Source organism: Streptomyces sp. NPDC088785, assembly GCF_044750685.1.
Taxonomy (GTDB): domain Bacteria; phylum Actinomycetota; class Actinomycetes; order Streptomycetales; family Streptomycetaceae; genus Streptomyces.
Genome location: NZ_JBIVKH010000020.1, coordinates 1 through 57,671, shown reverse-complemented (window position 1 = coordinate 57,671; position 57,671 = coordinate 1). Strand labels below are relative to the sequence as shown.

The 57,671-nt window shown below is 73.3% G+C and carries 42 protein-coding genes (1 of these 42 running past the window's edge); 25 read left to right on the top strand and 17 right to left on the bottom strand.

What is annotated here, in order from left to right; all coding sequences use genetic code 11:
- On the top strand, positions 1 to 1,767 hold the 3' portion of the coding sequence (locus ACIP5K_RS33855; protein WP_401415908.1) for an ATP-binding protein. It extends 1,287 nt beyond the left edge of the window; only the last 1,767 of its 3,054 coding nucleotides appear in the window; its start codon lies beyond the left edge, outside the window; its stop codon occupies positions 1,765 to 1,767.
- 75 nt (positions 1,768 to 1,842) lie between these two features.
- A complete protein-coding gene (locus tag ACIP5K_RS33850; protein ID WP_401416057.1) occupies positions 1,843 to 2,073 on the top strand; it encodes a DUF6191 domain-containing protein in 231 nt (76 codons plus the stop codon).
- On the opposite strand, the gene ACIP5K_RS33845 is transcribed toward ACIP5K_RS33850, so the two are convergent.
- Together ACIP5K_RS33845 and ACIP5K_RS33840 are read right to left on the bottom strand one after the other, a co-directional pair.
- Positions 2,066 to 3,241, bottom strand: a complete 1,176-nt coding sequence (locus tag ACIP5K_RS33845; protein ID WP_401415907.1) for a PQQ-dependent sugar dehydrogenase — start codon at positions 3,239 to 3,241, stop codon at positions 2,066 to 2,068. The two genes, ACIP5K_RS33850 and ACIP5K_RS33845, sit on opposite strands and share 8 nt — an antisense overlap.
- Positions 3,242 to 3,358: 117 nt before the next feature.
- Positions 3,359 to 4,405 carry an aldo/keto reductase gene (locus ACIP5K_RS33840; RefSeq protein ID WP_401415905.1) on the bottom strand — a complete coding sequence of 349 codons (1,047 nt, stop codon included), beginning with the start codon at positions 4,403 to 4,405 and terminating at the stop codon, positions 3,359 to 3,361.
- Between the two features lie 43 nt (positions 4,406 to 4,448).
- On the opposite strand from ACIP5K_RS33840, the gene ACIP5K_RS33835 reads away from it, so the two are divergent.
- The 6 genes from ACIP5K_RS33835 to serA all read left to right on the top strand — a co-directional run bounded on the left by ACIP5K_RS33835 (position 4,449) and on the right by serA (position 14,335).
- On the top strand, positions 4,449 to 5,387 hold the full coding sequence (locus ACIP5K_RS33835; RefSeq protein ID WP_401415902.1) for a 2-hydroxyacid dehydrogenase: 939 nt from the start codon (positions 4,449 to 4,451) through the stop codon (positions 5,385 to 5,387).
- A gap of 450 nt (positions 5,388 to 5,837) precedes the next feature.
- Positions 5,838 to 8,696: a putative bifunctional diguanylate cyclase/phosphodiesterase gene (locus ACIP5K_RS33830; RefSeq protein ID WP_401415899.1), complete on the top strand. Its 2,859-nt coding sequence runs from the start codon at positions 5,838 to 5,840 to the stop codon at positions 8,694 to 8,696.
- Positions 8,697 to 8,951: 255 nt separating this feature from the next.
- Positions 8,952 to 10,802 carry an acetolactate synthase large subunit gene (locus ACIP5K_RS33825; RefSeq protein WP_401415897.1) on the top strand — a complete coding sequence of 617 codons (1,851 nt, stop codon included), beginning with the start codon at positions 8,952 to 8,954 and terminating at the stop codon, positions 10,800 to 10,802.
- Positions 10,803 to 10,827: 25 nt separating this feature from the next.
- Positions 10,828 to 11,355 carry an acetolactate synthase small subunit gene (gene ilvN / locus ACIP5K_RS33820; protein ID WP_401415894.1) on the top strand — a complete coding sequence of 176 codons (528 nt, stop codon included), beginning with the start codon at positions 10,828 to 10,830 and terminating at the stop codon, positions 11,353 to 11,355.
- A gap of 106 nt (positions 11,356 to 11,461) precedes the next feature.
- Positions 11,462 to 12,463 carry a ketol-acid reductoisomerase gene (gene ilvC / locus ACIP5K_RS33815; protein WP_401415892.1) on the top strand — a complete coding sequence of 334 codons (1,002 nt, stop codon included), beginning with the start codon at positions 11,462 to 11,464 and terminating at the stop codon, positions 12,461 to 12,463.
- Positions 12,464 to 12,733: 270 nt separating this feature from the next.
- Positions 12,734 to 14,335 carry a phosphoglycerate dehydrogenase gene (gene serA / locus ACIP5K_RS33810; protein ID WP_401415890.1) on the top strand — a complete coding sequence of 534 codons (1,602 nt, stop codon included), beginning with the start codon at positions 12,734 to 12,736 and terminating at the stop codon, positions 14,333 to 14,335.
- A 59-nt stretch (positions 14,336 to 14,394) separates the two neighbouring features.
- Here serA and ACIP5K_RS33805 read toward each other — a convergent pair whose 3' ends face one another.
- Together ACIP5K_RS33805 and ACIP5K_RS33800 are read right to left on the bottom strand one after the other, a co-directional pair.
- Entirely contained in the window at positions 14,395 to 17,358 is a 2,964-nt protein-coding gene (locus tag ACIP5K_RS33805) for a helix-turn-helix transcriptional regulator (protein WP_401415888.1), read from the bottom strand.
- Between the two features lie 366 nt (positions 17,359 to 17,724).
- Entirely contained in the window at positions 17,725 to 19,239 is a 1,515-nt protein-coding gene (locus tag ACIP5K_RS33800; protein ID WP_401415885.1) for an MFS transporter, read from the bottom strand.
- A gap of 188 nt (positions 19,240 to 19,427) precedes the next feature.
- On the opposite strand from ACIP5K_RS33800, the gene ACIP5K_RS33795 reads away from it, so the two are divergent.
- Positions 19,428 to 19,997 carry a TetR/AcrR family transcriptional regulator gene (locus ACIP5K_RS33795; RefSeq protein ID WP_401415883.1) on the top strand — a complete coding sequence of 190 codons (570 nt, stop codon included), beginning with the start codon at positions 19,428 to 19,430 and terminating at the stop codon, positions 19,995 to 19,997.
- Here the strand turns inward: ACIP5K_RS33795 and ACIP5K_RS33790 are convergent.
- Positions 19,994 to 21,154 (bottom strand): PucR family transcriptional regulator, encoded by a 1,161-nt coding sequence (locus ACIP5K_RS33790; RefSeq protein WP_401415880.1) that lies wholly within the window; start codon positions 21,152 to 21,154, stop codon positions 19,994 to 19,996. The two genes, ACIP5K_RS33795 and ACIP5K_RS33790, sit on opposite strands and share 4 nt — an antisense overlap.
- A 192-nt stretch (positions 21,155 to 21,346) precedes the next feature.
- Between ACIP5K_RS33790 and ACIP5K_RS33785 the strand changes: the two genes are divergently transcribed.
- Together ACIP5K_RS33785 and pruA are read left to right on the top strand one after the other, a co-directional pair.
- On the top strand, positions 21,347 to 22,273 hold the full coding sequence (locus ACIP5K_RS33785; protein ID WP_401415878.1) for a proline dehydrogenase family protein: 927 nt from the start codon (positions 21,347 to 21,349) through the stop codon (positions 22,271 to 22,273).
- Between the two features lie 66 nt (positions 22,274 to 22,339).
- The gene (gene pruA / locus ACIP5K_RS33780; protein ID WP_401416055.1) at positions 22,340 to 23,971 is read left to right on the top strand and encodes an L-glutamate gamma-semialdehyde dehydrogenase; all 1,632 of its coding nucleotides are present in this window, start codon (positions 22,340 to 22,342) and stop codon (positions 23,969 to 23,971) included.
- Between the two features lie 90 nt (positions 23,972 to 24,061).
- Here the strand turns inward: pruA and ACIP5K_RS33775 are convergent, their stop codons facing one another.
- The gene (locus ACIP5K_RS33775) at positions 24,062 to 25,078 is read right to left on the bottom strand and encodes an NADP-dependent oxidoreductase (RefSeq protein ID WP_401415875.1); all 1,017 of its coding nucleotides are present in this window, start codon (positions 25,076 to 25,078) and stop codon (positions 24,062 to 24,064) included.
- Between the two features lie 500 nt (positions 25,079 to 25,578).
- On the bottom strand, positions 25,579 to 27,135 hold the full coding sequence (locus ACIP5K_RS33770) for a purple acid phosphatase family protein (protein WP_401415873.1): 1,557 nt from the start codon (positions 27,133 to 27,135) through the stop codon (positions 25,579 to 25,581).
- A 130-nt stretch (positions 27,136 to 27,265) separates the two neighbouring features.
- Between ACIP5K_RS33770 and ACIP5K_RS33765 the strand changes: the two genes are divergently transcribed.
- Positions 27,266 to 28,318, top strand: a complete 1,053-nt coding sequence (locus ACIP5K_RS33765; protein ID WP_401415871.1) for a 3-isopropylmalate dehydrogenase — start codon at positions 27,266 to 27,268, stop codon at positions 28,316 to 28,318.
- Between the two features lie 256 nt (positions 28,319 to 28,574).
- Complete coding sequence (locus tag ACIP5K_RS33760; RefSeq protein ID WP_401415868.1) at positions 28,575 to 29,663, top strand: branched-chain amino acid aminotransferase; 1,089 nt, start codon at positions 28,575 to 28,577, stop codon at positions 29,661 to 29,663.
- Positions 29,664 to 29,720: 57 nt separating this feature from the next.
- Here ACIP5K_RS33760 and ACIP5K_RS33755 read toward each other — a convergent pair whose 3' ends face one another.
- A complete protein-coding gene (locus tag ACIP5K_RS33755; protein WP_401415867.1) occupies positions 29,721 to 30,884 on the bottom strand; it encodes an FAD-dependent oxidoreductase in 1,164 nt (387 codons plus the stop codon).
- A 118-nt stretch (positions 30,885 to 31,002) separates the two neighbouring features.
- The gene (locus ACIP5K_RS33750; protein WP_401415866.1) at positions 31,003 to 31,698 is read right to left on the bottom strand and encodes a TetR/AcrR family transcriptional regulator; all 696 of its coding nucleotides are present in this window, start codon (positions 31,696 to 31,698) and stop codon (positions 31,003 to 31,005) included.
- A gap of 214 nt (positions 31,699 to 31,912) precedes the next feature.
- Here ACIP5K_RS33750 and ureA point away from each other — a divergent pair, with 214 nt between their 5' ends.
- From ureA to ACIP5K_RS33730, 4 genes are read left to right on the top strand one after another with little or no spacing between them, the layout of a single operon-like run.
- A complete protein-coding gene (ureA, locus tag ACIP5K_RS33745; protein ID WP_401415863.1) occupies positions 31,913 to 32,611 on the top strand; it encodes an urease subunit gamma in 699 nt (232 codons plus the stop codon).
- The gene (locus ACIP5K_RS33740; RefSeq protein WP_401415861.1) at positions 32,608 to 34,320 is read left to right on the top strand and encodes an urease subunit alpha; all 1,713 of its coding nucleotides are present in this window, start codon (positions 32,608 to 32,610) and stop codon (positions 34,318 to 34,320) included. Before ureA ends, ACIP5K_RS33740 begins: the two co-directional genes overlap by 4 nt.
- Before the next feature lie 8 nt (positions 34,321 to 34,328).
- Positions 34,329 to 35,354 carry an agmatine/peptidylarginine deiminase gene (locus ACIP5K_RS33735; protein ID WP_401415859.1) on the top strand — a complete coding sequence of 342 codons (1,026 nt, stop codon included), beginning with the start codon at positions 34,329 to 34,331 and terminating at the stop codon, positions 35,352 to 35,354.
- A 7-nt stretch (positions 35,355 to 35,361) separates the two neighbouring features.
- The gene (locus tag ACIP5K_RS33730) at positions 35,362 to 35,982 is read left to right on the top strand and encodes a TetR/AcrR family transcriptional regulator (RefSeq protein WP_401415857.1); all 621 of its coding nucleotides are present in this window, start codon (positions 35,362 to 35,364) and stop codon (positions 35,980 to 35,982) included.
- Here the strand turns inward: ACIP5K_RS33730 and ACIP5K_RS33725 are convergent.
- Genes ACIP5K_RS33725 through ACIP5K_RS33715 form a run of 3 tightly spaced genes read right to left on the bottom strand, consistent with a single transcriptional unit; the run spans position 35,966 to position 38,237 of the window.
- Entirely contained in the window at positions 35,966 to 36,826 is an 861-nt protein-coding gene (locus tag ACIP5K_RS33725) for a biotin-dependent carboxyltransferase family protein (RefSeq protein ID WP_401415854.1), read from the bottom strand. The two genes, ACIP5K_RS33730 and ACIP5K_RS33725, sit on opposite strands and share 17 nt — an antisense overlap.
- Complete coding sequence (locus tag ACIP5K_RS33720; protein WP_401416053.1) at positions 36,823 to 37,461, bottom strand: allophanate hydrolase subunit 1; 639 nt, start codon at positions 37,459 to 37,461, stop codon at positions 36,823 to 36,825. The genes ACIP5K_RS33725 and ACIP5K_RS33720 overlap by 4 nt, the downstream gene beginning before the upstream one ends.
- Before the next feature lie 23 nt (positions 37,462 to 37,484).
- Complete coding sequence (locus ACIP5K_RS33715) at positions 37,485 to 38,237, bottom strand: LamB/YcsF family protein (RefSeq protein WP_401416051.1); 753 nt, start codon at positions 38,235 to 38,237, stop codon at positions 37,485 to 37,487.
- 151 nt (positions 38,238 to 38,388) lie between these two features.
- Here ACIP5K_RS33715 and ACIP5K_RS33710 point away from each other — a divergent pair, with 151 nt between their 5' ends.
- Positions 38,389 to 39,702, top strand: a complete 1,314-nt coding sequence (locus ACIP5K_RS33710) for an MFS transporter (RefSeq protein ID WP_401415852.1) — start codon at positions 38,389 to 38,391, stop codon at positions 39,700 to 39,702.
- 298 nt (positions 39,703 to 40,000) lie between these two features.
- Positions 40,001 to 41,656, top strand: coding sequence for a citramalate synthase (cimA, locus tag ACIP5K_RS33705; RefSeq protein ID WP_401415851.1), 1,656 nt, complete (start codon positions 40,001 to 40,003; stop codon positions 41,654 to 41,656).
- A 46-nt stretch (positions 41,657 to 41,702) separates the two neighbouring features.
- Here the strand turns inward: cimA and ACIP5K_RS33700 are convergent, their stop codons facing one another.
- The gene (locus ACIP5K_RS33700) at positions 41,703 to 43,616 is read right to left on the bottom strand and encodes a ricin-type beta-trefoil lectin domain protein (RefSeq protein ID WP_401416048.1); all 1,914 of its coding nucleotides are present in this window, start codon (positions 43,614 to 43,616) and stop codon (positions 41,703 to 41,705) included.
- 171 nt (positions 43,617 to 43,787) lie between these two features.
- Here ACIP5K_RS33700 and ACIP5K_RS33695 point away from each other — a divergent pair, with 171 nt between their 5' ends.
- Positions 43,788 to 45,119, top strand: coding sequence for a hypothetical protein (locus ACIP5K_RS33695; protein WP_401415848.1), 1,332 nt, complete (start codon positions 43,788 to 43,790; stop codon positions 45,117 to 45,119).
- A 9-nt stretch (positions 45,120 to 45,128) separates the two neighbouring features.
- On the opposite strand, the gene ACIP5K_RS33690 is transcribed toward ACIP5K_RS33695, so the two are convergent.
- Entirely contained in the window at positions 45,129 to 46,484 is a 1,356-nt protein-coding gene (locus ACIP5K_RS33690; protein ID WP_401415846.1) for an oxidoreductase, read from the bottom strand.
- A 206-nt stretch (positions 46,485 to 46,690) separates the two neighbouring features.
- Here ACIP5K_RS33690 and ACIP5K_RS33685 point away from each other — a divergent pair, with 206 nt between their 5' ends.
- Complete coding sequence (locus tag ACIP5K_RS33685; protein WP_401415844.1) at positions 46,691 to 47,233, top strand: GNAT family N-acetyltransferase; 543 nt, start codon at positions 46,691 to 46,693, stop codon at positions 47,231 to 47,233.
- A 35-nt stretch (positions 47,234 to 47,268) separates the two neighbouring features.
- Here the strand turns inward: ACIP5K_RS33685 and ACIP5K_RS33680 are convergent, their stop codons facing one another.
- A complete protein-coding gene (locus tag ACIP5K_RS33680) occupies positions 47,269 to 48,951 on the bottom strand; it encodes a cytochrome bc complex cytochrome b subunit (RefSeq protein ID WP_401415842.1) in 1,683 nt (560 codons plus the stop codon).
- Between the two features lie 190 nt (positions 48,952 to 49,141).
- A complete protein-coding gene (locus ACIP5K_RS33675; protein WP_401415840.1) occupies positions 49,142 to 49,759 on the bottom strand; it encodes a YceI family protein in 618 nt (205 codons plus the stop codon).
- A 216-nt stretch (positions 49,760 to 49,975) separates the two neighbouring features.
- Here ACIP5K_RS33675 and ACIP5K_RS33670 point away from each other — a divergent pair, with 216 nt between their 5' ends.
- Positions 49,976 to 51,181 (top strand): hypothetical protein, encoded by a 1,206-nt coding sequence (locus tag ACIP5K_RS33670; protein ID WP_401415837.1) that lies wholly within the window; start codon positions 49,976 to 49,978, stop codon positions 51,179 to 51,181.
- A 44-nt stretch (positions 51,182 to 51,225) separates the two neighbouring features.
- On the opposite strand, the gene ACIP5K_RS33665 is transcribed toward ACIP5K_RS33670, so the two are convergent.
- Positions 51,226 to 51,648, bottom strand: a complete 423-nt coding sequence (locus ACIP5K_RS33665) for a MarR family winged helix-turn-helix transcriptional regulator (RefSeq protein ID WP_401415834.1) — start codon at positions 51,646 to 51,648, stop codon at positions 51,226 to 51,228.
- Between the two features lie 287 nt (positions 51,649 to 51,935).
- Here ACIP5K_RS33665 and eno point away from each other — a divergent pair, with 287 nt between their 5' ends.
- The 3 genes from eno to ACIP5K_RS33650 all read left to right on the top strand — a co-directional run.
- Positions 51,936 to 53,189 carry a phosphopyruvate hydratase gene (eno, locus tag ACIP5K_RS33660; RefSeq protein WP_401415832.1) on the top strand — a complete coding sequence of 418 codons (1,254 nt, stop codon included), beginning with the start codon at positions 51,936 to 51,938 and terminating at the stop codon, positions 53,187 to 53,189.
- A gap of 136 nt (positions 53,190 to 53,325) precedes the next feature.
- The gene (locus tag ACIP5K_RS33655; RefSeq protein WP_401415830.1) at positions 53,326 to 57,156 is read left to right on the top strand and encodes an endo-alpha-N-acetylgalactosaminidase family protein; all 3,831 of its coding nucleotides are present in this window, start codon (positions 53,326 to 53,328) and stop codon (positions 57,154 to 57,156) included.
- A 169-nt stretch (positions 57,157 to 57,325) separates the two neighbouring features.
- The coding region (locus ACIP5K_RS33650) for a carboxyl transferase domain-containing protein (protein ID WP_401415828.1) at positions 57,326 to 57,671 on the top strand (346 nt) is incomplete at its 3' end.

Genomic DNA, 57,671 nt, shown 5'->3' with positions numbered 1-57,671 from the left:
GAGCGGGCCATGGAGCTGTGGGACCGCACCCCGCAGGAGATCCGCGACGCGCTGCGCACCGGCTCCTACTCCTCGGCGTACCGCTCCTGCGACTGCGATCCTGGCGAGACCCGGCTCGATTTCCTCGACCTGATGGCCGAGGCCGCCGACGCGGGCCGGCTGTGCGGCGAGCGGGAGCGCGCGCTGAAGATCGGCAAGCGCGCCCTGCGCATCCTGGAGGACGCCGCCGCGCAGGGCGAGGGGGATCCGCTGCTCGCCGCCTGGTTCTGGCTCCAGCGCTCGCGGATCATCTCCCACATCGCCCGCGGCAACGGCTGGGACGAGATCGCCCGGGCCCAGGAGCTGGTCCGCGGGCTGCCCCCGTCCGCCGTGCACGCCGAGGTGCTGGCGCACGCCGCCGCCTGGGGCATGCTGCACCGGCCGGGCGCCGAGACGCTGGCCGCCGCCGAGCAGGCCGTGGAGTACGCCCGCATGGTCGGCGACCAGGAGGTGGAGCTGCACGCCCGCCTCGTGCACGGCGGGCTCCTCGTCGACGCGGGCTCCATCGACCAGGGCTTCGCCGAGCTGTACGAGGTGCGCGAGCGCTCCATGGAGCTGGGCCTGATGGCCCGGATCAACAACGTCAACGTGAACCTGCCCTCCGCCCTGGAGGGCTCGGGCCGCTCCGCCGAGGCCGTGCGCATCTGCGTCGAGGGCATCGCCTTCTACCACCGCTTCGGCCTCACCGACACCAAGGGCTGGATCGTCGCCAACAAGGCGGAGTCCCTGGTCTCCCTGGGCCGCTGGGACGAGGCCGTCGACGCGGCCCGCTGGGCCCGCGACTTCTGCCTGAGCGACAAGCCGCGCGCCACGTCCCTGGTCCAGATGGCCGCCGTCGCCCTCGGCCGAGGGGCCCTCCAGGAGGCGACCCGGCACCTCGCCGCCGCCCGGCAGTGCGTCGGCACCCACGATCCGCAGCCCCAGTACGACCTGCCGATCGCCCGGTGCGCCGTCGAACTGGCCGTCGCCCGGGGCCGCCTCCTCGATGCCCGCGACGACCTCGCGCGGATCGTCGACGCCGGGCTGCCGCCCTCCAGCCAGCGCTATCTGTGGCCGCTGCTCCAGGTGGCCGCCGAGGCCGAGGCCGACGCCCGGGGGCTGCCCGCCGCCGACGCCGGCCGCGCCGAGGCCCTCGCCCGGATCCGGGCCGCCGCCGAGCGGCAGGCCACCCCGGTCCCGGTCTGGCGCGCCCACGCGCAGTGGGTCCGCGCCGAACTGCTGCGCGCCGAGGGCCGCGACACCCCCGACGACTGGTCGGCCGCCGTCACCGTCCTGGAGACCCTCGACCGCCCCTACGACCTGGCCCGCACCCGGCACCGGCTCGCCGCGTCGCTGCTGGCCCGCGCCGAGGACGACGACCGCGAGCGCGCCACCGAACTGCTCCGGCTCGCCGCCGCCGTCGCGAGCCACCTCGGCGCCCGCCCGCTCGCCGAGTCCGTCGCGCTGCTCGCCCAGCGGGCCCGGATCGGCCTCACCGGCGCCGCGCCGCGCGGGGACGCCCCCGCCGACCCCGCCGAGGAGCTGGGCCTCACCAGCCGCGAGCGCGACGTGCTGCGCCTGGTCGCCGCGGGCCGCAGCAACCGGCAGATCGCCGAGGAGCTGTTCATCTCGCCGAAGACCGCCAGCGTCCACGTCTCCAACATCCTGGCCAAGCTGGGGGTGGCCGGCCGCGGCGAGGCCGCCGCGCTCGCCCACCGGCTGCGTCTCTTCCCGGCCGTCCCGAGCTGAGGCCCGGCCCCGGGCCTGCCGTACGCTGGACGGCGGAGCCCGGCCGTACGAGCCAGGGGAGGCGCTGTGTTCACCATGTTCGAGGAGATCTTCGCGCCCGGCCGCAAGCACACGGACGACGAGCGCAGGCGCCTGGAGCTGACCCGTGCCGACCTCGACGACGCGGACCCGGGGCGCGGCCCGATAGACCTCACCTCGGGCAAGGTCGTGGTCCGCCCGCCGCGCCGGGGGACCGCCGCCGAGGCGGCCGAGGACACCGGGACCGCCGGTGCCGCCGGGGCCGCCGGGGACGACGCCGTCAGCTGACCGCCAGCTCCAGGATCCGGTCGTCGCCCTTGCCCGGCGTGCCGCGGCCGTCGGTCTCGCTCGTCACCAGCCACAGCCGGTCGCCGCCCGCCGCGACCACCGTGCGCAGCCGCCCGTACTTCCCTTCGAGGAACGCCTGCGGATCGTGCGCCGCCTCGGCGCCGTCCAGCGGCACCCGCCACAGCCGCTCGCCGCGCAGGCCCGCCATCCACACGGATCCCTTCGCATACGCGATGCCGCTGGGCGAGGCGTCCGACGTGTGCCACTGGGCGACCGGGTCGTGGAAGGCGGAGCCGCCGCCCTTGCCCTCCGCGTCCGGCCAGCCGTAGTCGTCGCCCGCCACGATCTGGTTCAGCTCGTCCCAGGTGTCCTGGCCGAACTCGGAGGCCCACAGCCGCTTGTCGGTGTCCCAGGCCAGCCCCTGCACGTTGCGGTGCCCGGAGGAGTAGACGGGGGAGTCGCCGAAGGGGTTGCCGGGAGCGGGCTCCCCCTCGGGGGTCAGCCGCAGGATCTTGCCGCCCGTCGACTTCCGGTCCTGCGCCAGCTCGGTGCGGTACGTCTCGCCCGTGCCGACGTAGAGCAGGCCGTCGGGGCCGAACGCGATCCGGCCGCCGTTGTGGTTCGTGCCCTTGGGGATGCCCTTGAAGACCGTGTCCGGAGCGCCCAACTGCTCGCCCGCGGGCTTCTTCTCGTCGTAGATCATGCGGGCGACGCGGTTGTCGGACGCCGTCGTGAAGTACGCGTAGACCATGTGGTCCGAGGCGTAGTCGGGGGAGAGCGCGAGCCCGAGGAGGCCGCCCTCGCCCGCCGGGGCCACCCCGGGCACCTCGCCGGCCCGCGTCTTCCTCCCGGTGTCCGGGTCCACCCGGGTGATCGTCCCCTCGTCGCGGGACGACACCAGCAGGCCGCCCTCGGGCAGCGGCGCGAGCCCCCACGGCGACTTCAGGTTCCGGGCGACCGTGCGCAGCACGCGCACCGAGCCCTCGGCCGGGGGGACGGCGTTCGCCGTCCCGGAGGCGCTGGCCCCGGGCGTCCCCCGGCCGGAGCGGCCGGACGGGCTCCGACCGTCGCCGGGGCCGCCGTCACCGGACGAGGAGCAGCCCGCGGTGAGCAGGAGCGCGGCGCAGGCGGCCAGGGCGAGTGCGGGCCGGACAGCTGGACGTGGCACGGTCGGGTCCCTTCGACGCGGGATGCGCGGGAAGCGCGCGGTTCCCCTGTTCATACACCGCGGGCCCCGCCCGGGTTCCCGATCTCCGCCCGCGGAATCCGGCCGGGTCGCGGGGGATCAGTCCCAGGAGCCCCGCGCCGGGGGCAGCGCCGCGATCTCCGCCAGATCGGCGTCCGTCAGCCGCAGCCGCGCCGCCGCCGCGTTCTCGGCCGCCCAGCGCCCGTGCTTCGCACCCGGTACGGGGATCACGGTGTCCCCGCACGTCAGCACCCAGGCCAGCGCCACCTGCGCGGGCGTGACGTCCGCCCCGTGCCGCGCCGCGACCCGGCGCAGCCCCGCCACGACGGGCTGGTTCGCGGCCATCATCTCGGCGGTGAAGCGCGGGTGCCGGGCCCGGACGTCGTCGGGCTCGAAGCCCTGGCCCGGGGTGAGGGTCCCGCTCAGGAAGCCGTTGCCCAGCGGCATCGCCGCGAGGAAGCCCACGCCGCGCGCCGTGCACCAGGGCAGCAGCGCGGCGAGCGCCTCGGGCGACCACACCGACAGCTCCGCCATCACCGCGCTCACCGGGAAGACCTGCTGGATCCGCTCCAGCTGCCGAATCGTTCCGGCATGCAGCCCGTCGCGGCCGTCGCGGCGCGTGGCCCGCGCCCCCACCGCGCACAGCCCGAGCGCGCGCACCTTGCCGGCGCGCACCAGCTCCGCCATCGCGCCCCAGGTCTCCTCGACGGGCACCTCGGGGTCGGCGCGGTGTAGCTGGTAGAGGTCGATCCGGTCCGTCTGGAGCCGGCGCAGCGACGCGTCGCAGGCCCGCCGCACATACCCGGGGCGGCCGTTGGCGACGAGGTGCTGCTCGCCCGCGAGCAGCCCCACCTTGGTCGACACGAACGCGTCCGCCCGCCGCTCCCTGAGGACCCGGCCGAGCAGCAGCTCATTGGTGAACGGCCCGTACATGTCCGCCGTGTCGAGCAGCGAACACCCCCGGTCCAGTGCCGCGTGCACCGTGCGCAGGGACTCCTCCCCGCGCCGCCGCGAGCCGGTGTAAGCCCAGCTCATCGGCATGCAACCGAGACCGATCGCGCCCACTTCGAGCGCCGTGGCGCCGATCGACCGGCGCGCACCTCCTGGCTCCACGTGCCCGTGACCCTCCCTCGCTGAGGCCCCCAACCTAACCTCTGCGCCCATGACGCTCTGACATAGCCTCCTGACCATGACTGGTGACGTATGGCTCCCCTTCCCCGCGGACGAGGTTCCCGGGCTTCCCGAAGGGCTCGACTACCGCTTCTGGGACGGCGACCCGGACTTTCCGGCGGACCCGGCCGCGTGCGCGTTCTACGTCGTTCCGTATGCGAAGGGCGCCGAGGTCTCGGTCCGCCCGCTGCCGCGGATGACGTCCGTCCACACGGTCCAGACCCTCACCGCGGGGGTGGACCACGTGCAGTCCGGGCTCAAGTACCTGCGCCCCGGCGTGCAGTTGTGCAACGCGCGGGGGGTGCACGACGCCAGCACCGCCGAACTCGCGCTCACCCTGACCCTCGCCTCGCTGCGCGGCATCCCCGACTTCGTGCGCGGCCAGGAACGCGGCGAGTGGCGCACCGGGTTCCGCCCGGCGCTCGCCGACAAGACCGTCCTCGTCCTCGGCTACGGCGCCATCGGCAGCGCCATCGAGGACCGGCTCGTCCCGTTCGAGGTCGCGCGGGTGGTGCGCGTCGCACGCTCCGCCCGCACCACGGAGCGCGGCCCCGTGCACGCCCTCGCCGACCTGCCCGCCCTGCTGCCCGACGCCGACGTCGTCATCGTCGTCACGCCGCTCACCGACGACACCCGCGGCCTCGTGGGCGCGGACTTCCTGTCCCGGCTCAAGGACGGCGCGCTGCTGGTGAACGTCGGACGCGGTCCCGTCGTCGACACCAAGGCGCTCCTGGCGGAGGTCGACGGCGGCCGGATCCTCGCCGCCCTGGACGTCACCGATCCTGAACCCCTGCCCCAGGAGCATCCGTTGTGGCAGGCTCCGGGGGTGCTCATCTCCCCGCACGTGGGCGGACCCACGTCCGCGTTCCTGCCCCGCGCCAAGCGGCTGCTCGCCGCCCAGCTGACCCGGTTCGCGGCGGGAGAGCCCCTCGACAACCTCGTCCTCACCGTCGGCTGACACCCGGCGACCGGCGTCCCGGCGGCCCCACGGACCCCTCCCGTGCGGCCGCCCGCCCCCGGGCGCTGACGCTCCGCGCCCGCCCGGATGCACCCCGTGCCGCCATCGTCGCTGGTCGTCACGGAGAGTAGAGGAACTATGTCCCTGAGTGACGAGTCTGGTGTATCGTCCCGACTGGGGCAGCGCCGCTCGGCACCATGCGGCGCCGGGGACTTGTGACGGACTGCGAGGGGGGCGACGGGCGATGCACGGCCTATGGGCACACAATCCGACGCGACAGGGACGACGGCTGGTCCGCCGGTCCGCACGTCCGCCCGTGCACGGGCGAAGTACCGGCTGCCGCAGGAGCCGTACGCACCGGAGCGGACCGCGCGGCGGCCGCAGGAAGCATCCGCACACCGGGCAGGGCCAGACAGACGTGGGGGCGGCCCGGCGGACCGGGGCGGACCGGTGACCGCCAAGGCGGCGTCGGCCACGGCGCTCGGCGCTCCGCTGCGCACCGGGGGGCCGTTGCCCGCCCGGACCCCCGGCAGCCGACTGGGCCCGGGGTCACAGCTGGTGCTCGTCCTGATCTGCGCGGGGTACGCCGTGGGCTCCGCGCTCGGCTGGGGATCCGACCGGATCGCCCTGTTCATGGGCGACTTCGGGCTGAGCGTCGCCGCCGCCACCGCGGCCGTCTCCAACTTCCTGTACGCGCGCAGCCGACGCAGCCGTTTTCGATCCGCCTGGCTCCTGTTCGCCCTCTCCTCGCTCATGGCCGCGCTGGGCAACGGGGTATGGGGCTGGTACGAGTTCGTCCTGCACGAGCCGGTGCCCGGCACCAGCATCGCCGACCTGTTCTTCCTCTGCTTCGCGCCCCCCGCCATCATCGGCCTGCTGGTCCTCGCCAGACGGCCCATGTCGAAGGCCGGCTGGATCTGCCTCGGGCTCGACGCCTGGCTGATCGCCGGCTCCCTGATCACCCTGTCGTGGAGCCTCGCCCTCGCGCACACCGCCGAGTTCGAGGGACAGAGCGTCAGCAGGACCGCGCTCTCGCTCGCCTATCCGCTGCTCGACATCGCGCTCGTCAGCATGGTCCTCGCCCTGCACTTCCGCCGCTCGCCCGGCAACCGCACGGCGGTGAACACGGCGATCGGCGCGCTCGCCCTGACCGTGATGTGCGACGCGCTGTTCACCTCGCCGCTGCTGCACGCCACGTACCGCTCGGGGGAGATCCTCGACGCGGGCTGGTTCGCCGGCTCCCTGCTGATGGCGTACGCGCCGTGGGTGGGCGGTGGCGGCCCGAGCCCGCAGGAGGAGCACCCCGCGAGGACCGGGCGGCGCTACCAGGTCAGTCACACCCGGCCCATCTCGGGCTCGCTGGCCGCGCTCACGCCGTACCTGGCCGCCGCCGTGTGCACCCTGGGCATTCTCTACAACGTGCTGAACGGGCACAGCGTCGACCGCATCGTCCTCTTCACCGCCTGCACGGTCGTCCTGGCCCTCGTCGTGCGCCAGGGCATCATGCTCCTGGACAACATCACGCTCACCCAGGAACTGGCCCAGAAGGAGAACCACTTCCGGTCCCTGGTGCAGGGCTCCAGCGACGTCATCATGATCGCGGCGCCGAACGGGGTGCTGCGGTACGTCAGCCCGGCCGCCGCCGGGGTCTACGGCCGTGACGCGGAGGAGCTCGTCGGGTCCGAGCTGGCCTCGATCATCCACCCCGAGGACCTGGGGCGGGTGGTGCACGAGGTGCGCAGATTCCTCGCCGCGAGCCAGGCGGAGGAGCCCACCACCCGCATCGAGTGCCGCTTCCGCTCCGGCACCGGCTCCTGGCTCAACGTGGAGTCGACGATCAACCGCCACCACGGCGGCCTGATCCTGAACAGCAGGGACGTGACCGAACGGGTCCGCCTCCAGGCGCAGTTGCAGCACAACGCCGAGCACGACCCGCTCACCGACCTGCCCAACCGGGCGCTGTTCACCAAGCGGGTCGGCCTGGCCCTCACCGGACGGCGGGCCACGGACCGCGGCACCGCGGTGCTCTTCATCGACCTCGACGGCTTCAAACAGGTCAACGACACGATCGGCCACCAGGCGGGCGACGAGCTGCTCGTGCAGGCGGCGAGAAGGCTGGCCGACTCCGTCCGCGTCTCGGACACCGCGGCCCGTCTCGGCGGTGACGAGTTCGCGGCCCTGATCGTCGGCGACGGCGGCCGCGACCACACCGCCAGGGAGCAGCACATCTACGAGCTGGCCGACCGGCTCAGGATCAGACTCTCCCAGCCCTACGCGATCGACGGCCACGACGACGTGCGCGTCGCCGCCTCGATCGGCGTCGCGTTCGCCGAACCCGAGATCACCGCGGGCGGACTCCTGCGCAACGCGGACCTGGCCATGTACCGCGCCAAGGCGGCCGGCAAGGGGCGCGTGGAGCTGTACGCGCCCCAGATGCAGGCCGACGTGGTGCGCAAGGCGGAGCTGGCGACCCGGCTGCGCACCGCCCTGCACGAGGGCGAGTTCGCGCTGCTGCACCAGCCCGTCGTGTCCCTCGACGACGGCCGGATCACGGCGGTCGCCGCCCAGGCCCGCTGGCGCTCGGCGCAGGGCATCCTGTTCACCCCCGCCGAGTTCCTGCGGGTGGCCGACGACGGCGAGCGCACCGCCGAACTGGGGCGCTGGATGCTGGAGGAGGCCGTCGAGCAGGCCGCCGAGCGCGGGCACACCGGACACGCCGTCCCGGTCTCGGTGCGGATCACCGCCCGCCGCCTGCTCGACCGCTCGATGCCGCTCACCTCCATCGAGGCGCTGCTGACCCGGCACGGGCTCCCCTCCGGCGCGCTCATCATCGAACTCGCCGACAGCGACCCCAGAGTGCCCCTCGACGAGCTGGAGCGGCGTCTCACGGCGTTGCGCCGGCTCGGCGTCCGGATCGCCCTGGACGGCTTCGGCAGCGGCTACGCGGCCATCACGGCGCTGCGCCGACTCCCCGTGGACGTACTGAAGCTGGACCGCTCGCTCGTCGAGGGCGTCGTCGAGTCCGCCCGGCTCCACAAGATCACCAGCGGGCTGCTCAGGATCGCCGGGGACCTCGGCCTGACCTCGGTCGCCGACGGCGTCGACCTTCCCGAACAGGTCGTGGCGCTGCGGTCGATGGGGTGCACGCACGGGCAGGGCATGGCGTTCTCCGGGGCGCTCGACGAGTACCGGCTGCGCCGGGCGCTGGCCTCGGGGGAGTACCCGGTCCCGCTGGGCCCGGCCGAGCCGGCGTTCGCCGGCGGGCCGCCCCTGCGCTCACATAATGAGACTCCCGTCCCACCCACTTGACAGTGACTGGGCGCCGGGGGGAGGGTCTGTGCCATGCGCACCCGAATTCTCGTACTTGGAAAGCGCGTCGGCTGAAGCTGGGACCACCGGTTCGGACATCGGAATCCCCAGCGACCGCACCCGGCGCGCTCCCCTCGCTTGCCTCACGGCACGAGGGGTTTTTTGTTGCACCGGCACAGGACGCACCGCCCAGGACAACCCGCAAGACCCTGCACAAACCTCGCAAAAACCCTCAGCATCGAGAAGAGAATGCCGATGACCGAGCAGGCCACCGGGGCCCACCATCCGCAGCCGCGGCCCCGTTCCGGAGGACAGCAGTCCGCCCCCGTCGAGCACGTCACGGGTGCGAAGTCCCTCATCCGCTCGCTTGAGGAGGTCGGGGTCGACACCGTATTCGGCATCCCCGGCGGCACGATCCTTCCCGCGTACGACCCGATGATGGACTCCCGCCGGGTGCGGCACGTGCTCGTCCGCCACGAGCAGGGCGCGGGCCACGCGGCCACCGGATACGCGCAGGCCACCGGCAAGGTCGGGGTGTGCATGGCGACGAGCGGCCCCGGTGCGACGAACCTGGTGACGCCGATCGCGGACGCGATGATGGACTCCGTCCCGCTGGTCGCCATCACCGGCCAGGTCGTCTCCAAGTCGATCGGCACGGACGCCTTCCAGGAGGCGGACATCGTCGGCATCACCATGCCGATCACGAAGCACAGCTTCCTGGTCACCCGCGCCGAGGACATCCCCAAGGCGATCGCCGAGGCCTTCCACATCGCCGCCACCGGCCGCCCGGGCCCGGTCCTCGTGGACATCCCCAAGGACATCCTCCAGGCGCAGACGACGTTCACCTGGCCGCCGCAGCAGGACCTGCCCGGCTACCGCCCGGTGACCAAGCCGCACGCCAAGCAGATCCGCGAGGCCGCGAAGCTCATCACGAGTGCGAAGCGGCCCGTCCTCTACGTCGGCGGCGGCGTCATGAAGGCCGGCGCCACCGCCGAGCTGAAGGTCCTCGCCGAGCTCACCGGAGCGCCCGTCACCACCACCCTGATGGCGCTCGGTTCGTTCCCCGACAGCCACCCGCTGCACGTGGGGATGCCGGGCATGCACGGTGCGGTCACCGCCGTCACCGCGTTGCAGAAGGCCGACCTGATCGTCGCGCTCGGCGCCCGCTTCGACGACCGCGTCACCGGCAACCTGGACAGCTTCGCGCCGTTCGCCAAGATCGTCCACGCGGACATCGACCCCGCGGAGATCGGCAAGAACCGCGTCGCCGACGTGCCGATCGTGGGCGACGCCCGCGAGGTCATCGCCGACCTGATCCAGGCCGTCCAGAAGGAGCACGCGGAGGGCCACCAGGGCGACTACACCGCCTGGTGGAAGGACCTCAACCGCTGGCGCGAGACCTACCCGCTGGGCTACGACCAGCCCGCGGACGGCTCGCTCTCCCCGCAGCAGGTCATCGAGCGCATCGGGCAGCTCGCCCCCGCGGACACGATCTTCGCGGCGGGCGTCGGCCAGCACCAGATGTGGGCCGCGCACTACATCCGCTACGAGAAGCCGGCGACCTGGCTGAACTCCGGCGGCGCCGGGACCATGGGGTACGCGGTCCCCGCCGCGATGGGCGCCAAGGCCGGCGCCCCGGGCCAGACCGTCTGGGCCATCGACGGCGACGGCTGCTTCCAGATGACCAATCAGGAACTGACCACCTGCGCCCTGAACAACATCCCGATCAAGGTCGCCATCATCAACAACGGCGCCCTCGGCATGGTGCGCCAGTGGCAGACGCTGTTCTACAACCAGCGCTACTCCAACACCGTGCTGCACGCGGGCCCGGACGGCGAGACCCCGCCCAACAAGGGCACCCGCATCCCGGACTTCGTCAAGCTGTCCGAGGCGATGGGCTGCTACGCCATCCGCTGCGAGCGCCCCGAGGACCTCGACAAGGCGATCGAGGAGGCGAACTCGATCAACGACCGCCCGGTCGTCGTCGACTTCATCGTCCACGAGGACGCCATGGTGTGGCCGATGGTCGCCGCCGGCACCTCCAACGACGAGATCATGGCCGCCCGGGACGTCCGCCCGGACTTCGGCGACAGCGCAGAAGACTGAGAGCCGCAGGAGAAGGAAGCCCACCATGTCCACCAAGCACACGCTCTCCGTCCTCGTCGAGAACAAGCCGGGTGTCCTCGCCCGGATCACCGCCCTCTTCTCGCGCCGCGGCTTCAACATCGACTCGCTCGCCGTCGGCATCACCGAGCACCCCGACATCTCCCGCATCACCATCGTGGTGAATGTCGCGGACCTGCCGCTCGAACAGGTCACCAAGCAGCTCAACAAGCTGGTCAACGTCCTGAAGATCGTCGAGCTGGAGCCCGGCGCGGCCGTCCAGCGCGAGCTGGTGCTCGCCAAGGTCCGCGCCGACAACGAGACGCGCTCGCAGATCGTCGAGATCGTCCAGCTCTTCCGCGCCAAGACCGTGGACGTCTCCCCGGAGGCCGTCACCATCGAGGCCACCGGCTCCAGCGACAAGCTGGAGGCGATGCTCAAGATGCTGGAGCCGTTCGGCATCAAGGAGCTCGTCCAGTCCGGCACCATCGCGATCGGCCGCGGCTCGCGCTCCATCACCGACCGGAGCCTGCGCGCCCTGGACCGCAGCGCGTAACACCCCCGCACGCCCCTCTCGGATACCGAGACCCCGAAACTTTCCTTCCGCACCCCGCCGTACGGTGGGAGCACCACGAGCAAGACCGCCAACAAGGAGAACCCCAGTGGCCGAGCTGTTCTACGACGACGATGCCGACCTGTCCATCATCCAGAACCGCAAGGTCGCGGTGATCGGCTACGGCTCGCAGGGCCACGCGCACGCGCTCTCCCTGCGCGACTCGGGCGTCGACGTCCGCGTCGGCCTGCACGAGGGCTCCAAGTCCAAGGCGAAGGCCGAGGAGCAGGGCCTGCGCGTCGTCACCCCGGCGGAGGCCGCCGCCGAGGCCGACGTCATCATGATCCTCGTCCCGGACCCGCTCCAGGCGCAGGTCTACGAGGAGTCCATCAAGGACAACCTGAAGGCGGGCGACGCCCTGTTCTTCGGGCACGGCCTGAACATCCGCTACGACTTCATCAAGCCGGCGGCCGACGTCGACGTCTGCATGGTCGCGCCGAAGGGCCCGGGCCACCTGGTCCGCCGCCAGTACGAGGAGGGCCGCGGCGTCCCGTGCATCGCGGCCGTCGAGCAGGACGCCACCGGCAAGGCCTTCGAGCTGGCGCTGTCCTACGCCAAGGGCATCGGCGGCACCCGCGCCGGCGTCATCAAGACGACCTTCACCGAGGAGACCGAGACCGACCTCTTCGGCGAGCAGGCCGTCCTCTGCGGCGGCACCGCCGCGCTGGTCAAGGCGGGCTTCGAGACGCTGACCGAGGCCGGCTACCAGCCGGAGATCGCCTACTTCGAGTGCCTGCACGAGCTGAAGCTCATCGTCGACCTCATGTACGAGGGCGGCCTGGAGAAGATGCGCTGGTCGATCTCCGAGACCGCCGAGTGGGGCGACTACGTCACCGGCCCGCGGATCATCACGGACGCCACCAAGGCCGAGATGAAGAAGGTCCTCGCCGAGATCCAGGACGGCACCTTCGCCCGCGAGTGGATGGCCGAATACCACGGCGGCCTGAAGAAGTACAACGAGTACAAGACGGCCGACAGCGAGCACCTGCTGGAGACCACCGGCAAGGAGCTGCGCAAGCTCATGAGCTGGGTGGACAACGAGGAGGCGTAAGCCGTCCGGGGGCGGGGCCGCGGCACACGCCGCGGCCCCGTTCTCCATGGGGCGTCCACACGATCGTGGCCGGGTTGTCCAACCCGTCCAGCCACGGACGGGTGATCCTTCCAGGGAGGCGCAAGACCATGTCCCTGGCGCCACTACACTGCTGAACTAATTCGCGTTGGGCCCACAGCGTCGTGCGTCTTCCACGCGGCCATGCACCCACCCCTCCACCGCTTGCGGCCGTCGGGACGGCCGTCCGCATTGGGACTTGTGAGGACTCACGTGAGCACTGCTGCCAACGGCAAACCCGTCGTACTCATCGCTGAAGAGCTGTCGCCCGCGACCGTCGACGCCCTGGGCCCGGACTTCGAGATCCGGCACTGCAACGGAGCCGACCGCGCGGAACTCCTCCCCGCCATCGCCGACGTCGACGCGATCCTGATCCGCTCGGCCACCAAGGTCGACGCCGAGGCCATCGCCGCCGCGAACAAGCTGAAGGTCGTCGCGCGAGCCGGCGTCGGCCTGGACAACGTGGACGTCTCCGCCGCCACCAAGGCCGGCGTGATGGTCGTCAACGCCCCGACGTCGAACATCGTGACCGCCGCCGAGCTGGCCTGCGGCCTCCTCATCGCCACCGCGCGCAACATCCCGCAGGGCTCGCAGGCCCTCAAGGCCGGCGAGTGGAAGCGCAGCAAGTACACCGGTGTCGAGCTGGCCGAGAAGACCCTCGGCGTCGTCGGCCTCGGCCGCATCGGCGCCCTCGTCGCGCAGCGCATGTCCGCGTTCGGCATGAAGGTCGTCGCGTACGACCCGTACGTGCAGCCCGCGCGTGCCGCGCAGATGGGCGTGAAGGTCCTCTCGCTCGACGAGCTCCTCGAAGTCTCCGACTTCATCACCGTGCACCTGCCGAAGACCCCCGAGACCCTCGGTCTGATCGGTGACGAGGCGCTGCACAAGGTGAAGCCCGGCGTGCGCATCGTGAACGCCGCGCGCGGCGGCATCGTCGACGAGGCGGCGCTGTACTCGGCGCTCAAGGAGGGCCGCGTCGCCGGCGCCGGCCTCGACGTGTACGCGAAGGAGCCCTGCACGGACTCCCCGCTGTTCCAGTTCGACCAGGTCGTCTGCACCCCGCACCTCGGCGCCTCCACGGACGAGGCGCAGGAGAAGGCCGGCATCGCCGTCGCCCGCTCGGTGCGGCTCGCCCTCGCCGGCGAGCTGGTCCCCGACGCGGTGAACGTCCAGGGCGGCGTCATCGCCGAGGACGTCAAGCCGGGCCTGCCGCTCGCCGAGCGGCTCGGCCGGATCTTCACCGCCCTCGCCGGTGAGGTCGCGGTCCGCCTCGACGTCGAGGTGTATGGCGAGATCACCCAGCACGACGTGAAGGTGCTCGAACTCTCGGCGCTCAAGGGCGTGTTCGAGGACGTCGTCGACGAGACGGTGTCGTACGTGAACGCGCCGCTGTTCGCGCAGGAGCGCGGCGTCGAGGTGCGCCTGACGACCTCGTCGGAGTCGCCCGACCACCGCAACGTGGTGACGGTGCGCGGCACCCTCAGCGACGGCCAGGAGGTCTCGGTCTCCGGCACGCTGGCCGGCCCCAAGCACCTCCAGAAGGTCGTCGCCGTCGGCGACTACGACGTGGACCTGGCGCTCGCCGACCACATGGTCGTGCTGCGCTACGAGGACCGTCCCGGCGTCGTCGGCACCGTCGGCCGCGTCCTCGGCGAGGGCGGCATCAACATCGCGGGCATGCAGGTCGCGCGCGCGGACCTCGGCGGCGAGGCCCTGGCCGTCCTCACCGTCGACGACACCGTCCCGCAGGCGGTGCTCAACGAGCTGGCCGAGGAGATCGGCGCCACCTCGGCGCGCTCCGTCAACCTGGTGTGAGGCGGGCGGGGACACCGCACCGCGACTGAGGGCCGGGCCACCCGCGGGGGGCCCGGCCCTCAGCCGTCCGCGGCCGGCTCCGACTCGATCAGGCCCTCGCGGTAGGCGATGCCGACGGCCTCGGTGCGGCTCGCGGCGCCCAGCTTGGCGAGGATGTGGGAGACGTGGACGCTCGCCGTCTTGCCGCTGATGAACAGCTCCTCGCCGATCTGCCGGTTGGTGCGCCCGCGGCCGAGCAGCCGCAGGACGTCGCTCTCCCGCGCCGTCAGCGCGGCGATCCGGTCCCCGGGATCCGGGTCGGCGAGGGTGAGGCGGCCGTGCCGGACCAGGGCCCGCAGGTCCTCGCGCAGCGGCCCGGCGCCGAGCCGCTCCGCGGTGTCCAGTGCCGCGCGGGCCTGCTCGGCGGCCTCCTCGCGGCGGTCCGCGGTGAGCAGCGCCTGCGCCAACCGCCTGCGGCAGCGGGCCAGTTCGTACGGGTCGCCGTAGCCGAACGCCGTCACGGCGCGCTGCCAGGCGGCGACCTCGGGGCCGGTGACGGCCCGGGTCCGCTCGGCCTCGGCGCGGGCCAGCCAGGCCAGGCCCTCCGGCCCCTGCGGGGTGCCGTCGTCGCCGCGGGCCGCCGTGGTCCTGGCCAGCCCGACCAGCTCCTCGGCGGTGCGCGCCCAGTGCTCCGCGTCCGCCGTGCCGCCCGCCGCCCGGGCCGTCTCCGCCGCGTCCGCGACCGCCGACAGGGCCAGCGCGGCGAGCCGCACCACGACGTCGGGCAGCGCCGTCGCCGAGGCCCCCGCGAGCACGTCGATCGAGGCCCGCAGCTGCCGTACGCAGTCGTCGGCGGCGCCGCGCAGGGCCGCCGCGTCGGTGAGCACGATGCTCGCGACGAGCGTCGCCATCCAGTCGGTCTTCCCGTCGGGCCCGTCGAACAGCGCGCGGGCCGCCGTGACGGCCGCGTCCACCTCGCCGCGCGCCAGGGCGACGTACAGGGCGGGCGCGGTCGTGAACCCGCCCGCCGTCGGCAGCAGTTCCGCGTCGGCGGCCGCCGCCCGCGCGCACTCGTCCCAGCGGCCCAGCGTGTACAGCAGCAGGGATTGCAGATAGCGCAGTTCCAGGGCGTACGGGGAGGAGAGCAGTCCGGCGCGGCGGGCGCGGTCGATGCCGTCGGCGAGCCAGGTCAGGCAGGCGTCCATGTCGCCGGACTCGTAGCAGCCGAGGGCGAGGCTGTAGAGGGCCCGCATCTCCACCGGCAGGTTCCCGGCGGCGCGGGCCAGGTCGCGGGCGTGCGTCAGCCGTTCCCGGCCGGCTCCGGTGCGCCGGTTGTCGGGGGAGAGGCCGACCAGCGAGACGATCAGGTCGGCCCGGGCGTCGGTCAGCCCCAGGTCCTCGGCGACGGCGAGCGCGTGCCGTGCGACCCGCTCGGCGTCCTCGTCGCGGTGCACCTGCCGCGCCGCCAGGACGTGGGTGGCGGCCGCCCACACCCACGTACGGGACGGGGGTTCGGCCGGGATCAGGGCCAGCGCCTCGCTGCTGTAGGTGAACGCGGCTTCGAGGTGGTCGATGCGGATCAGGTTGCCCGCCAGCGTGTAGCGGATCCGCGCCGCGAGTTCGGAGTCGGTGTCCGGGCCGGCCTGGGCGAGGGCGAAGCGGGTGAGCTGGACCGCGCGGTGCGGGTCGCCGGCGTGGGCGGCGGCGGCCGAGGCGCGCACGGTGAGCGCCACCGGGTCGGTGTCGGCGGGGCGGGCGGCGGCGTCCACGGCGGCCCACAGGTCGAGGGCGCTCTCCACGTGGCGCAGCTCCTCGGCGGGCGCGCCGACCCGCTGGGCGTGCTCGGCGGCTTCGAGGGAGGCGGTCAGCGCGTCGGCCAGGTCGTGGCTCTCGCGGGAGTGGTGGGCGCGCTCGGCCGCGCTGTGGGGCGGGTGGCCCGGGCGGCCGAGCAGCTGCGCGAACAGGCCGTGCAGCCGGACCCGCTCGCCGGGCAGCAGGTCCGCGTAGACCGCCTCGCGGGTGAGGGCGTGCCGGAACGAGTATGTGCCGTCGTCGCCCGGCAGCAGCAGCTGGTGCCCGACGGCCTCGCGCAGCGCCGACTCCAGCTCCTCCCAGGGGAGTTGCACGGCGTCGCGCAGCAGCTCGTGCCCGACCTTGCGGCCCGCGACGGCCGCCGTGCGCAGGACGTGCTGGGCGGTGTCGGTGAGCTGTTCGATACGGATGAGCAGTACGTCGCCGAGTCCGCCGAGGCCCTCGTCGCCGGGCAGCGCCGCCAGCAACTCCTCGGCGTAGAAGGCGTTTCCCTCCGCGCGGTCGACGATGCGGCGGACCGTGCTGTCGTCGACCGGAGCGGTACCGAGGGCGCGCACCAGCCGGGCGACGTCCGCGTCGGCCAGCGGACGCAGGTCGAGGCGGTCGACGGCGGGCAGCCGGACCAGTTCGGCGAGCAGCGGGCGCAGGGGGTGACGGCGGTGCAGGTCGTCGCTGCGGTACGAGGCGAAGACCGCGAGGCGGCGGGGCGGGCCGCCGGGGCCCGGGCGCTGGAGGACTCCCCGGCTGAGCAGGAAGCGGAGCAGGTCGCGCGAGGACTGGTCGGCCCAGTGCAGGTCCTCCAGGACGAGGAGCAGCGGGGTCAGGTCGGCGAGGTCGGCGAGGAGGCCCGCGATGCCCTCGAAGAGCTGGAGGCGGGCGCCGGAGTCGGGTGCGGTGCCGCGGGCCGGGCCGATCAGGCGGTCCACCGCGGGGTGCGCCGCGAACGCCGGGGCGAGCCGTTCGTCGGCCGCCGCCGCGCCGAGGATCTCGGTGAACGGCAGGTAGGGCAGGCCCACGTCCCCGAGGTCCACGCAGTGGCCAGTCAGCACGGTGGTGCCGGTGGCGGCGGCGTGGGCGGCGGCCTCCGTCAGGACGCGGGTCTTGCCGACGCCCGCGTCTCCGGCGAGCAGGATGGCGCGGGGGTCGCCGGTCGCGGTGTGCTTCAGCACGGTGGTGAGCCGGGCGAGTTCGTCGTCGCGGCCGATGAACGGCGTACCGAAAGTCTGTGCCACGCGCTTATCCTGACACGCGCGTTTCCGTCCCGATCGGCCGTGTGGCTCCGGGCGCGGTCCGGTGACCGCGTCTTGCGCGGTTCCCCGCGCCCCTGGGTCCGCCTTTCACGCGCGCCACCGTGGTGGCTGGTCGCGCAGTTCCCCGCGCCCCTGAGATGCGCACTGCGTGCGCCATCTCATCCCCGCCTCCCATGAGATGCGCACGAGGCACGGCCTCAAGCAGCCCCAGGGAGAGGCGCGCGGAGCGCTGCCTCAGGGGCGCGGGGAACTGCGCGAGAAGCGGCCACCGGGCCGCGGATGGGGAACTACTCAGGGGCGCGGGGAACTGCGCGAGAAGTGGTCGCCGGGCCGCGGATGGTGGACTGTTCAGGGGCGCGGGGAACCGCTCGTGCGGAGGGTGCGGGGCGACAGGAGGGCCGCGATCAGGAGCACCGCGATCCCGGCGAACGCCGCCACGTGCATCCCCCCGGTGAACGCCTCCCGCGCGGCGACGAGCAGCGACTCGCCCGACCCGCGCGGCAGCTGCCGGGCGACGGCGAGCGCCCCGCCCAGCGTCTCCCGGGCCCCGTCCGGCGCCCCGGCCAGATCGTGCCGGTAGACACCGGTGCCGATCGAACCCAGAACGGCCATGCCGAGCGCACCGCCGAACTCCTGCCCGGTCTCCAGCAGGGAGGAGGCCACCCCCGCCTTCTCGGCCGGGGCCGCGCCGAGCGCCAGGTCGGTCAGCTGGGAGCCGACGACGACCGCGCCGCAGGCCAGGACCCCGGCCCCGGCGAGGACGGTCCCCAGCGAGTCGGTGCCGGTGAGGGCCAGCAGCCCGTAGCCGCAGGCGCTGGTCAGGAAGCCGAGCGCCACGACGGTGGAGCGGTGCACCCCGCGCTGGACGAGCACGGTGGCGACCGGCGCCGCGCAGCCGATCAGGACGCTGGGCAGCAGCGCCCACAGGGCCGCCTCCAGCGCGCTCTTGCCGAGGACCGCCTGGAGGTACTGGGTGGTGAAGTACGCCGAACCGAGCATCGCGAACGCCGAGATCAGATTGAGCAGCACGGCCGGGCCGAAGCCGCGGTGCCGGAACAGGGCGGGCGGTATCAGCGGCGACGCGGACCGGCGCTGGCGGCGGACGAAGAGGAGCGAGAAGAGCAGGCCGACGGCGACCGAGGCGACGTAGCGCGGCGCGAAGCCCTCGGAGGGGATCTCCTTGACGCCGTAGACGAGGGGGAGCACCGCGGCCATCGACAGCGGAACGCTCACCAGGTCGAAGCGGCCGGGCCGCGGATCCTTGAACTCGGGGAGCAGCAGCGGCGCCAGGACGAGCAGCAGCACCATCGCGGGCAGGTTCACCAGGAACACCGACCCCCACCAGAAGTGCTCGACGAGGATGCCGCTCATCACCGAGCCGAGGGCGATGCCGCCGGTCATGACGCCCGACCAGATGCCGATGGCCTTCGCCCGCTGGCCGGCGTCGCGGAACATGTTGCGCACCAGCGCCATCGTGGACGGCATCAGGGTGGCGCCGCCGACGCCGAGTACGGCGCGGGCGGCGATGAGCATCTCCGCGCTGGTCGCGTAGGCCGCGCAGACGGAGGCGGCGCCGAAGGCGACCGCGCCGGCCAGCAGGAGCCTGCGGCGCCCGATGCGGTCGCCGAGCGAGCCCATCGTCATCAGCAGGCCGGCGAGCACGAACGCGTAGATGTCGAAGATCCACAGCTGCTGGGTGCCGGTCGGCGCCAGGTCCGCGCTGATCTGGGGGATCGCGAAGTAGAGGACCGAGACGTCCATGGAGACCAGGAGCAGCGGCAGCATCAGGACGACCAGGGCGGTCCATTCCTTGCGCCCCGCACGGGAGTCGGGGGCCGTGGCGGTGCTTGTCGGGTGCGTCATGAGCAGGACTGTACGGGCGTATTATACGACTGTCTAGTACGTGCGTATAGGACGAGCGTATGAAACAGAGGTCTGGGACAGGGGTCTGGGGCAGGGGTCTGGGGCAGGGGTCTGGGACAGGTGTCTGGGACGGGCGTATGGGACGGGTGTATGGGACGGGCGTATGAGCCCGGGATACGGTGCACGGCATGGGACATCGCGAAGATCTGCTGGAAGGCGCCAAGCGCTGCCTGCTGGAGAAGGGGTTCGCGCGGACCACCGCGCGCGACATCGTCCGGGAGTCGGGGGCGAACCTGGCGTCCATCGGCTACCACTACGGATCGAAGGACGCGCTGCTCGCGCAGGCGTACGTGGCGCTCGCCGAGGGCGTCTCCGACGCGTGGGGCGAGCCGGGCGAACTGCCGGGCGCGAACGGGTCGCTGGAGCGGATCAGGGCCGTCGTCGCAGGCGTCACGGAGAGCCTCGGCCGGCCGGGCTCCCTCTGGCACCTGAGCATGGAGCTGATCGTCATGGGCGACAAGATGCCGGCGCTGCGCGAGCAGATGTCGGCCGCCCAGCGCGAGGCGGGGCGCGGCTTCATCGGCATGGTCATGGGGGAGGAGCCGCCCGCCGACGACCCGAGCGTGGACACCCTCGGCAAGTTCTTCTCGGTGCTCGTCATCGGGCTCGTCGCCCAGCACACCTTCGACCCGGGATTCTCCCCGAGCGCCGAGGAACTCACCGAGGGTCTGCGCCAGTTGATGGAGGCCGCCCGCTAGAGGCCCGCCGCCTTCAGCCCCATGTGCAGCAGCAGCCGGTCCTCGCCCTCGTCGAGGTCCAGGCCGGTGAGCTGCTCGACGCGGGACAGGCGGTAGTAGAGGGTCTGGCGGTGGATGCCGAGCACCGCCGCCGCGCGGCCCGCCTGGCCCGCGCAGTCGAGGAACACCTCGGCGGTGTGCGCCAGTTGGCGGTGGGCGGGGGAGAGCAGCGCGGTCAGCGTCGGGTCGTGCGCCGCGTCGGCGGGCAGGGCCGTCAGCAGGCGGTAGGGGCCGATCGACGACCACTGGGCGTCGGGGCCGAGCCGCGGGTTGGCCAGTGCGGTGCGGGCCGCCGCCTGCGCCTCCTGCCAGGCCGCCGCGAGCTCGGCCAGGTCGGCGCGGGGGGCGCCGATGCCGGCCGCGACCGGCCCCGGGCCCGCCCGCGCCCGCAGCCGCTCCGCCGCCGAGAGCGCGGGGTCCAGCACCTCCGACGAGCGCAGCCGCACCAGCAGCGCCAGGCACTGGCCCGTGACGCCCCAGGGGACGGTGCACAGCGCGTCCGCCGCCGGCAGGGTGCGCACCGACGGCGCGTCGTCCGGGTCGGCCGACGGCCACGGCGCCACGCAGACCACCGCGTGCAGCCCCTCGGCCCGCGTCCCCAGCGCGGTGCGCAGCGCGGCCACCGCCATGTCCCGCTGCCAGCCGCGCTCGGCGGTCAGCACCGAGTGGAACTCGCGGGTCAGATCGGCGCCCGCCTGCGCCTCGTCCGCCAGCTGCGCGCCGATCCGGGCCGCGACCTCCATCGCCGCGTCCAGCTGCTCCCGCGCGGGCCCCGGCTCGTCGTCCAGCAGCCATACGTAACCGAGCACGAACCCCCGGTGGCGGACGGGCAGGCAGATGCGGCCGCGGTGGACGCCCGCCTCCGGGGTGGCCGGGATGCGCACCGGCCCGGTGGCGCGGGCGATGCCGAACCCCTCGAACCAGGCGCGGACCGCGGGCGTGGAGCCGCGGGTGAGGATCGAGCGGGTGCGGACCGGGTCCAGGGCCGCCTCGTCGTACTCGTCGGCGCTCACCTGCTGGCCGAACGCGATCAGCCGGAAATCGCGGTTCTCCAGCGTCGCGGGGGCGCCGAGCAGCGCCGAGATCTCGTCGACCAGTTCCTGGTAATCGCCCTTCACCCGCCCATTCTCCCCCACCGCGGACGATCCTTCATACAGATGTCTGAGGTGGCGGCCACAGATGCGTGACAGCTGTCAATGGCACAGGATCGGAGGGATCCTTAGATTTCACGGTGGTTCCACGTGCCGTTCCCGCTTTTCCTGCTTTCGGCGGGTTCGGCCGTCCGCTCTCATGCTCCATGGAGGTGCCCCGTGCTGGCTCCCCTGATCCTCGCCGCGTCGCGCAGCGACAAGATGCGCGCCTTCGTGTCGGCGGCGCCGGGCACGAAGCAGGTCGTCGACCGCTTCATCGCGGGCGAGACCGTCGACGACGTGATCCCGGTGGTGTCGGACGCCGCCGCGAAGGGCCTGGAGGTCACCCTCGACGTCGTCGGTGAGGACATCACGACCGTCGAGCAGTCGCACGCCGCCCGCGACGCCTACCTGGAGCTGGTCGCGCGTCTCGAGGCCCTCGGCCTCGGCGCGAAGGCCGAGATGTCGGTGAAGCTGTCGATGTTCGGACAGGCGCTGGAGGGCGGCCACGAGCTGGCCCTCGCCAACGTGCGCCCGGTCGTCGAGGCCGCCGCCGCCATCGGCACCACCGTCACCCTCGACGCCGAGGACCACACCACCCTCGACTCGATGTTCGCCATCCACGAGGAGCTGCGGAAGGACTTCCCGCAGACCGGCTGCGTCATCCAGTCCTACCTCTTCCGCACCGAGGACGACGCCCGCCGCCTGGCCGCCGCCGGCAGCCGGGTGCGCGTCGTCAAGGGCGCCTACAAGGAGCCCGCCGAGGTCGCCTTCCAGGACAGGGCCGAGATCGACAAGGCGTACGTGCGTATCGTCCGCATCCTCATGGAGGGCGACGGATACCCGATGATCGGGTCCCACGACCCGCGCCTGATCTCCATCGCGCAGGAGCTGGCCCGCAAGGCCGGGCGCAAGCTGGACGAGTACGAGTTCCAGATGCTCTACGGGATCCGCAGCGAGGAGCACCTGCGCCTCGCCGCCGAGGGCCACCGGATGCGTGTCTACACCGCGTACGGCACCGACTGGTACGGATACTTCATGCGCCGCCTCGCGGAGAAGCCGGCCAACCTGCTGTTCTTCGGCCGCTCGATCCTCACCAAGGGCTGAGCCCACCGCTTCCGTAAGACAGTCCCCAACTCCCCCGACCCCCGAAGGAGATACGGACCCATGACGCTGGACGCCGTGACCCAGGTCCCCGCCCCGGTCAACGAGCCGGTGCACGGCTACGCCCCCGGCAGCCCGGAGCGCGCCCGCCTGGAGGCCAAGCTCAAGGAGCTGGCCGAGAACCCGATCGACCTGCCCTGCACCATCGGCGGCGAGCGGCGGATGGGTGGCGGCGAGCGCTTCGACGTCGTGCAGCCGCACAACCACAAGGCCGTCATCGGCACGTACGCCAACGCCACCACCCAGGACGCCCAGGACGCGGTCGACGCCGCCCTGGCCGCCGCCCCGGCCTGGCGCGCGATGGCCTTCGACGACCGCGCCGCGATCATCCTGCGCGCCGCCGAGCTGCTCTCCACGACGTGGCGCGAGACGCTGGCCGCCTCCACCATGCTCGGCCAGTCGAAGACCGCCCAGCAGGCCGAGATCGACACCCCCTGCGAGCTCGTCGACTTCTGGCGCTTCAACGTCCACTACGCCCGCCAGATCCTCGCCGAGCAGCCCCCGGCGAACTCCACCGGCGTGTGGAACCGCATGGACCACCGCCCGCTGGAGGGCTTCGTCTACGCGATCACGCCGTTCAACTTCACGGCCATCGCGGGCAACCTCCCCACCGCCCCCGCCCTCATGGGCAACGTGGTGGTCTGGAAGCCGTCCCCGACGCAGACCCACGCCGCTGTCCTGCTGCTCCAGCTCCTGGAGGAGGCCGGACTGCCCAAGGGCGTCATCAACCTGGTGACCGGCGACGGCCTCGCCGTCTCCGACGTGGCCCTGAACCACCGCGACCTCGCGGGCATCCACTTCACCGGTTCGACCAAGACCTTCCAGCACCTGTGGAAGACGGTCGGCACCAACATCGAGAAGTACCGCACCTACCCCCGCCTCGTCGGCGAGACCGGCGGCAAGGACTTCGTCGTCGCCCACCCGAGCGCCGACCGCGCCATCCTCAAGACGGCCCTGACCCGCGGCTCCTTCGAGTACCAGGGCCAGAAGTGCTCCGCGTCCTCGCGCGCCTACATCCCGGCGTCCATCTGGAACGACGGGTTCAAGGAGGAGTTCGCGGCCGAGGTCGACGGCATCACCATGGGTGACGTCACCGACCTGTCGCACTTCATCGGCGCCCTCATCGACGACCGCTCGTTCGCCAAGAACAAGGCCGCGATCGACCGCGCCAAGGCCGACGACTCCTGCACCGTCGTCGCCGGCGGCACCTACGACGACTCGGTCGGCTACTTCGTGCGCCCGACCGTCATCGAGTGCACCGACCCGGCCAACGAGGTCTTCACCACCGAGTACTTCGGCCCGATCCTCGCCGTCCACGTCTACGAGGACGACCAGTACGACGCCGTCCTGGAGCAGATGGAGTCGGTCTCCGACTACGCGCTCACCGGCTCGGTCATCGCCAACGACCGCGCCGCCGCCGCGGCCACGATGGAGAAGCTGCGCTACGCCGCCGGCAACTTCTACATCAACGACAAGTCGACCGGCGCCGTCGTCGGCCAGCAGCCGTTCGGCGGCGGCCGCGCCTCCGGTACGAACGACAAGGCCGGGGCGCCGCAGAACCTGATGCGCTGGACGCTGACCCGCGCCATCAAGGAGACGCTGGTCCCGCCGACGGACTACACGTACCCGCACATGGGCTGACCCCGCCCCACGAACCCCCGTCCCCCCGACCCGGCCCCCCTCCGGCCGGGGGGACGGGTTTTTTCCGTGTCCGCCGGGCCGCCACCCGCCTCAGACCGGCTTCTCCAGCCCCTCCAGTCCCTCCAGTCCCTCCAGTCCCGTCGGCTCCGCCGCGTCCGCCGCCCCGTCCGTCTCATCCGCCCCGTTGACGAGCGTCAGCACGATCCTGCCCCGGGTGCGCCCGGCCGCCCCCAGCTCATGGGCCTTGCCCGCGTCCGCCAGCGGCAGCCGCGCCGAGACGTGCGCCCGCACCCGCCCGGCGGCCATCAGCGCGGCCACCTTCCCCAGCGTCGCCCCCGACGGGCGCACCGCGACCGGGGCGAACTCCACCCCGCGCGCCAGCGCGTCCTGCGCGCTCACCCCCGGGTCGGCGAGCACCACCGAGGTGAGCAGCCCGCCGGGCCGCAGGGTCGCCAGGGTGCGCGGCCCGTACGCGCCGCCGATCAGGTCGAGGGCCACATCGACGTCACGCACCGAACGGGCGAAGTCCGTCGTCGTGTAGTCCAGCGGCTCGTCGACCCCGAGCCCGCGCAGGAACGCGTGCTTGTCGGCGCGGGCCGTCCCGATCACGTACGCGCCCTCCGCCTTGGCGATCTGCACCGCGATGTGCCCGACCCCGCCCGCCGCCGCGTGCACCAGCACCCGGCGGCCCGGCCCCATGCGCCCGGTGTCGACCAGCGCCTGCCAGGCGGTGAGCGCGGCGGCCGGGACCGCGGCGGCGTGGACGTGGTCGACCGTCGCCGGCTTCGGGGCGAGGTGGTCGGCGCGGGCGACGACACAGTCGGCGTAGGCCCCGCCCGGGATCATGCCGAACACCTCGTCGCCCGGCCGCAGCCCGGTCACGTCCGCGCCGACCTCCTCCACCACCCCGGACAGGTCCCGGCCGAGGGTGAACGGCGGGTCGCCGAAGAGCGGTGACTCCCCGCTGCGGGCCATCCGGTCCACCGGGGCCACCCCGGCCGCGTGCACCCGGACCCGCACCTCTCCCGCGCCCGGCACGGGCCGTTCCACCTCGACCAGCTCCAGCACGTCGGGTCCGCCGAGCCGCCGCTGAGTGATCACACGCATGGTGGGACTCCTCCCCAGGGGTCCGGCCGGGCCACCCTGGCCCGGCCGGTTCTGGGTCCATCGTGGGGCGCGGCCGCCCGCCGCGCCATGGTGCTCGGCCCCGGCCCCCGGCGGCGTGAACTCCGTCTCAGATAGTAGGAAGTCCGAGTAATTGTGGAGACAGAAGCAGAGACCTGCCCTAGCTTTGTAGGAGCCGAACGAATCGCCCGATCCGGCGAAGGGCGGATGAGAGCCGAGCACGCGGCAGGCAACCCCTGTAGCTCTGGCTCCCCGCCCCTTCCGGCACCTCGAAATCCCCGTGGGTCAGCGTTCCCCGCGCGACCTCATGCGATCTCAAGGAGTCGATCACCATGGCCACAGCGACGTCCGCACGCCGCCGAGTCCGCCACGTCTCTCCCTCCTCCGAAGCCGACCGCAGGGCGGCGAAGAGTGCCGCCGCGGCCCTCCAACGCTCCTTCGACCGCCGGGACAACGGCGGGGAGACCGGTCACTGAGACCGGTCAGACTCCCCGCCGCACCTCGAAGTGGTCGACGCGCCGGCCGTCATGGGCCAGCGCCGACACCGTCAGGCGCGGGTGCGCTCCGGCTTCCGCCTCCACCCTGAGCAGCGAGAATCCGCGATAGCGCACCCGTGACCACTCCACGGTCTCGTTCCTGGCCCGCCCCGACCTCGTCGCCCAGACGAAGCTGTCGACGGGCCGGTGCGCCCGCTCGTGCCCCTCGTAGGTCTCCTCGCTGCCGGGCCGGAAGCCGTACAGATCACGGCCGCCGCCGCCCGCGGTGACGTAGACGATGCCGTCCCGGACGGGGTCGGCCGTGCCTCCGATCGGAACGGCCCGGCCGACGGCCCCGCCGCGCAGCGCGTCGGTGCGCTCGTAGACGTGGTTGTGCCCGTTGATCACCAGGTCCACCCGGTGGGCGTCGAACAGGGGCAGCCACTCCTTGCGCACCCCGCCGTCGGAGGCGTGCGCGGACGTCGAGTAGGCGCAGTGGTGGAAGAACACGACGACGAAGTCGATGCCGTCCGCGGCCCGCAGCTCCTTCAGCGTGCGCTCCAGCCACGCCGTCTGCCGGCCGCCGGTGTGCCCCAGGTTCGCGGTGATCTCGTAGCTGACGTCGTTCGCGTCCAGCGCGACCACCCCCACGTTGCCGTACCGGAACGTGTACGCGCCCGGTGTCGAGCGGGCGTCGAAGCCGCTGTCCGGCAGCGACCAGCGGGCCAGCTGCCCGCCGTAGCCCTCGGGGGAGTACCAGGCCTCCATGTCGTGGTTGCCGGTCGTCACCATCCAGGGCACGGTCCGGGCGACCGGCTCGTTCTGCTTCAGGAACAGGTCCCAGAACCCGGGGTCGTAGCCGTCCGTCCGCTTGCCGTGCCCGGTGCCGTCCGCGTAGCAGAGGTCGCCCGCGTGCAGGTGGAAGGCCGGGTCCTGCCGGAGCATCAGACGGTCGCCCGCCGCCGCCGTGTCGCCGACCCCCTGGTCGCCGAAGGCGGTGAAGGTGAAGGAGGCGGGCGCCACCGGGGCGGTGCGCAGGCGGGCGACCGTCGAGCGGTGCGCGGCGGCCGCCGGGTCGAAGCCGTCGTGGCCGACGCCGTAGTAGTACGTCGTGCCCGGGGTCAGCCGGTCCAGCGCCGCGTGCACGTAGAACTGGTCGAGCGCCGGGCGGACCCCGGTGACGCCCGGGGTGTGCAGGTGGCGGATCTCCGCCGCGACCTTCGGGCCCAGGTCGTCGGGGCGCAGCCCGACGCGCACGTACGGGCCGCGCACGGCGCCCGGCACCTGCCAGGAGATCCGCAGCTGGGTGCGCGGGTCCGCGCCGAAGGCGAGATGGCGGCCGAAGGGCGGCAGCGCCGCGCCCCGGGACGCCGACGCCGAGGGCCCCGGGGCCCCGGCCGCCGGGCGGCCGTCCGCGCAGCCGGTGAGCAGGCCGCTCGCCACGGCGCCCGCCGTCACCAGCGCCCGCCGCCTGCCGAACCGCGTCCGCAGGTACTCGTACTGCTCCGGCATGCTCATCCGCCGCGCGAGCCGCGGCGGGATACCGACGTCGGGGGTCTCCATACGGGTCAATTTCCCAGCGGACCCCGACCGGTCGCGCACCGGGGGGTGAACACTCGGCGTCCACCCGGCGGCCTGTCCGGATGATGGACAGCGCGTGTCATCCCCTGGGACAGGGAGTACGGTGCTGGCCATGTCGGAAAGCTCTCGCATCCTGAATCTCGCAGTGATCCCCGGTGACGGCATCGGCCAGGAGGTCGTGGCCCAGGGGCTCAAGGTCCTCTCCGCCGTCCTTCCCCAGGATGTGAAGCTGGAGACCGAGGAGTACGACTTCGGCGCCCAGCGCTACCGCGCGACCGGTGAGACGCTCACCGACGCCGATCTCGACTCCCTCAAGAAGCACGACGCCATCCTGCTCGGCGCCATCGGCGACCCGTCGGTCCCGTCCGGCGTGCTGGAGCGCGGCTTCCTGCTCAAGCTCCGCTTCGCCTTCGACCACCACGTGAACCTGCGTCCCTCGAAGCTGCTCCCCGGCGTCGCCACCCCGCTCGCCGGCCAGCCCGAGATCGACTTCGTCGTCGTCCGCGAGGGCACCGAGGGCCCCTACACGGGCAACGGCGGGGTGATCCGCAAGGGCACCGCGCACGAGGTCGCCACCGAGGTCTCCGTCAACACCGCGTTCGGCGTGGAGCGGGTGGTGCGCGACGCGTTCGCCCGCGCCCAGGCCCGCCCCCGCAAGAAGCTCACGCTGGTCCACAAGAACAACGTGCTGACCTTCGCCGGGCACCTGTGGACGAACGTCTTCAACAAGGTGGCCGAGGAGTTCCCCGAGGTCACCACCGACTACATCCACGTCGACGCCGCGACCATCTACCTGGTCACCGACCCGGCCCGGTTCGACGTCATCGTCACCGACAACCTGTTCGGCGACATCATCACCGACCTCGCCGCGGCCGTCTCCGGCGGCATCGGCGTCGCGGCCTCCGGGAACATCAACCCGGGCCGCGAGTTCCCGTCGATGTTCGAGCCCGTCCACGGCTCGGCGCCGGACATCGCCGGTCAGGGCAAGGCCGACCCGACCGCCACGGTCCTCTCGGTCGCCCTCCTGCTGCGCCACCTCGGCCACGAGTCCGAGGCCGAGCGCATCGAGACCGCCGTCTCCGCCGACCTCGGCGAGCGCGGCGACGCCGTCCGCTCGACCGACGAGATCGGTGACGCGCTCGTCGCCCGAGTAGTGGCCGGCTGACCCGGCGCGCATTCAGCAACAGAAGCCGCCGGGTCGCCCACCAGCGCCCGGCGGCTTCTCCTGTGCGGCCCCGGGTGCCACCATCGACCCCGGGCCGCATCACCCTCCGCACCCGCACGGCACGTTTCGAGCACCCCTCCCCGCGCGCGATAATCGAACGCGGGGCCGCGATCCACGCAAAAGCTCGGACGTCCTAGTACAAGGAGTGCGGACGTGAGCGCGGTCCGTCACAACCAACGGTGAAGGACACGCAACCATGACGACGCCCACGATCGAGCTCAAGCCCTCTTCGACCCCGCTGTCCGCCGCGGAGCGCGAGGCGATCCTGGAGAGCCCCGGATTCGGCCGGCACTTCACCGACCACATGGTGACGATCCGGTGGACCGAGGGCCGCGGCTGGCACGACGGACAGCTCGTGCCGTACGGCCCGCTCTCCATCGACCCGGCGACGAACGTCCTGCACTACGCGCAGGAGATCTTCGAGGGCCTCAAGGCCTACCGGCAGCCCGACGGCTCCGTCGCCACCTTCCGCCCCGACATGAACGCCAAGCGCTTCCAGCACTCCGCCTGGCGCCTGGGCATGCCCGAGCTGCCCGTCGAGACGTTCGTCGAGGCGTGCGACCTCCTCGTCCAGCAGGACAAGGACTGGGTCCCGGCGCACGGCGGCGAGGAGTCCCTCTACCTGCGCCCGTTCATGATCGCGACCGAGGTCGGCCTCGGCGTGAAGCCGGCCTCCGAGTATCTGTTCATCGTCATCGCCTCGCCCGCCGGCGCGTACTTCTCCGGCGGCGTGAAGCCCGTCTCCATCTGGCTCTCCGAGGACCGCGTGCGCGCCGTCCCCGGCGGCGTCGGCGACGCCAAGACCGGCGGCAACTACGCGGCCTCGCTGCTCGCGCAGGCCGAGGCCGCCGCCAAGGGCTGCGACCAGGTCGCCTACCTCGACGCCGTCGAGCACAAGTGGGTCGAGGAGCTGGGCGGCATGAACCTGTACTTCGTGTACGGCGACCGGATCGTCACGCCGACCCTCACCGGCTCGCTCCTCGCGGGCGTCACCCGGGACTCGCTCCTCCAGGTCGCCCGCGACCTCGGCTACTCCTCGCAGGAGGACCGCGTCTCCATCGAGCAGTGGCAGGCCGACTCCGCGTCCGGCGAGCTGACCGAGGTCTTCGCCTGCGGCACGGCCGCCGTCATCACGCCCGTCGGCCACGTCAAGCGCGCGGGCGCCGAGTGGCAGCAGTCCGGTGGCGAGGCCGGCGAGGTCACGATGAAGCTGCGCGACACCCTGCTGGACATCCAGCGCGGCAAGCGGGCCGACACGCACGGCTGGATGCACCGCCTGGGCTGAGCACCGACGGCGACGGCCCCCCTACCGCGAACCGCGGTAGGGGGGCCGTCGCCGTCGTCAGCCCTGCTCCGGGCCCGCCCCGTCGAAGAGGGCGAGCAGGTTCCGCTGCGCGTCCGGGCCGAACATCATGGCGAGGTTGGCCGCGGACTCGGCCGCCGTGCGGTGGCTGCGCGGGAAGAGCTCCTTCTCGTACGCGGCCAGCGCGGCCTCCGGGTCGGCCGGGTGCTCGACGATCGCGCGGGCCAGCTCGGCGCCGTCGAACAGGGCGAGGTTCGCGCCCTCCCCGGCGAACGGCGACATCAGGTGCGCCGCGTCGCCGAGCAGCGTGACCCCGGGTACCCACTCCCAGGTGAGATCGGCCGGCAGGGCGTGGATCGGGCGCGGCACCAGGGCGCCGTCGGCCTCCGCGACCAGGGCGCGCAGCCGGTCGTCCCAGCCCTCGAACCGGGCGAGCACCGCGGCGCGGGCGGCCCGCGGGTCCGTGAAGTCGATCGTGCCGAGCCACTCCTCGGGTGCCCGCACGGCGACGTAGGTGTGCACCCGGTCGTCGCTCTCCCGGTGCGTGAGCAGGGCGCGCCCGTCCCCGAGGGCGAAGGCGCTGCCGCCGCCGTTGAACGCGGCGATCTCCGCGTGCCGCGGGTTGCCCGGCAGCACGTCGGCCTCCACGAAGGAGATACCGGTGTACGCGGGCACGGCGTCGGTCAGCAGCGGACGGATCCGGGACCAGGCGCCGTCGGCGCCGACCAGCAGGTCCGTGGTGAGGCGGCGGCCGTCGGCGAGGGTGACCAGATGGCGGCCCGGGACCTCGGCGGGCCCGGCGCCGGTGACCTTCGCGCCCCAGCGGACGGTGCCGTCGGGCAGCGAGTCGAGCAGCAGGCGGCGCAGGTCGGCGCGGTTGATCTCGGGGCGGCCGCCGTCGCCGGTGTCCGGCTCGTGGCGGACCAGGGTGCCGTCCGGGGCGATGACCCGGGTCTCCTCGCCGCCGGACAGCACGAGTGCGCGGAACGCGTCGTACAGCCCGGCCGCGCGCAGCGCCGCCTGCGCGGTCTCCTCGTGCAGGTCGAGCATGCCGCCCTGGGCGCGTGCGTCGGCCGAGGCGTCCAGGTCGAGGAGGACGCAGTCGACGCCGTGCACGTGCAGGACCCGGGCGAGCATGAGGCCGCCGAGTCCGGCGCCGACGACGACGACCGGATGGTGCGGAAGGGTGGGCGTGGCGTTCATGGCGGCCTCCTTGGGTGCGGTGGGGGAGCGGTCCGTTCCTTTCGACAGTAACGAACATGTTCGTAACGAACAAGTTCGTGATGGGGTGTGCGGAGCCGAGGAGTGGCATCGGTGCAGGTCAGGAGGGATGGTACGGGGGTTCGGGGGCGGTCTCGATGCCCGCGATCAGGGTGGCGACCCCCCAGGCGAGCCGCCCCGGGGCGCCCGCGACGAGCACTCCGGCGAGCCGGGCGATCTCCGGGTGCCGGGCGGGGGACGCCTCGTCGATCGCGGTGAACGCGGCCTCCATCGTGTCCGTGCCGTCCTCGCCCGCGTGCTCGGCGGCCGTCGCGGTGACGTGCTGGAGGAGCAGGTCCACGCCCCAGGCGGCGCGGGCGTCGGACACCCCGCCCTCGCGCAGCAGCGCGAGCACCGCCTCCACCAGGTCCAGGTAGTGCTCGCCCGAGGGGTGCACGGTCAGCGCCGAACGGGCCAGCGACGGATGGCGGAACAGCATGTCGCGGTACGAGGTGAGCAGCCGGGTCAGCCGCTCGCGCCAGTCGCCCCCGGTGTCGCGGGCCGGGGCGAGGTCCACCTCGGCGAGGAGCGCGTCGAGCACGGCGGCGTGCAGCTCGTCGGTGTTGCGGACGTAGACGTACAGCGAGGCGGGCCCGGTGTCGAGTTCGGCGGCGAGCCGCCGCATCGTCACCTTGCCCAGACCCTCGGCGCGCAGGACGCGCACGGCGGCGGCGACGATGCCGCTCCTGCTCAGGGCGGGCTTGGCGGGCCGCTCGCGGCGGCTGCGCGGGGTGCTGGTCCGGTCGGTGCTGGTCACGCAGCCACGGTAGCCGCGCGCCCGGCCCGGGTCAGCCGGCGCCCCACGGCCCGCCGGCGGGGGCCCGCGCCACGGCGTCCGGCGGCCCGCACGCTCACTTAGAGCGTCGCTCAATGTGTCGAAGGTCCAGCGTGTCAAGCCTCGCTTCCGGGCCGCGCAGACTTCGTTTAGAGTGGCGTTCAAACCGCTGTGAGACTCTGGGAGACGTGAGCGCGTGCGACTGACCCCCACCGAGCGCGACCGGCTGCTGCTCTTCGGGGCCGCCGAGCTGGCCCGCTCCCGCAAGGCCCGCGGCCTGCGGCTCAATGTGCCCGAGGCGACCGCGCTGATCGCGGACACCGTCTGCGAGGCGGCCCGCGACGGGAAGCGGCTGGCCGAGGCGATCGAGGCGGCCCGGTCCGTGCTCGGGCCCGACGACGTGCTGCCGGGCGTCGCCGACGTCGTCACCGAGGTGCACGTCGAGGCCGTCTTCGACGACGGCTCGCGGCTCGCGATCGTGAGCGGCCCGATCGCGGGCGACGGGCTCGGCGACGCGGCCCCCGGCGCCCTGCTGCCGGGCCCCGAGCACCGCGACCCGGAGCCGGAGCTGACGCTGACCGTCACCAACACGGCGCCCGTCCCCGTCTCCGTGACCTCCCACTTCCACTTCTTCGAGGCGAACCCGCGCCTCGACTTCGACCGCGGGCGGGCGTACGGCATGCGGCTCGCGGTGCCCGCCGGCTCGTCCGTGCGGTTCGGGCCCGGCGAGTCCGCCGACGTCCCCCTCCTGCCGATCGGCGGCGCGCGCGTCGCCATCGGCTTCGCCGGCCTCGTGGACGGGCCGCTCGACGCGCCCGGCGCCCGCGAGGAGGCGCTGCGCCGCGCCGCCGCGTGCGGCTACCTCGGAGTCGACACAGAGGAGGCGGGCCGATGAGCCGCCCCGGAGGCCACCCCGCCGAAGCCCGCAGGCTGACCCCGCACGAGTACGCGGCCACGCACGGCCCGCGCGCCGGGGACCGGATCCGCCTCGGCGACTCCGGGCTGACGATCCGCGTCGAGTCGGACGCGCAGGCGTACGGCGACGAGTTCCTGGCCGGATTCGGCAAGACCGCCCGCGACGGACTGCACCTGAAGGCCGCCGCCGTCCGCGAGACCTGCGACGTGGTCATCTCGAACGTCGTCGTGATCGACGCCGCGCTCGGCATCCGCAAGGTCTCCATCGGCATCCGCGAGGGCCGGATCCACGCCGTCGGCCGGGCCGGCAACCCGGACACCCTCGACGGCGTCGACGTCGTCGTCGGCACGGGCACGTCGATCGTGTCGGGCGAGGGGCTGATCGCCACCGCCGGAGCCGTCGACACCCACGTCCACCTGCTCTCCCCGCGCATCATGGAGGCCTCCCTCGCCTCCGGCGTGACCACGGTCATCGGGCAGGAGTTCGGCCCGGTCTGGGGGGTCGGCGTCAACTCGCCGTGGGCGCTCCGGCACGCCTTCTCCGCCTTCGACGCCTGGCCCGTCAACATCGGCTTCCTGGGCCGGGGCTCGTCCTCGCACGACGCCCCGCTGATCGAGGCGCTGGCCGAGGGCGGCGCCTGCGGGTTCAAGGTGCACGAGGACATGGGCGCGCACACCCGCGCGCTCGACACCGCGCTGCGCGTCGCCGAGGACCACGACGTGCAGGTCGCCCTGCACAGCGACGGCCTGAACGAGTGCCTGTCGGTCGAGGACACCCTCAAGGTCCTCGAAGGCCGGACCATCCACGCCTTCCACATCGAGGGCTGCGGCGGCGGCCACGTGCCGAACGTGCTGAAGATGGCGGGCGTGCCGAACGTCATCGGCTCCTCCACCAACCCCACCCTGCCCTTCGGCCGGGACGCCGTCGCCGAGCACTACGGCATGATCGTCTCCGTCCACGACCTCAAGCCCGACCTGCCCGGCGACGCCGCCATGGCCCGCGACCGGATCCGCGCCGGGACGATGGGCGCCGAGGACGTCCTGCACGACCTCGGCGCCATCGGCATCACCTCGTCCGACGCGCAGGGCATGGGCCGGGCGGGCGAGACCGTGCGCCGCACCTTCGCGATGGCCGGGAAGATGAAGGCCGAGCTGGGCGACCCGGGCGTCGGCCACGACAACGACCGCGTCCTGCGCTACATCGCCAAGCTCACCCTCAACCCCGCCGTCGCCCACGGCCTCTCCCACGAGATCGGCTCCATCGAGCCCGGCAAGATGGCCGACATCGTGCTGTGGCGCCCGGAGTACTTCGGCGCGAAGCCGCAGCTCGTGCTGAAGTCCGGCTTCCCCGCGTACGGCGTCGTCGGCGACCCCAACGCGGCCACCGACACCTGCGAACCCCTCGTCCTCGGCCCGCAGTTCGGGGCGCACGGCGCGACCGCCGCCGAACTCTCCGTCGCCTTCGTCGCGCGCGCCGCCCTCGACGACGGCCACGACACCATGCCCACCCGCAGGCGCCGGGTCGCCGTGCGCGGCACGCGCGGCATCGGCCCCGCCGACCTGGCGTTCAACTCCCGCACCGGGGACGTGGACGTGGACCAGCGCACCGGCCTGGTCACCCTCGACGGCGAACCGCTGCGCTCCGAACCGGCCGACTCCGTCCCCCTCAACCGTCTCTACTTCCTCTGAGGTTCCCCATGACCCATGTGATGCCGCCCGAGTGGGCCCCGCACGAGCGGACCTGGATGGCGTGGCCGGGCCCCAACCCGACCTTCGCGAGCGCGCGGGAACTGGCCGACGCGCGCGCCGCCTGGGCCCGCGTGGCGCACGCCGTGCGCCGTCACGAGCCGGTCACCATGGTCGTCGGCACCGGACAGCTCGACTCCGCGCGCGAGCTGCTCGGCCCGACGGTCGAGCTGGTCGAGCACGACCTGGACGACGCCTGGATGCGCGACATCGGGCCGACCTTCGTGAAGCACCCCGGCACCGGTGAACTGGCCGCCGTGGACTGGACGTTCAACGGCTGGGGCGCCCAGGCGTGGGCCCGCTGGGAGCACGACGCCGAGATCGCCCGGCACGTCGCCGGCCTCGCCGGGGTGCCCGCACACTCCTCGGCCCTGGTGAACGAGGGCGGCGGCCTGCACGTCGACGGCGCGGGCACCGTGCTGCTCACCGAGACCGTGCAGCTCGACCCGGACCGCAACCCCGGCCTGACCCGGGCGGACGTCGAGGCCGAGATCCACGCCCGGCTCGGCACCACCAAGGCCCTCTGGCTGCCGCGTGGACTCACCGCCGACTACGGCGAGTTCGGCACCCGCGGGCACGTCGACATCGTGGCGGCCTTCGCGGCGCCCGGCGTCGTCCTCGTCCACTCCCAGGAGGACCCCGCCCACCCGGACTTCGAGGTCGGCCGGGAGATCATCGGCGTACTGTCCGGGCAGACGGACGCGCAGGGCCGCCCGCTGGAGATCGTCGAGGTCCCGGCCCCGACCGTCCTCGCCGACGACGACGGCTGGGTCGACTACTCGTACATCAACCACTACCTGTGCAACGACGGCGTGATCCTGTGCGGCTTCGACGACCCGAACGACGAGCGGGCCGCCGCGATCTTCCGCCGGCTGTTCCCGTCCCGTACGGTCACCCTGGTCGACGCCCGCACGATCTTCGCGGCCGGGGGCGGCATCCACTGCATCACCCAGCAGCAGCCCGTCACGGGGATCTGAGGACCGCATGAGCGCAGCGCAGCGCCGGCACACCCCCGCGCCGCCCCGCGAGGACGTGCTCGCCGCGACCATGGTGATGATCGCGGAGAGCGGCCTGGAGAAGCTCACCCTGGCCGCGCTCGGCCGCGCGGTCGGCATGAGCAGCGGGCACCTCGCGTACCACTTCGGGTCCAAGGACGAACTGCTGCTGCGCACCCTGGAGTGGAGCGAGGGGCGGCTCGGCGCGCGGCGCCGCGCGCTGCTGGCCGGTGACGGCAGCGCGCGGGAGCGCGTCGACGGCTACGTGGACCTCTACGTGCCGGGCGGCTACCGCGACCCGCACTGGTCGCTGTGGCTCGAGGTGTGGAACCGGTCCCAGCGCGCCGCCGCCGACACCTCCGCCCGCGCCCGGCAGGCCGCCATCGAGGGCGCCTGGCACCGCGATCTGGTGGCACTGCTCGCCGAGGGGATGTCGCGCGGCGAGTTCCGCGCGGTGGACCCCGACCGGTTCGGGGCCCGCCTGCGCGCCCTGCTCGACGGGTTCTCGATCCAGGTGGTGGTGGGTCTGCGCGGCGCCGACCGCGACCGGGTCCTCTCCCACGTACGGGAGTTCCTGGACGAGGGGCTCGCGGTCACCGGCCCGGCGTGAAGCGCACCGGGGTGCCCGGCGCGGCCTGGGCCGCCGCGGCGAGGGCGGCGGGGCGCACCACGGCGATCACCGGATAGCCGCCGGTCGTCGGGTGGTCGTGGAGGAAGACCACCGGCCGCCCGTCCGGCGGGACCTGCACCGCGCCCAGCACCATGCCCTCGCTGGGCAGTTCGCCCTCCGCGGCCCGTTCCAGGGCCGGGCCCTCGGTGCGCAGGCCGATCCGGTTGCTGTGCACCGACACGGTGAACCCGCCCGTCAGGAGCGTGCGGACGCCCTTCGCCGTGAACCAGTCCGCGCGCGGCCCGAGCCGCACCGGCAGGACGAGCGCGGCGGGCGGGGCCGGCCACGGCGCCGCCGCCGGCAGTGCGGGCCCGGGGTGCGCCCGGCCCACCGGGAGCACCGTCCCGTCGGTGAGCGGGGCCGGGCCCAGTCCCGACAGGAGGTCGGTGGCCCGGCTGCCGAGGACCGGGGCGACGGCGACGCCCCCGGCCACGGCCAGATAGGAGCGCAGGCCCGCGCTCGGCGGCCCCGCGTCGAGCACGGCCCCGGCCGGCACCCGCACCGGCGCGCCCCACGGCGCCGGGCGGCCGTCGACGGTGACCGGGCAGGGCGCGCCGCCGACCACGATCGTCACCGGCCGGTCGGGGCGCACCGCGCAGCCGGTCAGCGTCGTCTCCAGGACGGCCGCGCCCGGCGGGTTGCCGGCCAGCCGGTTGGCCAGCTCCCTCGCGGGGGCGTCGAGCGCGCCGCTGCGCGGGACCCCCAGGTGGGCGTGGCCGGGCCGGCCGGCGTCCTGGACCGTGGTGAGGGCGCCCGCGCGGACCACCGTCAGCGCGCCGCTCATCCCGCGGACCCGCCCCGGGGCAGCGGCCGGTACCGGACGTGGGTTCCGGGCGACAGCAGCGCCGCCCCCTCCCGGGCCGGATCCCACAGCGGCGCCGGATCGGGCATCCGGCCGATGAGCTGCCAGCCGCCGGGCGTCGCCCTCGGGTACACCGCCGAGTACGGCCCGGCGAGCGCCACCGCGCCGGCCGGCACCCGGGTGCGCGGGGTCGCGCGGCGCGGCACGTGCAACTCCTCGGGCAGCCCGGTGAGATAGCCGAAGCCCGGGGCGAATCCGCAGAACGCGACGCGGTAGGTGTACGCGGAGTGCCGGGCGGCGACCTCGTCCTCGGCGACGCCCCACAGCGCGGCGACGTCGGCCAGGTCGGGGCCGTCGTAGACCACGGGGATCGTCACGACGTCGCCGCCGCCGGGCGGGGCCGACGGCACCCGCCACCCGGTCAGCAGGCGGGCCAGGTGCTCGGGGTCGGCGATCCCGTCGAGCAGCACGGTGCGCGCGCCGGGCACGATCTCCGCGACCAGCGGCAGGACGCCCGCCGCGCGGCGCCGCAGCAGCTCGGCGTGCAGGGCCCCGGCGCGCTCGCCGTCCGCCACCTCGACGAGCAGCGCGTGCCGCCCGGCCCGCCGCACCCGCATCCCGCCGGACCCGCCCGCCGCGCTCACGCGAACGCACCCACCGCGACCCCGGCGTCCTCCAGGGCCGCGCGCACCCGGGCCGCGGTCCTGGCGGCGCCCGGGGTGTCGCCGTGCACGCACAGCGAACGGGCGGCGACCGCGATCCGGCCGCCGTCCGCGGCCTCGACCCCGCCGTCCACCGCGAAGCCGACCGCGCGGCGCACCACGGCGTCCGGGTCCTCGACCACGGCGCCGGGCTCGCGGCGCGGGACGAGGGTGCCCGCGCGGGTGTAGGCCCGGTCGGCGAAGGCCTCGCGGACCGGCGTCAGTCCGGCCTCCCGGGCGGCGGCCAGCAGGTGCGACCCGGGCAGGCCGAGCACGGGCAGCCCGCCGCCGGCCAGCAGCACGCCCGCGACGACGGCGCGGGCCTGCTCGGCGTCGGCGACGGTCCGGTTGTAGAGCGCGCCGTGCGGCTTCACGTACGAGACCGTGGAACCGGCCGCCTCCGCGAACACCCGCAACGCGCCGATCTGGTACGCCACTTCGGCCGCCAGCTCGTCCGGCGGCACGTCCATGGCGCGCCGCCCGAACCCGGCGAGGTCGCGGTACGAGACCTGCGCGCCGATCCGCACCCCGCGCGCGGCCGCGAGCGCGCAGACCCGCCGCATCACGCTCGGGTCGCCCGCGTGGAAGCCGCAGGCGACGTTGGCACTGGTGACGACGGAGAGGAGCGCCTCGTCATCGGTGAGGGCCCAGCGGCCGAAGCCTTCGCCGAGGTCCGCGTTGAGGTCCATCAGATCCGGGATCACCTCCTCAACGTAGGCGATTGTTGAACGATTCCACAAGAGTGCGAGGCCGCACCCGTGAACACAAAGACCACAAGTACGCGAGATCGTTGCCCGGGGCGGTCTTGTCACGGCTCGGAAAGATCGCCCAGGGTGGCCCGTCATGGGACGAGAGCAATGGAAGAAGATCCTGGTCGGATCCGCCGGGAACATGGTCGAGTGGTTCGACTGGTTCGTGTACGCGAGCTTCGCCACCTACTTCGCGGGAGCCTTCTTCCCCGACGGCAACCCGACCGCCCAGCTGATGAACACGGCCGGCATCTTCGCCGTCGGCTTCTTCATGCGCCCCGTCGGCGGCTGGCTGCTCGGCCGGGTCGGCGACCGCAAGGGCCGCAAGGCGGCGCTGACCCTCACGGTCACCCTCATGTCGGCGTCGGCCGTGCTCATCGCGATCGCGCCGACCTACGCCGTCGCCGGATACGGCGGCGCCGTCGTCCTGCTCGTCGCGCGCCTGCTCCAGGGACTGTCGGTCGGCGGCGAGTACGCGGCCAGCGCCACCTACCTCACCGAGGCCTCCGCCCCCGAGCGGCGCGGCTTCGCCTCCAGCTTCCAGTACGTGTCGATGACCGCGGGCCAGATCGTCGGGCTCGGCCTGCTCATCGTCCTCCAGCGCACGATGAGCGACGACGCGCTGCACGGCTGGGGCTGGCGCATCCCCTTCGTCGTCGGCGCGCTCGGCGCCGCGATCATCTTCTGGCTGCGCCGCTCGATGCTGGAGACCGAGGTCTACGCGGAGTCGGCCGACGCGGACGCGAGCGTCGGCGGCGACGACAAGGGCACGCTCAGGGCGCTGTGGGCGCACCGGCGTGAGGCGTTCCTCGTCGTCGCGCTCACCATGGGCGGCACCGTGGCGTACTACACGTACACGACGTACCTCACCAAGTACCTGTCCAACTCCGCCGGGCTGAGCAAGCAGACCGCCACCCTCGTCTCCTTCTGCGCGCTCGTCGTCTTCGCCTGCCTCCAGCCGCTCGCCGGGGCCCTCTCCGACCGCGTCGGACGCCGCCCCCTGCTCATCACCTTCGCCGTCGGCTCCACCTTCCTGACCGTCCCGATCATGACGCTGCTCCAGCACGCGGGCTCGTTCTGGCCGGCCCTCGGGCTCGCGCTGCTCGCCCTGGTCGTCGTCACCGGCTACACCTCCATCAACGCCTGCGTGAAGGCGGAGCTGTTCCCGACCGGCATCCGCGCCCTCGGGGTCGCCCTGCCGTACGCCCTCGCCAACGCGCTGTTCGGCGGCACCGCCGAGTACGTCGCCCTGTGGTTCAAGAACGCCGGCGCCGAATCGGGCTACTTCTGGTACGTCGCCGGCTGCGCGGCCGTGTCGCTGGTCGTCTACCTGGCGATGCGCGAGACCCGCGACATCGACCTGAGCCGGGTCCGGCGGGCCGAGGCCGTGCGGGAACAGGCCGCCTGACCGCATCGTGAGACCACGGCCCGGGCGGATCCCGGGCTGTGGCAGACTGCGGCCGTGCTCTCGTCCGCCACGATTATTGGCAGCAGGCGCGCCGGTCCGCAGTGACCGCCTCGTACGACCCGGTACGGGCGGACACCGTCGTCCTCGACCCGCGCGCAGACCTCTCGCACCCGCGAGGGGTTTTTCTGTTTCTCGGCCCACCCGAAGCCGGGAGGAGAGCGCGGGGGATCATAGATGGACGGTGGAACCGGTCATTCCGGTACGACGACCGAGATTTCCCAACAGGAGCCAGACAGCCATGAGCAGCAGCCCGAGCGAACGCACCGGCGAACTCGACGCTTCACACGACGCCGGGGACGCCCACGCCGTCTCCGACGCCTTCCACGTCTTCGACACCACGCTGCGCGACGGGGCGCAGCGCGAGGGGATCAGCCTCACCGTCGCGGACAAGCTGACCATCGCCCGGCACCTGGACGACTTCGGCGTGGGCTTCATCGAGGGCGGCTGGCCGGGCGCCAACCCCCGCGACACCGAGTTCTTCGCCCGCGCGCGAGAAGAGATCGACTTCCGGCACGCCCAGCTGGTCGCCTTCGGCGCCACCCGCCGGGCCGGCGCGAAGGCCGCGGAGGATCCCCAGGTCAAGGCGCTGCTCGACTCGGGCGCCCCGGTCATCACCCTGGTCGCCAAGTCCCACGACCGGCACGTCGAACTGGCCCTGCGCACCACGCTCGACGAGAACCTGGAGATGGTCCGCGACACCGTCTCCCACCTCGTCGCCCAGGGCCGCCGCGTCTTCGTCGACTGCGAGCACTTCTTCGACGGCTACCGCGCCAACCCCGGGTACGCCAAGGCCGTCGTCCGCGCCGCGCACGAGGCCGGCGCCTCGGTCGTCGTGCTCTGCGACACCAACGGCGGGATGCTGCCCGCCCAGGTCCAGGCGATCACGCACACCGTCCTGGACGACACCGGCGCCCGGCTCGGCATCCACGCCCAGGACGACACCGGCTGCGCCGTCGCCAACACCCTCGCCGCCGTCGACGCCGGCGCCACCCACGTGCAGTGCACGGCCAATGGCTACGGCGAGCGCGTCGGCAACTCCAACCTCTTCCCGGTCGTGGCCGCCCTGGAGCTGAAGTACGGCAAGAAGGTGCTGCCCGACGGCGCGCTGCGCGAGATGACCCGGATCTCGCACGCCATCGCCGAGGTCGTGAACCTGACCCCGTCCACGCACCAGCCCTACGTCGGCGTCTCGGCCTTCGCCCACAAGGCGGGCCTGCACGCCTCCGCCATCAAGGTCGACCCGGACCTCTACCAGCACATCGACCCCGAGCTGGTCGGCAACCGCATCCGGATGCTGGTCTCCGACATGGCGGGCCGCGCCTCCATCGAGCTGAAGGGCAAGGAGCTCGGCGTCGACCTCGGCGGCGACCGCGAGCTGGTCGGCCGGGTCGTCGAGCGGGTCAAGGAGCGCGAACTCCAGGGCTACACGTACGAGGCCGCCGACGCCTCCTTCGAACTGCTGCTGCGCGAGGAGGCCGAGGGCCGGGCGCGGCGCTACTTCCGCGTCGAGTCCTGGCGGGCCATCGTCGAGGACCTCCCCGACGGCACGCACGCCAACGAGGCGACCGTGAAGCTCTGGGCGAAGGGCGAGCGCATCGTCGCCACCGCCGAGGGCAACGGCCCGGTCCACGCCCTGGACCGGGCGCTGCGCGTCGGCCTGGAGCGGATCTACCCGCAGCTCGCCGAGCTGGAACTGGTCGACTACAAGGTCCGCATCCTGGAGGGCAAGCACGGCACGTCCTCCACGACCCGGGTGCTGATCTCCACGACCGACGGCACCGGCCAGTGGGCCACGGTGGGCGTCGCCGAGAACGTCATCGCCGCGTCGTGGGGCGCCCTGGAGGACGCGTACACGTTCGGCCTGCTGCGGGCCGGGGTCGAGCCGGTCGAGTAGCGCGGACGGGGTCCGGGGCGGCGCCCCGGACCCCTGTCGCGGCCGGCTAGGACAGGGCCCACTTCTGGTTGGCGGCCCCCGTGCACGTCCAGAGCTGCGTGGCCACCCCGTCCGCCGACGAGTTCCCGGTCACGTCGAGGCACTTGTCCGCCGCGGCGTTCACCAGGTCGCCGGACGGTTCGAGCCGCCACTGCTGGGCGCCCGTCCCGTTGCAGTCGTAGAGCTGGACCTTCGCGCCGTTCGCCGTCGAACCCGAGGCCACGTCGAGGCACTTGCCCCGCGCCCGGACCGTCCCGTCCGCCTGCACGGTCCACGTCTGGTTCTGCGATCCGGCGACACAGGTCCAGATCTGGGCGGCCGTCCCGTTGGCCGTCGAGCCGTCCTTCACGTCGAGGCACTTGCCGCCCAGGCCCTTCAGGGCGCCCGTCCGGTCGCCGCCGCCGCCCGACTGGGTGCCGTTCCAGGTGAACGTCGCCGAGGTCTTGCCCGGCAGGGAGTAAGTGACGTGCTGGCCGCCCCAGTTGATGGTGACGTCCTTCGCGCCGGCGGCGTCGTTGTAGGCGATCAGCGCCTTCGACCCGTCGGTGTTGCGCCAGGCGACGTTCGGCACCGCGGACGACGCGGTCGAGGCGATCCGCGAGGCTCCCGGCCGGACGAACTTCGTCAGGTGGCCCATCGTGTAGTACTCGATGTTGTAGTCGACCCTGCCGCTGCTCGCGTCGCCGTTGTGGACGGTGATCAGCCCGTCGCAGGTCCCGCAGCCGCCGTTGTGCGGGCCCCGGTTCTGGTCCACGGCCAGCGACCACTTCGTCACCGACTTCGCCCAGTTGCGGGTGTAGTCGATGATGTTCATCATGTCCTCGCGCTGCTGGTTCGCGATCCAGGTGCCGCCGGAGTGCTCGGTCTGGAAGGCGTCCAGGGACGGGTACTTGTTGTGGATCTCGGTCTGCTTGGCGACGTCGCCGCCGTAGCCGTGCCAGGCGATGCCGCCGAAGTTCGGGTGGCTGCGCACCGCCGCGTCGTCCACGGTCGGGGCGGCGTACGCGTCGTAGGTGTCCCAGTTCCAGTCGTGCGCCAGCACCTTGGTCCGCACGCCCGCGGCGGCCAGCTTCGGCAGCAGCTCGCTCTTGGTGAAGTAGGCGAGCCCGGAGCCGTTCCAGCTCATCGAGGGGTAGCCCGAGCAGCAGGTCGGCTCGTTCTGCGCGGTGACGTAGTCGATGGGCACCCCGGCCGCCTGGTAGCCCTGGATGTACTTCACGAAGTACGAGGCGTACGCGCCGTAGTCCTCGGCCTTCAGCCAGCCGCCGTTGAGCTGCCCGCTGTCCTTCATCCAGGCCGGCGCGGTCCAGGGGGACGCCATCACGGTCGCGGCCGGGTTGAGCTGCTTGGCCTGCTTGGTCAGCGGCAGCACGTCGGCCTGGTCGTGGGCGAGGGAGAACTTCGCCAGCGTGGGGTCGCTCTGCCCGGCGGCGACGTCGTCGTACGTGTAGCCGGTGCGGGCGAGGTCCGAGCCGCCCATGGGGTTGCGGATGAAGGAGAGCCCGATGCCGTCCGTCGGCGAGAACAGCTTCTTCATCGTCGCGTCCCGGGTGGCCTGCGACAGGGCGCCGCTGCTGTTCATCAGCCACGCGGCGGTGTCGGTGAAGGACGCGCCGCCGCCGGTGAACGTCTGGTATCGGGTGTTCTCGTCGACGGAGAGCACGGTGCCGGCCGAGCCGGTGCCCGCCTGGAACGCCGTCGGCGCCTGCTGCGCGAGACCGCGCGTGACGTGCCGGCCGCCGCCGTCGTCGGTGGTGGTCAGCCAGACGGCGACCGGCTCACCGGCCGCCTGGGCCGGGCCGGTGGACGCCCCGAGGAGCCCGGCCGCGGTGAGGGCCCCGGCCAGCAGCACCCGGGCCGTCCGGCCCGCGCCCGCCGGTCGCCCGGCCCTCCTCGAACGTTCCGATCGTGCCGATCTCAGTGATCGCGTGGGGGTGTGCACGATGCCTCCTGTGTCCCGTGAAGCTCAACAGTCCACTTTCATGGCTTAGTTCAAGACGTGAGTTAAAGGGCGTTCCATGCGCACGTCAAGACTTCACGTCGCGAATGCTCCGACCCGCCATTCACACCCCGGCTGGGTTAGCGTCGGTGTATGAGGCCCTCACCGGCAGCCCTCGCCGCGCTCCTGCTCGCGCTCGGCGCCCCGGTGGCGATGGCGCCCGGCGCCGCCGCCGCCACGGACGTCTCCGCGGTCGCGGACGCCCTGGAGAAGAACCCCGTCTATGTCGATCCGGCCGTCCGCACGTCGCTGACCTCGGCCGATGTCGCCTCCCTCACCAAGAGGATCAAGGACGCGGACAAGCCGGTGATGGTCGCGGTGCTGCCCGCGGACTTCCCCCGCAACGACCTGTTCACCGACCTGCGCACCAAGACGGGCGTGGTCGGCGTCTACGGCGTCCGGCTCGGCGACGCCTTCGACGCGCGCGCCGACCGGGCGGTGATGTCCGCCGCGGCCGTTCACAACCTGACCACGAGCGTCCGGGGCGAGCCCACCGGGCGGCAGCTCGACGACTTCGTCACCGCCGCCGTACGGACCGCCAGGGGCTCGGCGCCGTCCTCCTGGGGCGCGCGCGACGACTCCGGCGGCGCCCCGGTCGGCGCGCTCGTGGGCCTCGGCGCCGTCGTGGTCGTCGGCGGCGCGGGCGCCTACGCCCTCACCCGCCGCAACCGGCGCCGGCGCGAGGCGGAGCAGCGGGCCGCCCTGGACCGGCTCCGGGTCGTCGTCGACGAGGACATCACGGCCTTCGGCGAGGAGCTGGACCGGCTCGACTTCCACCCGGCCGAGGCGGGCGCCGACGACTCGATGCGGGCGGACTACGAGCGCGCGCTCGACGCCTACGAGAAGGCCAAGCAGGACATGGCCGCGGCCCGGCGCCCCGAGGACGTGCGCGCGGTGACCGGCGCGATCGAGGACGGCCGCTTCTCGCTCGCCCTGCTGGCCGCCCGCCGCGAGGGCCGCCCGCTGCCCGAGCGCCGGGCCCCCTGCTTCTTCGACCCGCGCCACGGCCCCTCGGCCGAGGACGCCTCCTGGGCGCCGCCCGGGGGCGCGCCGCGCGAGGTGCCGGTGTGCGCGGCGGACGCGGCCCGGCTGCGCGACGGCGCCGAGCCGCTGGTGCGCACCGTGGACACGGGCGCGGGGGAGCGGCGCCCGTACTACGACGCCGGCCCGGCGTACGGACCGTGGGCGGGCGGCTACTTCGGCGGCGGCCTGCTGCCCGGGCTGCTGTTCGGCACGGTCCTCGGCTCGATGATGGCGAGCCCCGCCTACGCGGCGGACTACGGCTCCGGCTACGGCGACTTCGGCGGCCCCGAGGGCGGCGACGTCACCGGCGCCGACTTCGACGGCGCGGACTTCGGCGACTTCGGCGGGGGCGGCGACTTCGGCGGCGGCGGGGGCGGCGGCGACTTCGGCGGCGGCTTCTGAGCGCAGGCCCTAGCCGCGGCTCAGCGTGCGGGTCACGCCGGCCACCACCGCCGTGGTCAGCACCCAGCCCACGACGACGAGCGCGTACGCCAGCGTCTGCGGCCCGGTGCCGTCCCAGTGCCAGGCGTCGCGCTGCCCGAACCCGCCGATCGGCACGAGCAGGTCGAGGGTGTAGACGAGCGCGTGGAACGGCGGCCCCTCGCCCGGCTTGTTCGGCACCGGCCGGTGCGTGGCGAAGACCCCGCACCCCACGGCCGTGAGCAGGGCCAGCCAGAGCCCGGCGAGCCAGGGCCGGTAGCCGTAGCCGACCGTCGCGTCGAGGAGGTACCCCCACAGCCGGCTCGCCGCGCCCAGGGTCGCGCGGCGGCGCCGCTGGCGGTGCAGCAGGACCCGGCGCGCCTCGTCGTCGTGGCCCAGCCTGCGGTAGTTGAGGCCCAGTTGCTCGTACGGCTGCGGGCAGTACCCCTCGTCGCGGCGCAGCCAGGCCAGCCGGTTGGCCACGTCGTCCCGGCGCCGGGGCGCGGTGGTCTCCAGCCAGTCGTACGTCAGCCCGTCCAGGCCGAGCGAGGGGGGCCAGGTCCGCGGGGCGTCCTGGATGCGGGTGAAGTGGGCGTTGCGGAGGTTCACCCGGCCGCGCGGGGCGACCGCGAAGCGCAGGTCGAGCGCCTCGGCCCGGGCGCCCACGCACATCAGCGTGCGGTCGGGGCCGAGGAGCTCGGCGCCGTTGAAGGTCAGCAGGTCCTCGATCCGGGCGCCGCGCAGCCGCACCCGCCCGTCGGCGCGGAAGCCCTGCGACAGGCGGAGCGTGGAGGCGGTCAGATTGTCCCCGTCGAACGCGATCCGGTCCGGCTCCCCGACGGTGATCAGCGCCCCGCGCATCCACAGCCCGCCCGGCAGCTGCGCGCCGGGGAAGCCGACCAGCCCCTCGGAGACGAAGCCGCCCTCGCAGAACACCCCGCCCCGCATCACCAGGCCGCCCGCCTCCAGCGCCACGCCCCCCGGGCGCACCAGCCGCGCCCCGTCGAGCCGCAGCCCGCCGCCGATGTGGGCGTGCACGAGGTCCAGCGCGCCGTCGATCGTCGTGCCGCGCAGATCGACCCGCCCGCCGAACCGGGCCGTCGGCGCCCGCAGGCCGGGCAGCCGGCTCCGGGTGATCGTCAGCGCGGGCACGGACGCCGCCTCCAGACCGACGGGCCCCTCGAACTCGCACTCCTCGAACCGGACGAGCGCCTTGATCTCGGTGCCGTCGAGGGCCAGCGGGCCGGTGATCCTGGCCCGCTCGATCCGGACCGTGCCCGTGGCCTCCAGCAGCCGGTCCCGCAGCACGTCCGGGTCAAGCCGCATGACGGCCGGCGGTGCGCTCACTGCTCCCGGTGCTCCCTGTGCGTCCGGTGCGTCCGGTGGTCTCGGCGCCGGGGCGCTGTCCTGCCGCGGTGTCCATGGGTCTCCTGGCGGTCGGTCCGGCCGGTGGGCGATCGCGCGCCGCCCATCCTTCCAGGCGGCCCGCCGGGCGGTGGTCCGTCCGGGAAATCGGATGGTCGGGGTCCGGCCCGGTCGGGTAGGAAGTCCCCATGCTCAGGGGCGAGAGGATCGGGCTCAGGGCCCGGCACGAGGACGACATCCCGGTCCTGGAGGCGGGGCTGTACGCCGACGTGGCCACTACGGCGCGGGCCGACAGCTCCCCGTGGCGTCCGCTCACGCCGGGCTCGCCGGAGAGCCGGTTCCGGGTGGCCGACGAGGACCGCGACCACCTGGCGTTCTCCGTGGTGGAGCTGGCCGGCGGCGCCCTCGTCGGCGGCGCCACCCTGTGGGGCGTCGACCTGCACCACCGCTGCGCGCACATCGGCCTCGGCCTGCTCCCGGCCGCCCGCGGCAAGGGCTACGCGACGGACGTCGTCGGGGCGCTGTGCCACTACGCGTTCGTCGTGCGCGGCCTGCACCGGCTACAGATCGAGACCCTCGCGGACAACACCCCGATGATCCGCTGCGCCGAGCGCAACGGCTTCGTCCGCGAGGGCGTCCTGCGCTCCGCGGCCTGGGTGATGGGCGCCTTCCACGACGACGTCGTCCTGGGGCTCCTCGCCGGGGAGTGGCACCCGCCGCCCCGGCCGTGACGGCCCGGGGCGGCCGCGCCGCGCACGGCGGGCGCTCAGGGCCGCAGTGACGGCCGCCGGGTCTCGTCGCCCTCCGGTGCGGATGTCCCGGCGGGTGCGGACGTCCCGGCCGGTGCGGGCGGTGCGGGCGGTGCGGGCAGTTCGGGCCGGCCGGCCTTCGGTATCTGGGAGCCCGTCCCGTACATCCAGCGCGACAGCGCCACCCGCAGGCGCTGCCCGGGCGGCACCCGGCGGCGTACGCCGTGGGCGTCGGTGTCCGGGGGCGCCTCCAGGGCGGCGGGCTGCTCGTGCTGGGTGAGTCGGAAGGACTCGGCGCGGTCCAGCGGCTCGTGGATCTCCACGAACTCGCCGTGCGGCAGCCGCTTGATGCGGCCCGTCTCCCGGCCGTGCAGCACCTTGTCGCGGTCGCGGCGTTGCAGGCCGAGGCAGATCCGCCGGGTCACGACGAAGGCGAGGACCGGACCGGCGAACAGCGCGACCCGCGCGGTCCAGGTGATGGCGTTCACGGAGAGGTGGAAGTGGGTGGCCCACAGGTCGTTGCCGCCGGCCGCCATCGCGACCAGGAACCCGGTCAGCCAGGCCACGCCGAGCCCGGTGCGCACCGGGCGGTTGCGCGGCCGGTCCAGCAGATGGTGCTCGCGCCGGTCGCCCGTGATCCACGCCTCCACGAACGGATAGACCCCGATGAGGACGAGCCACAGCGGGAACGCCAGGAACGGCACGAGGATGCCGAGCGCGAGGGTGTGCCCGCCGATCACGATCTCCCAGCCGGGCATCACGCGCACCAGCCCCTCGGCGAACCCCAGGTACCAGTCGGGCTGGGCGCCCGTCGACACCTGGTCCGGGCGGTAGGGCCCGTACACCCAGACCGGGTTGACGGTCGCGACGGCGGCGACGGCCGCCACCACGCCGAACACCAGGAAGAAGAAGCCGCCCGCCTTGGCCGCGTAGACCGGGAAGAAGGGCTGGCCCACCACGTTCTCCTCGGTCTTGCCCGGGCCGGGGAACTGAGTGTGCTTGTGGTAGAAGACCAGGATCAGGTGGGTGACCACGAGCGCCGCCATGATGCCCGGCAGCAGCAGCACATGGAGCGAGTAGAAGCGGGCGACGATGTCGTGGCCGGGGAACTCGCCGCCGAACAGGAAGAACGACAGGTACGTGCCGACGACCGGGACGGCCAGGGTCATCCCCTCGATGAGCCGCATGCCGGCGCCGGAGAGCAGGTCGTCGGGGAGCGAGTACCCCATCAGCCCCTCGAACAGGGCGAGGAACAGCAGCAGCCAGCCGAACAGCCAGTTCAGCTCGCGCGGCTTGCGGAACGACCCGGTGAAGAAGTGCCGCATCATGTGCACGAACATCGCGGCGATGAAGATCAGCGCGGCCCAGTGGTGGATCTGCCGGATCAGCAGCCCGCCGCGCACGTCGAAGCTGATGTCGAGCGTCGAGGAGTACGCCTCGGACATCCGCACACCGCTCAGCGGCAGGTAACTGCCGTGGTACTCCACCTCGTTCATCGACGGATGGAAGAACAGCGTCAGGTAGACGCCGGTCAGGATCAGGATGACGAAGGTGTAGAGGCAGATCTCGCCCAGCAGGAACGACCAGTGGTCGGGGAAGACCTTGCGCAGATATTTGCGGCCGAGACCGTAGATCCCGAGCCGTCCGTCGGCCCAGTCCGCGACCCGCTCGCCCGCGGCCGCGTCCGTGCTCCCGCTCATCGTGAACCTCCCATGGGTGCTCACGAGAACGACGGGACGGCCGCCCCGTTCGTGACACGGGGACGGCCGTCTGTGGGGCACGTCACAGACGGCCGTCCGCGCGCGTCACACCCGAAGGGGTCCTCCGGAACGGCGAGTTGGCGGCCACGTCCGGCGTGGCCGCCTCAACTCACCGCACGGTCAGGGGTGTTCAGGCGCTCTTGATGGCGGAGATGTCGAAGTTGAGCTTGATCTTGTCGGAGATGAGGACGCCGCCGGTCTCCAGCGCCGCGTTCCACGTGAGGCCCCAGTCCGAGCGCAGGATCTCGGCCTTGCCCTCGAAGCCGACGCGCTCGTTGCCGAACGGGTCCTTCGCCGAGCCGTTGAACTCCAGGTCGATGGAGAGCGGCTTGGTGGTGCCGAGGATCGTCAGGTCGCCGGTGATGCGGTAGTCGTCGCCGCCCAGCGACTCGGCGGCCGTCGAGCGGAACGTCATCGTCGGGAACTCGTCGATCTTGAAGAAGTCGGCGCTCTTCAGGTGGCCGTCGCGGTCGGCGCTGCCGGTGTCGATGCTGGCCATCTGCACGTCGAAGCTCGCGCTGGACTTGGCCGGGTCCGAGCCGTCGAGGTGCAGCTCGCCGGTGAAGTCGGTGAAGCTGCCCTTCACGTTCGTCACCATCGCGTGCCGGGCGACGAAACCGAGCGTGGTGTGCGCCGGGTCGACGGTGTAGTCACCGGTGACGGCGCTCAGGTCCGCACCGGCCGGGGCGGTGGCGGCGGCGGTGCCGGTCGGTTCGGTGGTCTCGTTCTTGCGGCCGAAGATGCCCATGACGTGCTCCTTGGGGACGGGCGGCACGGGGTGCCGACGTGATGTTGAAGGTTTAACTATCAACTGGGGACGACTCTAGCGCGACGATGTTCAACTTTCAACATCAAACGCCGTGTGTCGCTTCCATGACGCACAGGCAGGAGACGGGTAGGAAAGTCCCGGTCACTCCATGTGTATCCATGTATCTCCATTGTGCGAGAAAGGTCGGGGTTGCGCGTGCTGCGGACGGGCGAGGCGACGGAAGTCCGGGACGGGCTCCAGGGCAGGCCCTTCCCTGCCGCACGGTGGCGCGCCGGGAAGCCCCCGGGCGTGCTGCGCGCCCTCACCCTCTTCGCGGCGGTCCGTGCCGTCGGCGTGGCGCTGGTGGTCCTCACCGATCTGCACGGCGGACGCCCGGCGGCCCGGACGCTCACCCATGCCTGGGACGCCGTCTGGTATCTGCACATCGCCGGACACGGCTATGGCACCCGCGAGTATCTCTCCTCCTTCGGGACCGTGCAGACGGATTACGCGTTCTTTCCCCTCTTTCCGTTGCTGACCCGCGGGGCGGACGCCGTCCTGCCGGGCGGCACCGGCGCCGCCGCGCTCCTCGTCGCCTGGGCCGCCGCGCTCGCCGCGGCCTGGGGCGTCTACGCCGTCGGCCACCGCCTGTACGGCACGGCGACGGCCACCTTCCTCGTCGTCCTGTGGGCGCTGCTGCCGCAGGCGGTCGTCCTGGGCCTCGCCTACAGCGAGTCGCTGTTCGCGGCGCTCGCCGCCTGGGCCCTGTACGCGCTGGTCCGCAGGAACTGGTGGCTCGCCGGCGCCCTGTCCGTCCTCGCCGGTCTGACCCGGCCCACCGGGCTCGCCGTCGCCGCGGCCGTCGTCGTCACCGCCGGACGGGAGATCGTCCGGCGCCGCGGGCGCGGGCGCGGTCCCTGGGCCGCCGTGCTGCTCGCCCCCGCCGGCTGGCTCGGCTACGTGCTGTGGGTCGGGGCGCGCACCGGGGACCTGCTGCACGGCTACTTCACGGTGCAGGACGCCTGGCGCTCGGGGCTCGACCTCGGCGTGGGGTCGGCACGGTTCCTGCGGGTGCTGTTCCTGTACGGCGGCAAGGTCGTCTACCCGGTGTCCGCGCTGCTCGTCGCCACCGCCGTGGTCCTGTTCTGCCTGCTGTGCCTGGAGCGCTCGCCGCGCACCGCCCTGCCGCTGCTCGTCTTCAGCGGGGTCCTGGTCCTGATGGTGCTGGTGCTCGGCGGACCCTTCGCCTCCAAGCCCCGGTTCCTGCTGCCCGCGTTCCCGCTGCTCGTCCCGGTCGCCCGGACCATGGCGCGCGGCTGGCCCCGCGGCCGGGCCCGGGTCCTGGTGGTGGCGGGGGCGCTGGCCTGCGCGGCGCTGCCCTACGGGGTGTGGGTGGCGGCGGTGGTCAGGACGCCGCTGTGAGAGGGGGCGCGGTCCGCTCGCCGGATCATCGACGACAAGGGGGGTCAGCGCCCGGCGAGACGCTCCATCAGGGCCGCTCCGCGCGACAGCAACTCCCGCTCCTCGGCGGTGAGTTCGGCCTCGATCGCCTGCGCGAGCCAGCCCGCCCGGCGACCGCGCTCCGCGTCCAGCGCGGCGTGCCCCGCGTCGGTCAGCTCCACCAGTGACTTGCGCCCGTCGGTGGGGTGCGCGCGCCGGGTGACGAGACCCTGCTCGGTGAGGAGTCCGACGGCACGCGCCATCGACTGCGGCCTGACCCGCTGATCGGCGGCGAGATCGCTGGTGGTCATGGCGCCGTCGCGGTCCAGTACGCCGAGCACCGCGACCTGCCCGTGCGGAATCAGGTCCTCGTGCTTCACGCGCCGGGTGAGCCGGCCCATCGCGGTACGCAGATCGGCGGCGACGGCGGCGGGGTCCGGGGCAGGCATGACCGCACTTTACCCGGCGGTCTTCCGGCGCGGCCCGCCCACGCCGCGCCCCTGACCGGCGTATCCGCGCGACTGGCAGCGGTCTGAGCAGCGGTCTGAGCGGCGGTCTGAGCGGCGGTCTGAGCGGCGGACTGAGCAGCGGTCTGAGCGGCGGACTGAACAGCAGAACTGAACAGCTCATCTGTACAGCAGAACTGAACAGCAAGGCTGTATAGTTCCTTCCGTCGCGGCACGCGCCACCGTCGTCGCAGCAGAGCCGCGGCACGCAGCAACGGGAAGGACCTCCCATGCCCGACATCGTCTCCGTCACCGCCCTCGCCGTCCTGGACAGCCGCGGCAACCCCACCGTCGAGGCCGACGTCACCCTGGCCGACGGATCGCACGGCCGCGCGATCGTCCCCTCCGGCGCCTCCACCGGCGCCCGCGAGGCCGTGGAGCTGCGCGACGGCGACCCCGGGCGCTGGCACGGCAAGGGCGTCGACCGCGCGGTGGCCCACGTCGAGGGCGAGATCGCCCGGACCGTCACCGGCCGCGACGCCGACGACCAGGCGGGCCTGGACGCCGCCCTGATCGCGCTCGACGGCACCCCCGACAAGTCCCGGCTCGGCGCCAACGCACTGCTGGGCGTCTCCCTCGCCGTCGCCAGGGCGGCCGCCGCCGCCCACCGGCTGCCGCTCTACCGCCACCTCGGCGGCGCCGCCGCCCACCGGCTGCCGCTGCCGATGATGAACATCGTCAACGGCGGCGCCCACGCCGACAATCCGCTGGACTTCCAGGAGTTCATGATCGCGCCGATCGGCGCGCCGACCTTCGCCGAGGCCGTCCGGATGGGCTCCGAGGTCTTCCACACCCTGCGCCGCGACCTGCTCGCCGCCGGACACGCCACGGGCGTCGGCGACGAGGGCGGCTTCGCCCCCGCGCTGCGCACCGCCGAGGAGGCGCTCGACTTCGTCATGGCGGCGATCGAGCGCACCGGGTACCGGCCCGGCACGGACCTCGGCCTGATCATGGACCCGGCGTCGTCGGAGTTCCACCGCGACGGCGTCTACGCCTACCGGGGCGAGGGCGTCGACCGCAGCACCGCCGAGCAGGTCGACTACCTGGTCCGGCTGATCGACGCGTATCCGATCCTCTCCATCGAGGACCCGATGGCGCAGGACGACCTCGACGGCTGGCGCGAGCTGACCGCCCGCGTCGGCGACCGCTGCCAGCTCACCGGCGACGACGTGTTCTGCACCGACCCCGGGCTGCTGCGCGAGGGCATCCGCACCGGGGTCGGCAACGCGGTGCTGGTCAAGGTCAATCAGATCGGCACGCTGACGGAGGCGCTGGAGACGGTGGACATCGCCCACCGGGCGGGCTGGAAGGCCGTGATGTCCCACCGCTCCGGCGAGACCGAGGACACGACCATCGCCGACCTGGCGGTGGCGACCGGCTGCGGCCAGATCAAGACCGGCTCCCTCTCCCGCTCGGACCGCACCGCCAAGTACAACCGCCTGCTGCGCATCGAACGCGAACTGGGCGCCGCCGCCACCTACTGACCCCGGCCGGGGCCGGGCGGCGCGCACCGGCGGCTTGGACCAACTTGGACTAACGGGGTCGGACAGTTGGACTCTCAACTCCGTCAGCGAGGACACCCGTTGACCCGGACGGCCCGGCGCCGATACCCAGAACGGCATGTCCCCAAGATCCCGGGCCCCCTACGCCCTGGCCGTCGCGGCCGTCCTAGGAGCCACCCTCACCCCGGTGGCGAGCGCCGCCCCGCGGCCGGACGGCGATCCGGTGATCGCCTCCGGCCTGCTGGCCGTCACCGTCGCCGCCGACTTCCCCCGCGTGCTGTCCTACGAGAACCGGGCCGACGGCGCCCGCCTCCTCGGCAGCACCCGGCCCGTCACCGAGATCACCCTCAACGGCAAGCCCTACGCCACCGAGGCCACGGCCGCGCCCGAGGTCACCGGGTCCACGGCCGCGTACACGCTCGCCTTCCCCGACCTGCCCGGCGTGCGCATCGACGCCACGCTCGCGGTCAGCGGCCGCACGACGACCTTCCGGATCACGGCCGTCCGTGACACCGCCGCCTTCCGCGTCGGGACCATCGACATCCCGGGGCAGGACCTCGTCTCCGTCGGCAGCGCGGACGGCGGCGCCCGGACCGCGTTCACCCGGCTCGACCCGGACTCCACCCGCACCGCGGACGTCTTCGGCGAGGTCGGCGCCGGCACCCCGGCCGAGACCTCCGCGACGGGCGCCTCCTACGCCCTCGTCAACACCGGCCGGCTGGCCGCCGCCGTCGAGTCCAACTCCGCGTACGACAAGCCGAGCGGCGCCACCGGCGGCGACGGCGCCCGGTTCTGGCACCAGGCCCGCAAGGACGCCGACGGCGGCACCCGGGTCGGCGTCTGGTCCGGGCAGTGGACCTACCGGGGCGCCGGTTCCCCGACCCACGCCACCGGCAACGACCTGCCCTGGGCGAAGGTCGTCGTCACCCCCGACGCCAACGGCGACCACACCGTCGACTGGCAGGACGGCGCCGTCGCCTTCCGCTCCATCGGCATCGAGGCGCAGGGCGCCGCGGACACCCCCGACCGGGTCGTCACCCACATCCCGTTCAACTTCGCCAGCCAGGCCCAGCACCCCTTCCTGCGCACCCTCGACGACGTGAAGCGGATCTCGCTCGCCACCGACGACCTCGGCCAGTTCGCCCTGCTCAAGGGGTACGCGTCCGAGGGCCACGACTCCGCCCACCCCGACTACGGCGGCAACTACAACAAGCGGGCCGGCGGCCTGAAGGACCTCAACAAGCTGCTCGCGGCGGGCAAGAAGTACGGCGCCGAGTTCGGCGTCCACGTCAACGCCACCGAGGCGTACCCCGTCGCCGAGCACTTCACGGACGACCTGGTCGACCCCGGGTCCCCGGGCTGGAACTGGCTCGACCAGAGCTACTCCATCGACCAGCGCCGCGACCTCGCCAGCGGCGACCTCGCCGCCCGCTTCAAGCAGCTGCGCGAGGAGACCGGCAAGAACCTCACCACGGTCTACGTCGACGTGTACTCCACGCACGGCTGGATCGCCGAACAGACCGCGAAGGCCATCAACGGACAGGGCTGGAACCTGGCCACCGAGTGGGCCGACAAGTTCGAACGGCAGTCCCTGTGGTCGCACTGGGCCAACGACCTGGACTACGGCGGCGCCACCGACAAGGGCCTCAACTCGAAGATCATCCGGTTCATCCGCAACAGCGAGAAGGACGTCTGGAACGACGACCCCGTCCTCGGCCAGAGCGCCCTCGTCGACTTCGAGGGCTGGACCGGCGAGAACGACTGGAACGACTTCTACGCCAACGTCTGGCAGCGCGACCTGCCCGCCAAGTACCTCCAGCACCAGAAGATCACCCGCTGGGAGGGCAACGACATCACCTTCACCGGCGGGCTGCGCGGCACCGTCGAGGACGGCCGGCGCACCTTCTACGACCACGGCCGCAAGGTCCTCGACGGGGACCGCTACCTGCTCCCGTGGACCACCGCGGACGGAACCGGGAAGCTCTACCACTACAGCGAGCGGGGCGGCACCAGCAGCTGGGCCGTGCCCCGCGGCGCGTACACCGTCTACCGGCTCACCGACAACGGACGGGTGCGCACCGGAACCGTGCGCACCGGCGCCGACGGCAAGGTCACTCTCCGGGCCGCGCCCGGACAGCCCTACGTCCTCTACCCGGCCGGCGGCACCCCGCGCGCCGCCGACCCCGCCTGGGGCGAGGGCACCGGACTCACCGACCCCGGCTTCAACGACGCCCGGCTCACCGGCTGGGACACCACCGGCACCGTCGCCCGCGACACCGACGCCGACGGCCGCAACAGCGCGGCCCTGAGCGGCCGGGGCGCCGCCTCCGTCGCCCAGCGGCTCACCGGACTCGCGCCCGGCAAGCGCTACACCGCGTCCGCCTGGACCGAGATCGCGCCCGGCGCCACCCGCCGCACGACCCTGAGCGCGGGCGGCGCCCGTACCGGCATCGACCGGTCCACGCTGCCCGACACCATGGCCGCCAGCGACTGGCACGGCACGAACATGCAGCGCATGAAGGTCAACTTCACCGCGGACCGGCACGGAACGGCGACCCTGCGCGTCGCGACGGCCGCCGACACCGGCGCGGCGAAGGTCCGCGTCGACGACGTACGCGTCGTGCGCAACGCCCCCGCCACCGCGCCCGGCACCGTCGTGCACGAGGACTTCGAGGACGTCGACCAGGGCTGGGGCCCGTTCGACAAGGGCGACGCGGGCGGCGTCACCGACCCGCGCACCCACATCGCGCAGCAGCACGCGCCCTACACCCGGGCCGGCTGGAACGGCAAGCTCGTCGACGACGTCATCGGCGGCGGCGAGTCCCTGAAGTCCCACGAGGAGAACGACGGCGTCGTCTACCGCACCTCGCCCGCGTCCGTGCCGATGCGGGACGGACACGCCTACCGCGTCGACTTCGCCTACCAGTCCAGCCACGCCGATGCCTACCAGTGGATCAGCGGCTACGACCGCGGCGCGGGCGACGCCGTGCGGACCGCCGCCGAACCGATCGGGCGGCAGCGCACCACCGGCCGCTTCACCACCACCGTCACGGCCGGCTGCGGCACCACCTGGACCGGTCTGCGCAAGCTGCCCGGCGCCCCGGACGGCGCCGACTTCGTCCTCGACGACTTCACCGTGACCGACCTCGGCCCGGCGCAGGAACCGGCCGCCTGCGCCGCCCTCGCCCTCGACGCCGGACCGAGCCTGGAGCCAGGCCGCCCCCACAAGGTCGAGGCCACCTTCACCAACGACGAGCGGGAGCCGGTGCGCGACGCCACCGTCACCCTCGCCGTCCCCGACGGCTGGCGGGCCGAACCCGCGGGACCCGTCGCCCTCGACACCGTCGCCCCGGGCGCGAAGGCGACGGCCGCCTTCCAGGTGACCCCGCCCGTCGACGCCCCCTACCGCTCCTACGAGCTGACCGCGAAGGCGGCCTACACCGTCGCGGGCGCCGCCCGCACCCGCGCCGCGGCCACCACCGCCCGCACCCTCCCGCCGCCGCCCACCACGGACGCGTACGCGAGCGACCTGGACTGGACCTCGGCCGACAACGGCTGGGGCCCGGTCGAGAGGGACCGGTCCGTCGGCGAGCAGGGGGAGGGCGACGGCACCCCGCTGAAGATCGGCGGCACCGCCTACGCCAAGGGCCTCGGCACCCACGCGCCCGCCACGATCCGCTACTACCTCGGCGGGCGGTGCACCTCCTTCACGGCCGAGGTCGGCGTCGACGACGTGCAGACCACCCGCGGAAGTGTGCGATTCTCGGTGGCGGCCGACGGCACCGAGAAGGTGGCGTCACCCGTCCTCAAGGCCACCGACACCCCCTGGTCGCTCAAGGCCGACCTCACCGGAGCGCGCTACGTCGACCTGGTCGTCTCCGACGGCGGCGACGGCAATGGGAACGACCACGCGGACTGGGGGGACGCCCGGTTCCACTGCGGTGTGTGACCGGGCTCTCACCCACCCTCTTTGTGTGACCCCTACAAGCCGATGGGCCTCTGAGCAGTAACTTCGGCTGCATCAGGACCCGGTTCTGTTCGGGGGTACCAGGAAAACGGGCCGGAGACTGTACAGAGTCGACGGCCCGTTTTCTTGGTCGGCTTCGTAAGGTCGCTACATGACCGTTTTGGACGACACCGCCTCGAACCCCGGGGACGAGCCCACCGACGCCCGCGGACGCACGGCCGAGCTGCACGCGATCCGCGCACAGGCCCTGACCGGCCCCAGCGACCGGGCGACCGAGGCCCAGCACAAGAAGGGCAAGCTCACCGCGCGTGAGCGGATCGGGCTGCTGCTGGACGAGGGGTCGTTCAACGAGGTCGAGCAGCTGCGCCGGCACCGGGCGGTGGGCTTCGGGCTGGAGGCCAAGAAGCCGTACACCGACGGTGTGGTCACCGGGTGGGGCACGGTGGAGGGCCGTACGGTCTTCGTCTACGCGCACGATTTCCGGATCTTCGGCGGTG

What these genes read in the sequence shown, in the direction of transcription:
- ACIP5K_RS33850 (WP_401416057.1), top strand. Translation starts at nt 1,843, where the DNA reads ATGTTCGAGGAGATCTTCGCGCCCGGCCGCAAGCACACGGACGACGAG.
- ACIP5K_RS33835 (WP_401415902.1), top strand. Translation starts at nt 4,449, where the DNA reads ATGACTGGTGACGTATGGCTCCCCTTCCCCGCGGACGAGGTTCCCGGG.
- ACIP5K_RS33825 (WP_401415897.1), top strand. Translation starts at nt 8,952, where the DNA reads ATGACCGAGCAGGCCACCGGGGCCCACCATCCGCAGCCGCGGCCCCGT.
- ilvN (WP_401415894.1), top strand. Translation starts at nt 10,828, where the DNA reads ATGTCCACCAAGCACACGCTCTCCGTCCTCGTCGAGAACAAGCCGGGT.
- ACIP5K_RS33800 (WP_401415885.1), bottom strand. Translation starts at nt 19,239, where the DNA reads ATGACGCACCCGACAAGCACCGCCACGGCCCCCGACTCCCGTGCGGGG.
- ACIP5K_RS33795 (WP_401415883.1), top strand. Translation starts at nt 19,428, where the DNA reads ATGGGACATCGCGAAGATCTGCTGGAAGGCGCCAAGCGCTGCCTGCTG.
- ACIP5K_RS33775 (WP_401415875.1), bottom strand. Translation starts at nt 25,078, where the DNA reads ATGCGTGTGATCACTCAGCGGCGGCTCGGCGGACCCGACGTGCTGGAG.
- ACIP5K_RS33770 (WP_401415873.1), bottom strand. Translation starts at nt 27,135, where the DNA reads ATGGAGACCCCCGACGTCGGTATCCCGCCGCGGCTCGCGCGGCGGATG.
- ACIP5K_RS33765 (WP_401415871.1), top strand. Translation starts at nt 27,266, where the DNA reads ATGTCGGAAAGCTCTCGCATCCTGAATCTCGCAGTGATCCCCGGTGAC.
- ACIP5K_RS33760 (WP_401415868.1), top strand. Translation starts at nt 28,575, where the DNA reads ATGACGACGCCCACGATCGAGCTCAAGCCCTCTTCGACCCCGCTGTCC.
- ACIP5K_RS33755 (WP_401415867.1), bottom strand. Translation starts at nt 30,884, where the DNA reads ATGAACGCCACGCCCACCCTTCCGCACCATCCGGTCGTCGTCGTCGGC.
- ACIP5K_RS33740 (WP_401415861.1), top strand. Translation starts at nt 32,608, where the DNA reads ATGAGCCGCCCCGGAGGCCACCCCGCCGAAGCCCGCAGGCTGACCCCG.
- ACIP5K_RS33735 (WP_401415859.1), top strand. Translation starts at nt 34,329, where the DNA reads ATGACCCATGTGATGCCGCCCGAGTGGGCCCCGCACGAGCGGACCTGG.
- ACIP5K_RS33730 (WP_401415857.1), top strand. Translation starts at nt 35,362, where the DNA reads ATGAGCGCAGCGCAGCGCCGGCACACCCCCGCGCCGCCCCGCGAGGAC.
- ACIP5K_RS33725 (WP_401415854.1), bottom strand. Translation starts at nt 36,826, where the DNA reads ATGAGCGGCGCGCTGACGGTGGTCCGCGCGGGCGCCCTCACCACGGTC.
- ACIP5K_RS33720 (WP_401416053.1), bottom strand. Translation starts at nt 37,461, where the DNA reads ATGCGGGTGCGGCGGGCCGGGCGGCACGCGCTGCTCGTCGAGGTGGCG.
- ACIP5K_RS33710 (WP_401415852.1), top strand. Translation starts at nt 38,389, where the DNA reads ATGGGACGAGAGCAATGGAAGAAGATCCTGGTCGGATCCGCCGGGAAC.
- cimA (WP_401415851.1), top strand. Translation starts at nt 40,001, where the DNA reads ATGAGCAGCAGCCCGAGCGAACGCACCGGCGAACTCGACGCTTCACAC.
- ACIP5K_RS33695 (WP_401415848.1), top strand. Translation starts at nt 43,788, where the DNA reads ATGAGGCCCTCACCGGCAGCCCTCGCCGCGCTCCTGCTCGCGCTCGGC.
- ACIP5K_RS33685 (WP_401415844.1), top strand. Translation starts at nt 46,691, where the DNA reads ATGCTCAGGGGCGAGAGGATCGGGCTCAGGGCCCGGCACGAGGACGAC.
- ACIP5K_RS33680 (WP_401415842.1), bottom strand. Translation starts at nt 48,951, where the DNA reads ATGAGCGGGAGCACGGACGCGGCCGCGGGCGAGCGGGTCGCGGACTGG.
- ACIP5K_RS33675 (WP_401415840.1), bottom strand. Translation starts at nt 49,759, where the DNA reads ATGGGCATCTTCGGCCGCAAGAACGAGACCACCGAACCGACCGGCACC.
- ACIP5K_RS33665 (WP_401415834.1), bottom strand. Translation starts at nt 51,648, where the DNA reads ATGCCTGCCCCGGACCCCGCCGCCGTCGCCGCCGATCTGCGTACCGCG.
- eno (WP_401415832.1), top strand. Translation starts at nt 51,936, where the DNA reads ATGCCCGACATCGTCTCCGTCACCGCCCTCGCCGTCCTGGACAGCCGC.
- ACIP5K_RS33655 (WP_401415830.1), top strand. Translation starts at nt 53,326, where the DNA reads ATGTCCCCAAGATCCCGGGCCCCCTACGCCCTGGCCGTCGCGGCCGTC.